Source organism: Pseudomonas sp. QS1027 (assembly GCF_002814235.1).
GTDB lineage: Bacteria > Pseudomonadota > Gammaproteobacteria > Pseudomonadales > Pseudomonadaceae > Aquipseudomonas.
Genome location: NZ_PHSU01000022.1, coordinates 1 through 56,984, shown reverse-complemented (window position 1 = coordinate 56,984; position 56,984 = coordinate 1). Strand labels below are relative to the sequence as shown.

Sequence of the window (56,984 nt, the reverse complement as noted above, 5' to 3'; positions counted from 1 at the left end):
ACCTGATCCGCCGCCCTTCCGTGACCCCGGTCGATGCCGACTGCCAGAAGCTGATGATGCAGCGCCTGGGCGATGCCGGTTTCAAGCTCGAGCCGATGCGTATCGAAGACGTCGACAACTTCTGGGCCTCCCATGGCAAGCATGAAGGCCCGGTGCTGTGTTTCGCCGGTCATACCGACGTGGTGCCCACCGGCCCCTTGCAGGCCTGGCAGAACGATCCGTTCGATGCCTTGATCGACGAGCACGGCATGCTCTGCGGGCGCGGCGCGGCCGACATGAAAGGCAGCCTGGCCGCGATGCTGGTGGCCGCCGAGCGTTTTGTCGGCGACTACCCGGACCACCGCGGTTCGGTCGCCTTCCTGATCACCAGCGACGAAGAAGGCCCGGCCCACCACGGCACCAAGGCTGTGGTCGAGCGCCTGGCCGCGCGTAAAGAGCGCCTGGACTGGTGCATCGTCGGCGAGCCATCGAGTACCACCCTGGTCGGTGACGTAGTCAAGAACGGCCGCCGTGGTTCCCTCGGCGCCAAGCTCACCGTACGCGGCGTGCAAGGTCATGTGGCCTACCCGCACCTGGCGAAAAACCCGATCCACCTGGCCGCTCCGGCCCTGGCCGAACTGGCCGCCGAGCACTGGGACGACGGCAACGCCTTCTTCCCGCCGACCAGCTTCCAGATTTCCAACCTCAACTCGGGGACCGGCGCGACCAACGTGATCGCCGGCGAGCTGGTGGCGTTGTTCAACTTCCGTTTCTCCACCGAGTCCACGGTCGAAGGCCTGCAACAGCGGGTCACGGCGATCCTCGACAAGCACGGCCTGGACTGGCACGTGGAATGGGCGCTGTCCGGCCTGCCGTTCCTGACCGAACCCGGCGCGCTGCTCGATGCGGTATCGGCGAGCATCAAGACCATCACCGGGCGCGACACCAAGGCCTCCACCAGCGGCGGCACCTCCGACGGGCGCTTTATCGCCACCCTCGGCACCCAGGTGGTCGAGTTGGGCCCGGTCAACGCGACCATTCACCAGGTCAACGAACGGGTCCTGGCCAGCGACCTCGACGTGCTGACCGAAATCTACTACCAGACCCTGATCAAGTTGCTTGCCTGATGCTCACCTGCCCTCTCTGCAGCGCCCCCCTGAGCGCGGTCGACAACGGCGTGACCTGTCCGGTCGGGCACCGTTTCGACCGGGCACGCCAGGGTTACCTGAACCTGTTGCCGGTGCAGCACAAGAACAGCCGCGACCCGGGCGACAACCTGGCCATGGTCGAAGCCCGACGGGATTTCCTCAATGCCGGCCACTACGCGCCGGTGGCCCGCCGCCTGGCGGAACTGGCGGCCGAACGGGCGCCGGGGCGCTGGGTCGATATCGGTTGTGGCGAGGGCTACTACACCGCGCAACTGGCCGAGGCGCTGCCCACGGCTGACGGCTATGCGCTGGATATTTCCCGCGAAGCGGTCAAGCGTGCCTGCCGACGCAACCCGCAACTGACCTGGTTGATCGCCAGCATGGCGCGGGTGCCATTGGCCGACGCCAGCTGCCAGTTCATCGCCAGCGTGTTCAGCCCGTTGGACTGGCAGGAGGCCAAGCGCCTGCTGAGCCCCGGCGGCGGCCTGATGAAAGTCGGACCGACCAGCGGGCATCTGATGGAATTGCGCGAGCGCCTGTACGATGAAGTGCGCGAATACACCGACGACAAGCACCTGGCCCTGGTGCCGGAAGGCATGACGCTGCAACACAGCGAAGTGCTGGAGTTCAAGCTGAGCCTGGCCAGCGCCCAGGACCGGGCGAATCTGCTGGCCATGACGCCTCACGGCTGGCGTGCCAGCGCCGAGCGCCGGGCGCAGGTCATCGAACAGCCGGAGCCGTTCGAGGTCAGCGTGTCGATGCGCTACGATTACTTCGTTTTGCAATAACCCCACTCTTCATGGCCTTGGACACGGGTTCAAGGCCGGCAAAATCCGCGAATGGATTTTTCGAACAACCGCAGCGAGGATTTCCATGCGCCAGCCCGATATCGAGATTTACCTCAAGGACGACGACGTCGATCACAAGGCCGTTGCCGCCTGGCTCGGCGCCGCGCTGGGACCTTGCAGCGACTGGGTCCAGAAAGGCCAGACCTGGAAGTGCCAGGCCGGCAGCGTGCCGGTGACCTGGTTGCCCAAGGCCGTGGGCAAATGGAACAGCCTGTACCTGGAAAGCGACCAGACCCCGTGGGACGACGACATCGCCTGCGCCCGCGCGGCCTTTGCCGCGCTGAACGTGGAAGTGCGTTGTGCCCCGGGGAGCTGGGTCGAGGAAGAAGGCGAGGAGACCGCCGATCGCTGGATCCGCATCAGCGCCGATGGCGAAGAAGAGATCACCTGGCGTACGGCCTGACGCTCACCGACTCTGGGCAGGGGGCTTGCCACAGCAAGCCCCTCTCACTTACAGCCCGACCACATCCTCGGCCTGCAGGCCTTTCTGCCCTTCCACTACCGCGTACTCCACCTGCTGCCCTTCGGCCAGGGAGCGGTGGCCTTCGCCACGAATCGCGCGGTAGTGCACAAACACATCCGCCCCGTCTTCGCGCAGGATAAAGCCGTAGCCCTTGGCATCGTTGAACCACTTCACATTGCCCGTCTCGCGAGTTGCCATGAATCCGTACTCCGTCTTGTTATTGTGGGGTGGGCCCGGCTCGACGGGCCCTGCCTGCTGCGTCGCCAGAACAGCGTGCTGTGGGGATGAATCCTACCGCTCATGGCGAACGACCGAGTATAAGACAGGTCAAAAAACTCTCAATCAATATTAGTTCGCCGCGTTTTTGCCGATTTTCAGGGAATACGGCACACTAGCCGCCCCGAGCAAACGCTCGGTTCAATCCATTTGCCTGCAGAAGCCGTATGACCCGTTCTCCGTTCCGCCGTCTCGTGTTTGGTACCTTGCGCCGCCTCCTGTACCTGTGGGTGCGCTCGGAGACGATCAACCAATCGTCGCTGACCCTCGACCTCGACCGCAGTCGGCCGGTGTTCTACGTCCTGCAATCGCCCTCGCTGACCGACCTCGCCGTGGTCGACCGCGAATGCACCAAGGCCGGCCTGCCACGCCCCGTGCTGCCGGTGTCGGTCGGTTCGCTCATGGAGCCGGCAGCGTTCTTCTACCTGACCCCCGAGCCCGACTGGCTCGGCCGCCAGGACAAGCGCGGCGCGCCACCGACCCTGACCCGCCTGGTCAACGCCCTGAGCGAAAACCCCGCCGAGGACGCCCTGATCATCCCGGTCAGCGTGTTCTGGGGCCAGTCGCCGGACAGTGAGTCGAGCCCCTGGAAACTGCTGTTCGCCGACAGCTGGGCGGTCACCGGGCGCCTGCGTCGCCTGCTGAGCATCCTGATTCTCGGGCGCAAGACCCGCGTGCAGTTCTCCGCGCCGATCCACCTGCGCGGCCTGATCGAACACAACAAGGGTCATGAACGCACCGTGCGCATGGCCCAACGGATCCTGCGGGTGCACCTGCGCAACCTCAAGGCCGCGGTGATCGGCCCGGACATTTCCCACCGGCGCAACCTGGTCAAGGGCCTGGTCAACGAACCGATGGTGCGCCAGGCGATCCTCGAGGAAGCCCAGCGCGAGAACATCTCCCTGGAAAAAGCCCAGGCCCAGGCCCTGCGCTACGGCAACGAGATCGCCTCGGACTACACCTACACCGCGATCCGCTTCCTCGAAGTGGTGCTGAGCTGGTTCTGGAACAAGATCTACGACGGCATCAAGGTCAACCATATCGAAGGCGTGCAGGCCGTGGCCCAGGGCCATGAAGTCATCTACGTTCCCTGCCACCGCAGCCATATCGACTACCTGCTGCTGTCCTACCTGCTGTTTCGCAACGGCCTGACCCCGCCGCACATCGCCGCCGGGATCAACCTCAACATGCCGGTGATCGGCAGCCTGCTGCGCCGCGGCGGGGCGTTCTTCATGCGTCGCACCTTCAAGGGCAACCCGCTCTACACCTCGGTGTTCAACGAATACCTGCACACCCTGTTCACCAAGGGTTTCCCGGTCGAGTACTTCGTCGAAGGCGGCCGCTCGCGGACCGGGCGCATGCTGCGGCCGAAGACCGGCATGCTGGCCATCACCCTGCGCAGCTTCCTGCGCTCCTCGCGCATGCCGATCGTCTTCATCCCGGTGTACATCGGCTACGAGCGGGTGCTGGAAGGTCGCACCTACCTGGGCGAACTGCGCGGCGCGAGCAAGAAGAAAGAATCGATCTTCGACATCTTCAAGGTCATCGGCGCGCTCAAGCAGCGCTTCGGCCAGGTCGCGGTCAACTTCGGCGAGCCGATCAAGCTGGCCGAGTTCCTCGACCAGGAACAACCGGACTGGCGCGCCCAGGAACTGGGTCCGCAATTCCGCCCGGCCTGGCTCAATGAAACCACCCACCGCCTCGGCGAGCGCGTCGCCCGCCACCTGAACGAAGCCGCGGCGATCAACCCGGTGAACCTGGTGGCCCTGGCGCTGCTCTCGACCACCCGCCTGGCCCTCGACGATCGCGCCATGGCCCGGGTCCTCGATCTCTACCTGGCGCTGTTGCGCCGCGTGCCGTACTCGCCCCACACCACCCTGCCGGAAGGCGACGGTCGCGCGCTGATCCAGCACGTCAAGGACATGGACCTGCTGGCCGAGCAAAGCGATGCCCTGGGCAAGATCCTCTATCTGGACGAGCAGAACGCCGTCCTGATGACCTATTACCGCAACAACGTGCTGCATATCTTCGCCCTGCCTTCATTGCTGGCGAGCTTCTTCCAAAGCGCCTCGCGCATGAGCCGCGAACAGATCCTGCGCTACAGCCGGGCGCTCTATCCGTACCTGCAGGCGGAGCTGTTCATCCGCTGGTCACTGGACGAACTGGACGCGGTGATCGACCAATGGCTGGAAGCCTTTGTCGAACAGGGCCTGCTGCGCCTGGAGAACGAGGTCTACCTGCGCCCGGCGCCGAGTTCGCGGCACTTCGTGCTGTTGACCCTGCTGTCGCGGAGCATCGCCCAGACCCTGCAACGTTTCTACATGGCCATCTCGCTGCTGCTCAACAGCGGCCAGCACAGCATCAGCGCCGAGGAGCTGGAAGACCTGTGTACGGTCATGGCCCAGCGCCTGTCGATTCTCCATGGCCTGAATGCCCCGGAGTTTTTCGACAAGAGCCTGTTCCGCCACTTTATCCAGACCCTGCTCGACCTCGATGTACTGCGCCGCGACGCCGCCGGCAAACTGGGCTATCACGAACTGCTCGGCGAGCTGGCCGAGGGCGCGGCGAAACGGGTACTGCCGGCGGAAATTCGCCTGTCGATTCGCCAGGTGGCGCTGCATCGTAGCGAAGATGCCGCCGAACAGAGCCCTGAGTCAGGTCCTGACGTGGGACAAGGCGAGACCCACATGTAAGACCATTCGGTAAAGCAGCAAGGATGCTTCTCCGCCGGTTTTCAAGCGCAAAGGCCCGTGTAGACTCAATCTTGCGTTGCCTTTGACGCGTTCGATAAGGACATCGAGATGACCGCAAAAAACGTCGTGACCGCTGTTTTCCACTTCCCGGCGGACTACAGGATCCCGGCCAAGGCCGAAACCCGTATCACCCTGCGCAACCGCTGCAGCGACACCCTGCTGGGGACCTGGACCAGCGCGCAGCTTCCCGACCAGTCGCCCTGGCGCTTTACCTTCGAACTGCCGGCGGACCTCAAGCGTAACTGCAAGGTCGAGATCGACATCGACCTGAGTGTCGCCGGTACTTCGCTGCTGCCGGACATCAAGTACAGCTTCCGCTGGCGTCGGGACAACCAGGAAGAAACCTTTCATCTGAGCCCACCGGGGTACCTCTACCTCAGCGCGGCGCTGGTGCCGATGATCGGCACCCAGGACAACACCCTGGCCACCCTCCGGCTGGTTGCCCAGACCGAACCGGGTATTCCGGTGCATGTCCTCAGCGAGGAAATCACCTTCTTCAAGGGCTCGATCCCGCGCTACCTGCGCTACGACGTGAACAAGGTCAAGCCGGGCCAGACCTACGAGACCCAGGGCACCTTCGGCAGCCGCCGTAAATTCACCATGAAGCCGATCCCGCGGACGGTGGTGCTGCTGAAAGAGAAACCCCAGAGCCTGATCCTCAGCGCCTGAATGGCAGGCAGCGCCTGTAGAAAACTGGCGTTTGCCGATAAATCCGTTAGATTCTTACTGGCTGGCGCCAGGTTTCCCCTGGCGCTATGAACCCGTGAGATCCAACGTGATTCGATCAGTGCTCGCATCGAACCCGACGGCCAGTTACTGTTTATCAGTACCCGACATCAGGGCGTTCAATTGAACGGCCAGGATCCACACCCCTTGCGCATCCGTGTCGACGCGGCGCGCTGATTGCCTTAACTGACCCAACAAGGAAGCTTGCATGCTCCGTCCCTCCCTTCGTCTGGCCGGCCTCTGCGCGGGCCTGCTGATTTCCGTCAACGCCCTGGCCTTGTCCCTCGGCAGTCTTACCCAGGGCGAAGCGTCCGGTGGTCTTAAAGATGCCCTGGCCCAGGGTGCCGTCGCCGCCGTGACCAACCTTGGCCAACCAGGTGGTTTCAGCAACAACCCTGCCGTGAAGATCGAGCTGCCGGGCAGCCTCGGCAAGGTCGCCAGCAAGATGAAACAGTTCGGCATGGGCGCCCAGGTCGACCAGTTGGAAGCCAGCATGAACAAGGCGGCGGAAGCGGCCATGCCGCAGGCCCAGGCGCTGCTGGTGGACGCTGTGAAAAAGATGACCGTGACCGATGCCAAGGCCATCCTCACTGGCGGCAAGGACTCGGCGACCCAGTACCTGGACAAGACCAGCCGCGAACAGATCCGCGCCAAGTTCCTGCCGATCGTCAAGGAAGCCACCGACAAAGTGGGCCTGGCCAAGCAGTACAACTCGTTCGCCGGGCAGGCGGCAACCCTCGGCGTACTCGACGCCAAGAGTGCCAACGTTGAAGGCTACGTAACGGAAAAGGCCCTGGATGGCCTGTTCAAGATGATCGCCCAGAAGGAAGAAGACATCCGCGCCAACCCGGCAGCGGCGGCCACCACCCTGGCGAAGAAGGTGTTTGGCGCGCTCTGACACCCCGCCCCTTGAACTGCCTTGCCAGCGATCAGGTCTTCAAGATCGCTAAAAGCTTCGCTGGCAAGCCAGGCTCCTTGTATCGTGGTGCTCGAAACGACCACGCTTTACGGCGCCGTCTTCTTCACCCTGAACCAACCCGCATACAGCGCTGGCAGGAACAGCAGGGTCAAGGCTGTCGCCACGATCAACCCACCCATGATCGCCACCGCCATCGGTCCGTAGAACACGCTGCGTGACAACGGGATCATCGCCAGCACCGCCGCCAGGGCGGTCAGCACGATGGGGCGGAAACGTCGCACCGTCGCCTCGATAATCGCCTGCCATTGCGACATGCCCGCGCGGATATCCTGTTCGATCTGGTCCACCAGGATCACCGAGTTGCGCATGATCATCCCCGACAGGGCGATAGTCCCGAGCATCGCGACAAAACCGAACGGCTGGTGGAACACCAGCAGGAACAGGGTCACCCCGATCAAGCCCAGCGGCGCGGTAAGGAACACCAGCGCCACTCGCGAAAAGCTGCGCAGTTGCAGCATCAACAAGGTCAGCACCACCACGATAAACAGCGGTACGCCGGCGTTTACCGAGGCCTGGCCACGCTCCGAATCCTCCACGGTACCGCCAACTTCCAGCAGGTAACCATCCGGCAACTCGGCGCGAACCGGGTCCAGGGTCGGCATGATCTGCTTGACCAGGCTCAGCGGCTGCTCCTGGCCATAGATATCGGCGCGGATCGTCACAGTCGGCAAGCGATTGCGGTGCCAGATAATGCCTTCCTCGAAACCGTATTCCAGGGTCGCGATCTGCGACAGCGCCACGCTGGTGCCGTTGTCCGTCGGGACCGCCAGGCTCGGCAGCGCCGACAGCTGGTTACGCTCCTGGGCAGTGCCGCGCATGAGGATTTCGATCAACTCGTTGTCCTCGCGGTACTGGCTGACGGTCGAACCGGTCAGCGACAGTTGCAGGAAGCGCGACAGGTTGGCGGTACTCACCCCCAGCGCCCGGGCCCGGTCCTGATCGACGTTCAGGTAGACCACCTTGCTCGGCTCTTCCCAGTCCAGGTGCACGTTGGTCACGTGCGGGTTCTCGCGAACCTTGGCCGCCACCTTGCGCGCCAGGGCGCGGACCACCTCGATATGCTCGCCGGTCACCCGGAACTGTACCGGATAACCCACGGGCGGCCCGTTCTCCAGGCGCGTCACCCGCGCCCGCACATCGGCGAACTGCTCGTCGAGCACCTTGATCAGCCAGGTGCGCAGGACTTCCCGATCCTCGATGCTCTTGGCCAACACCACGAACTGGGCAAAGCTGGTGGCCGGCAATTGCTGGTCCAGCGGCAGGTAGAAACGCGGCGAACCGGTGCCGATATAGGCCACATAGTTGTCGATGCCGGGGTGATCCTTGAGCAGGGCTTCCAGGCGCGCAACCTGTTCGGTGGTGTTGTTCAGGGACGCGCCTTCAGCCAGCTTCAGGTCGACCATCAGCTCCAGCCGCCCGGAGGCCGGGAAGAACTGCTGCGGTACAAAGCGGAACAGCAGCAACGAGCCGATAAACAGGGCAATGGTCAGTACGATCACGGTTTTACGGCGGCGTACGCACCATTCCACCATGCGCCTGACACGCTGGTAGAACGGCGTGCCATAGGGGTCCGGTTGTTCGCTGCCGTGCTTGGCGGCGTGGATCTTCGCCAGGTCCGGCAGCAGCTTTTCGCCCAGGTAAGGCACGAACACCACCGCCGCGATCCACGACGCCAGCAGGGCCAGGGTCACCACCTGGAAAATCGAGCGGGTGTACTCGCCCGTACCCGACTGCGCGGTGGCAATCGGCAGGAAGCCGGCGGCGGTGATCAGGGTGCCGGTGAGCATCGGGAAGGCCGTGCTGGTCCAGGCAAAGCTCGCCGCCTTGAGGCGATCGAAGCCCTGCTCCATCTTGATCGCCATCATCTCCACGGCAATGATCGCATCGTCCACCAGCAAGCCCAGGGCCAGCACCAGTGCGCCGAGGGAAATCTTGTGCAGGCCGATGCCCAGGTAGTACATGGCGGCAAAGGTCATCGCCAGCACCAGTGGAATCGCCAGCGCCACCACCATCCCGGTACGCACGCCCAGGGAGAAGAAACTCACCAGCAGCACAATGACCAGGGCTTCCACCAGCACCTGGACGAACTCACCGACGCCGGTCTTCACTGCCGCCGGCTGGTCGGAGACCTTGCTCAGTTTCATCCCCGCCGGGAGGTTTTTCTGGATACGCGCAAACTCGACCTCCAGGGCCTTGCCCAGCACCAGGATATCGCCGCCGTCGTTCATCGCCACTGCCAGGCCGATCGCGTCTTCCCCCATGAAGCGCATGCGCGGCGCCGGTGGATCGTTGAAGCCACGGTGCACCTCGGCGACGTCGCTGATGCGAAAGGTGCGGTCGCCGACACGAATCGGAAAGTTCCTGATCTCGTCGACCGTCTTGAAGTTACCGCTGACCCGCAGTTGCACGCGTTCGGTCGGGGTCTCGAAGAAGCCGGCGGTGGACACCGCATTCTGCTCTTGCAAGGCCTGCTGCACGGCACTCAGCGGCAGGCCAAGGGTCGCCAGCTTGACGTTGGAGAGCTCGATCCAGACCTTTTCATCCTGCAGGCCGAGCAGGTCGACCTTGCCCACGTCCTTGACCCGCTGCAACTGGATCTGGATACGGTCGGCGTAGTCCTTGAGCACGGCGTAGTCGAAACCCTCGCCGGTCAGAGCGTAGATATTGCCGAAGGTGGTGCCGAACTCATCGTTGAAAAACGGCCCCTGGATATCCGGCGGCAAGGTCTGGCGGATATCGCCGATCTTCTTGCGGACCTGATACCAGAGGTCGGGAACGTCCGAGGAATGCATCGAGTCCCGGGCCATGAAGGTCACCTGGGACTCCCCTGGCCGAGAGAAGGAAATGATCTTCTCGTACTCGCCGGTCTCCATCAGCTTCTTTTCAATGCGTTCAGTGACCTGCCGCGAGACCTCCTGGGCCGTGGCCCCTGGCCAGTTGGTCTTGATAACCATGGCCTTGAAGGTGAAAGGCGGGTCTTCGCTCTGCCCCAGCTTGGTGTAGGACAAGGCCCCGACCAGCGCGAGCAGAATCATCAGGAACAGTACGATCTGGCGATTACGTAACGCCCATTCGGAAAGATTGAAACCCATCGGGGACTACTCCTTGGCCGCCAGATTGACCACGCGGTTGGAGCGATCCACCGGACGCACCAGGTCGCCGTCATGGAGCACATGCACGCCGGCCGCCACCACCCAATCGCTGGCCGAAAGGCCTTCGAACACCGGTACGGTCTTTTCGCCAAAGGCACCGACCCGCACCGGGGTCCGCTTGAGGGTGTTGTCCGCCTGGACCCGCCAGACATAGGTCGCACCGTTTTCCGCGGTCAGCGCCGACAGCGGCACCGACAACGGCACCACGCCGGCAGCCTGGATAAACACCCGGGCGCTCTGGCCCAACTCAGCCGGCACCTTGCCAGCGCTGAAAGCGATACGGGCGGCGAAGGTCCGCGACTTGGGGTCGGCGGCCGGCGACAACTCGCGGATCCGTCCGTTGAAGCGCTGGTCCGGCTGCGACCAGAGTTCCACGGCCACATCCTGGCCGATCTTGAACCGCCCGAAGGCCTGCTCCGGGAAACTGATCAGCACTTCACGCTCGCCATCGGCGGCCAGGGTAAAGACCGTCTGACCGGCGGCGACCACCTGGCCGACTTCCACCAGGCGCTTGGCAACCACACCGTCCTGGGGCGCACGCAGCACGGCATAACCGGCCTGGTTGCTGGACACGTCGAACTCGGCCTTGATCTGCTTGAGGCGGGCTTCACCGGAGCGGTAGAGGTTTTCTGCATTGTCGTACTGCGAGCGGCTGACCATCTGCCGGTCGAGCAAGGTCTTGTAGCGATCGCGCTCGGAGCGCACCAGGTTCAGGTTGGCCTCGGCGGCCGCGACCTGGGCGCGGGTCGCTTCCAGTTGCAGGCGCACATCCTGTGGGTCTAGCTCCGCCAGGGGCTGGTTGGCCTTGACCCGCTCACCCTCCTCCACCAGTCGTCGGCTGACCTTGCCCGCGATACGGAAGGCCAGGTCGGGCTCGAAACGCGCCCGCACTTCGCCGGGATAGCTGTCCATGGCCTGGGCCGAAGGCTGTGGCTGCACCACCATGGCGGGGCGAACGCTGACCTGGGCCGGCTCTTCATGGCCACAACCGGCCAGGAAAAGGGCTAGACTGACGGGCAACGCAAGGGGCATGACATAGCGGAACATGGTGTAGGACCTTTCGCTAGTGGTGCTCAGAATATTTATACTGGCCAGTATGGTATTAATACCAAACTCACCAGTCCAGTATTAAGTAAGAAAATGTCCGACAATCTTTCAGTGCCCAGCGGCCCCGGCCGCCCCAAGGACCTGGCAAAACGCCAGGCCGTCCTGCAAGCGGCGAAAGATCTGTTCCTGAGTAATGGATACGCCAGCACCAGCATGGACGCAGTCGCTGCAGCAGCAGGTGTTTCAAAGCTGACGGTGTACAGCCATTTCAACGACAAGGAGACGCTGTTCTCCGCTGCCGTGGTGGCCAAATGCGCAGAACAGCTGCCCGAGCTGTTCTTCGCCCTGCCCGAAGGCGTGCCGGTGGAAAGCGTGCTGCTGAACATCGCGCGGGGATTTCATCACCTGATCAACAGTGACGAGTCGGTGAACCTGCATCGGCTGATCATGGCCCTGGGCAGCCAGGACCCGAAGCTCTCGCAGATTTTCTTCGAGGCCGGGCCACAGCGCATGCTCACGGAGATGGAACGGCTGCTGAGCCGGATCAACCAGAGCGGCGCCCTGGCGATCGACAAACCGCATAAAGCCGCCGAGCACTTCTTCTGCCTGCTCAAGGGCGCGGGTAACTTCCGCCTGCTCTACGGCTGCGGCGAGCCGTTGAGCGACGCCGAGGGCGAGGCCCACGTGCGCGAGGTGGTGGGGTTGTTCATGCGTGCCTACAGGCCCTGAGAGCCCGGTCGTATCAGGGCTTCAGGGCTTTCTTCGGATAGATGTCGTAGCGACTCGACTTGCCGTCCAGGCCATGGCTCGGTTTCGGCCCGTCGATGCACGGCGCCTTGCGCGGGCGCTTGACCACCACCCGATGGGTCGCCAGGGCCAGCGCGGCCTCCAGCAATGCCGGTGCATCCGGGTCATCGCCCACCAGCGGACGGAACAGGCGCATTTCCTTCTTCACCAGCGCGGTTTTCTCACGGTGAGGAAACATCGGGTCAAGGTAGATCACCTGGGGTGCATCGCCCTCCCAATTGCGCATCACCTCGATCGAATTACCCTTGAGCAGGTGCATGCGCGAAACAATCGGCGCCACATCGAAATCCTCCAGCCCACGGGCCAGGCCGTCTTCAAGCAAGGCGCCGATCAGCGGCTGGCGCTCGATCAGGCTCATCTCGCAGCCCAGGCTCGCCAGCACGAAGGCATCCTTGCCCAAGCCCGCCGTGGCATCCAGCACCCGCGGCCGCACGCCCGGCTGGATACCGACCGCCTTGGCAATCATCTGCCCGCTACCGCCGCCATACAGACGCCGATGCGCCGCGCCGCCTTCGACAAAGTCCACGCGGACCGGGCCAGGCGCCTCCGGCCCCAGTTGCTGCAACTGCAAGCCCTGCTCCGACACCTGCAAAGCGAACTCCGCGTCGGCTTCCTGCAACGGCAAACCGAGGCGTTCGGCCCACGCTTCGGCCCGGGATTGCAACCCTTCGGCCAGGGCCTCGACTCTGATACGGACCGGTGCTTGCTGCTCACTCATGAAAAACACGCTCAAAAATTTAATGATCGGCAAAAGCTGCCGATAAAAACATTATCCAGCATTTTGCCAGACCTGAGCGTCACTCGAGAGCCATGTCAGACATTACCAGCACATCCATAGGTTATCTGTCGCCCTTCGACAATTATGGCCTGCGCAATTCCCAGGCACTGAGCGGTGTCAGTCACCTGTGGCAAGATTTCTTTGCCCGGGCGCTGGCCGAACAGGTCGGGGATGCGTCGGATGCAAAGAATGTCCCGGCAGAACTTCCAGTCGATGGCCCGGTGGAACCCACCGTCGGCGCCGAGCTGCTGGCGCACATCGTCGACCAGCGCCAGTGTGACGTAAAGGACACACCCGTCCGTCCTCCAGAACCGCTGTTCCTGCCGATTGCCGAATTCGATCTGGACCTGCTGAAGCGGCCCGTGCCTTATCCGCCGGAAGAAGTGGTCGCCCAACAGAAGCAGCAGGACTTCGAAAGCGGCTGGGTCCGCCCTATCGTCCTCAACGCCGGTCAGCCGCTGCCCGCGCCAGGTCCTGCGCCGCAAGCCCGTGCGCTGCACCTGCCGATCGCCGAGTTCGAACTGGATCTGCTGGAACCGCATGTACCGTTCGACGAAGAAACCCTGGTCAAACAGCAGAAAGCCATGGACTACGACCTGAACTGGGCCCGTCCGCTGGTGGCACAGAACCTGCGCCTCGCGGCCTGAGTCCTTTCCCTAGCCCTTGAACATCTGATTGATCCGCGCAAAGGGCATCGCCTGCTCCAGCGCACCGAATGTCCCCTGCCCACGAATCTCCTCGGCCGCCCGATAGAACGCGCCGTACGCCGCCCGGGCCAACGCCGAACCGACACTGATGCGCTTGACGCCCAGTTCGCCCAACTCGCTCACCGACAGGCTGGCCCCGCCCGACATCAATACATTCACCGGCTTGGGCGCCACGGCCTTGACCACCGCCTGGATCTCCTCGCGGGTGCGCAGGCCCGGCGCATACAGCACGCCGGCACCGGCCTCGGCGAACGCCTGCAACCGGCGAATCGTATCCGGCAGATCCTGGCGCCCATGCAACAGGTTCTCCGCCCGCGCCGTGAGCGTGAAGGGGAACGACAGACTGCGGGCTGCGGCAACCGCGGCCTCGACCCGTTCGACCGCCTGGGTGAACCCGTAGATGGGGTCGTCGGCATGGCCGCTGGCATCTTCGATCGAGCCGCCCACCAACCCGGCTTCAGCCGCTCGCAAAATCGCCTCGGCACACCCGGCGGGACTGTGGGCAAAACCATTTTCCAGATCCGCCGCCACCGGCAATGCCGTGGCCAGGACAATGCTCCGCGCGTTTTCCAGGGTGTCGCTCAGCGAGTTGGCCCCTTCGGCATCCGGACGCCCAAGGGAAAACGCCAGGCCCGCGCTGGTGGTGGCCAACGCTTCGAACCCCAGCGCGGCGAGCATTTTTGCCGAACCGGCATCCCAGGGATTGGGAATCACGAAGGCTCCGGCACGCTCGTGCAGGGCCTTGAAGGCTTGGGCTCGAAGGGTTTGCGCATCCATGGGGCGACTCCTGGCAAAGAGAGTGTGGGGCCATCAAAGCAAGCCGAGTTGCTCCGAGGCGGGCCCTCTGTATAGCTCAGGCAGCTCTGGCAAGCCAGGCAGACGCGCCATCAGCCGGGCGTGGAAACGTTGCGCCAGCGCCGGTGCGAGGCGGTTGTCGGAGGTATGCAGAAATACGTAGGGCGTGCGCCCCTCCTCGATCCAGCCAGCGACCTTTTCGACCCAGGGCGTCAGGAAAGGCTCATTCGCCTCCAGTTCCGGGTGCCCGATAAAACGCACCTGCGGGAATAGCGTGAACGCCGCTGGCCTGGGTGGCACCTTGGGCTTTTTCGACTGGGCGTGCAGCACCGAGGCGTCGCTGGAAGTGCAACTGAACAGCGCCCGCGGATCGAGGCAGATCCGTTCGACACCCCGGTCCAGCAGCATGCGATTGAGCATCCGCTCGGCGTCGCCCTTGGCGAAGAAGTCGCGATGACGGACTTCAATCGCCAAGGGGCGCTCCAGTGCGTCGATAAACCCGGCCAGCTCGGCCAGGCGCTGCGGCGCAAAACTGGCCGGCAATTGCAGCCACAGCGGCGCCACCCGCGGGCCCAGCGGCTTGAGCAGTTGCAGGAAGTCTTCGGCCGCCTGGACCTGGTCGCGCAGGTCACCGCCGTGGCTGATATCCCGGGGAAATTTGGCGGTGAAGCGAAAGTGTTCGGGCATGGTCTGCGCCCAGCGCTCCACCGTGGCAGGTGCGGGCCGTGCGTAGAAGGTGGTGTTGCCTTCGACGGCGTTGAACACCTGGGCGTAGAGGTCGAGAAAATCGGTCGTGCGCGCGGAAGGCGGGTACAGGTACTCGCGCCAGGCGTTTTCGCTCCAGGAGGGGCAACCGAGGTAATAAGGCAGCAGGACAGGATCAGTCATCGACCCGATTAAATCAGATATGCAGGTCGAGCCCCAACACTTCCATGTCCCATTCGACGAAACCGGCGGTGGTCAGGTAGCTGGCCAGGGCGTTTGCGACGCTCTTGCTCATGGCGCGATGGAAGATCATGTCCTGCGGGCGGGCGGGCAAATTGGCCAGACGGCTACCGGCCGCTTCGGCGCGGGCGGCCACCTCGGCGAGGTCCTCGCTATCGCCATCCGAGACATCCGCCTCGTCGTCGACCACGACGCTGCCTTTGCGCGGTTTGCGCTTGATGGGATAGGACTGTGAGGAAACGCCGTCTATACGCATTGGGGCATGCTCGGTGTCGATGATGGCAATTTAGCAGCACGCACCGCACTTAGCTATTGCCCGAGTGATAACTGGACCACAGAACCTGAAAAAGGTTTTCACACCCTGGTGCCTGGGTGGGAAAAACATGACGAACGGCACATTTTTGACTATCCGGGCGTTTTTTCAGGTGAACGGTTTAACGTTCAGTTTAGCCTGAATTTTATCAATTGCCGCCCGGCGTCAACGCGCCTTGGGCGTCGCCACCTTGTCGCGCAGGTAAACCGGCTGGGCCTCGTCGGCCGGAATCGCCTCGCCGCGAGCCCAGGCAAAGCGCGCCAGGCTCAACAGGTCCTCGGCGTGGGGCAGCAGGCTGGCATCCTGGCCCGTCAGCGCAACGTTGATCCGCTCGCCATAACCCCACCCCGTACCCGCGCCAAACCACTCGCCAGTGGCATCGTCCGGCAAGGCCGCCAGTTGCGGCGCCAGCACTGCCTCGACACCGGCCAGACGCATCTCCCCGGCCTCTTCGCGATAGCAACCCCAGTACACCTCGTCCATCCGCGCATCGATGGCCGCGGCCACCTGACGCACACCGCGCTCGCGAAAGGCCCGCTGCGCCAGCACCGCCAGGTTCGACACCGGCAACACCGGACGCTCCAGGGCAAACGCCAACCCCTGAACCACACCGATGGCAATCCGTACCCCGGTAAAGGCCCCGGGACCACGGCCAAAGGCAATCGCATCGACAGCCGACAGGCCGATACCGGTATCCGCCAGCAACTGCTGGATCATCGGCAGGAGCTTTTGCGCGTGCAGGCGCGGAATCACCTCGTAATGGCTCGTCACCTTGCCGTCATGCAGCAAGGCGACGGAGCAGGCTTCAGTCGCGGTGTCCAGGGCCAGCAAGGTGCTCATCGATGTATCCGTCAGGTCGAAATGAAAAAAGTGCAACAGTATAAACAACAACAGCCCGCAAGCGGGCTGTTGTACACAGAGCAGCTACAGCGATCAGCTCAGCGCTTCAAGCACCTTGCTGGTGATCGATTCCACCGAACCGACACCGGCGATATGGCTGTACTTCGGCTTGCCCTGGGCGGCCGAGAGCTTCTGGTAGAAATCCACCAGCGGCTTGGTCTGGGAATGGTAGACCGACAGGCGATGACGCACGGTTTCTTCGGTGTCGTCCTTGCGCTGGACCAGGTCGTCACCGGTCAGGTCGTCCTTGCCTTCGACTTTCGGCGGGTTGTAGACCGTGTGGTAGACGCGCCCGGAAGCCTCGTGCACACGACGACCGGCGATACGCTGGACGATCTCTTCGTCATCGACGGCGATCTCGACCACGTAGTCCAGTTCGACACCGGCATCCACCAGGGCTTCAGCCTGGGGAATGGTGCGTGGGAAACCGTCGAACAGGAAACCCTTGGCGCAGTCGGCCTGGGCGATACGATCCTTGACCAGCGCGATGATCAGGTCGTCGGAGACCAGGCCGCCGGCGTCCATGATGCCCTTGGCCTTGAGGCCCAGCTCGGTACCGGCCTTGACCGCGGCGCGCAGCATGTCGCCAGTGGAGATTTGCGGGATGCCGAATTTCTCGGTGATGAACTTAGCCTGAGTACCTTTACCGGCCCCGGGAGCTCCCAGCAGAATGACGCGCATCGATGTGCTCCTCAATTTTTTATTTAGAAACGCTCGGATTCGCCTCGTGGGGCCAATCTCAAAAATAGGGTCATGGCCGCAAAACGGCCAAAGGCTGATCAAGATACACAGCCGACCGGAGCCACACAAGCCGCCGAAAGTCGCAGTCACTCATGCCTGCACAAGCGGTGAAACCTGCTACGCCGGGTCGTCCCCCGACAATAAAGTGTCGCCACACAAAAACGACCGCCCCTGACTGGGCAGTCGCTTTTGTCCCATTACATATGGCAAGGCTTCCCACACACCTTAGCCAGTATTGCGCAGCCCGGCGGCAATCCCCGCCACAGACACCAGCAACGCCTGTTCCAGAGGGCTGTCCTGGGCCGTTTCCTGACGCCGCGAACGGGCCAGCAGCTCGGCCTGCAACCGATGCAGCGGGTCCAGGTAGGTGTTGCGCAGGCGAATGAATTCCAGGGTCTCCGGGCTATGGGCCAGCAGTTGCGACTGACCGGTCAAACCCAGTACGACCGCGCACGCCTGCGACAATAGGTCGCGTAAGTGCACACCCAATGGCAGCAGTTCGGCATCCACCAGGCGCTCGTCATAGGAGCGGGCGATATCGCCGTCGGCCTTGGCCAGGACCATTTCCAGCATGTCGATCCGGGTGCGGAAAAACGGCCATTGCTCGCGCATCTGTGCCAGCAGCTCACCTTCGCCTCGCGCCAATGCCTTGCGTAGCGCGGCTTCCCAGCCGAGCCAGGCGGGCAGCATCAGGCGCGTCTGGGTCCAGCCGAAAATCCACGGGATCGCCCGCAGGCTTTCGATCCCGCCGGCGCGGCGCTTGGCCGGACGGCTGCCCAGCGGCAGGCGCCCAAGCTCCTGTTCCGGGGTGGATTGGCGGAAATACTCGACGAACTGCGGATTATCGCGCACCTCGGCACGGTAGGCGCTGACACCGTCCGCGGCCAATTCGTCCATCAATTTACGCCAGGCCGGTTGCGGCGGCGGTGGCGGCAGCAAGGTGGCTTCGAGCACGGCGGCCAGATAGAGATTGAGGTTCTGCTCGGCGATGTCCGGCAGGCCGAACTTGAAGCGAATCATTTCGCCTTGTTCCGTGGTGCGGAAACGCCCCGCCACCGAACCCGGCGGCTGCGACAGGATGGCCTCATGGGCCGGACCGCCGCCACGGCCGACGGTGCCGCCGCGACCGTGGAACAACAGCAGTTCGACCTGCTGCTCGCGACAGATCTCCACCAGCCGTTCCTGGGCCCGATACTGCGCCCAGGCCGCCGCCGTGGTGCCGGCGTCCTTGGCCGAATCGGAGTAGCCGATCATCACTTCCTGCGGACCTTGCAGGCGCGCGCGATAGCCCGGCAGCAGCAACAGCCGCTCCATCACGGGACCGGCGTTATCCAGGTCGGCCAGGGTTTCGAACAACGGCACCACGCGCATCGGCCGCAGCACGCCGGACTCCTTGAGGAGCAACTGCACCGCCAGCACATCGGAGGCGGCACCGGCCATGGAGATCACGTAGGAACCGAGGGAGGCGGCCGGCGCCGCAGCGACTTCCCGGCAGGTCGCCAGCACTTCGGCGGTGTCCGCGGAAGGTTTGAAATAAGCCGGCAACAGCGGGCGACGATTGGCCAGCTCGCGCATCAGGAAGGTCAGGCGGTCTTCTTCATTCCAGTCTTCGTAACGCCCCAGCCCCAGATAATCGGTGATCTCGGTCATGGCGGCGGCGTGACGGGAGGAATCCTGGCGCACATCCAGACGCACCAGGAACAGGCCGAAGGTCACCGCCCGGCGCAGGCAATCGAGCAACGGGCCATCGGCAATCACGCCCATGCCGCATTCGTGCAGGGACTGGTAGCAGAGTTGCAGCGGTTCGAGCAGTTCGCGGTTGTTCTGCAGGACTTCGTCCGGTGCCGGTTGCGTCGTGGTGAGCGACGCCTGGGCCCAATTGCGGGTAGCCCGCAGCCGCTCACGCAATTGCTTGAGCACCGACCGGTAGGGTTCGGCGCTCTCGCCGGCGCGGGCGCGCAGGGCCTCGCTGGCCTGTTGCATCGACAGCTCGGCGGCCAACTGATCGACATCGCGCAGATAGAGGTCCGCCGCCATCCAGCGGGCCAGCAGCAGCACTTCACGGGTGACCTTGGCCGTGACATTGGGGTTGCCGTCACGGTCACCGCCCATCCAGGACGCAAACCGAATCGGCGCGGCTTCCAAGGGCAGGTGCAGGCCGGTGGCGGCGAACAGCGCCTGGTCGGCTTTGCGCAAATAGTGCGGGATGGCCTGCCAGAGGGAATGCTCGATCACCGCGAAACCCCATTTGGCCTCGTCCACCGGGGTCGGCCGGGTGCGGCGGATCTCCTCGGTGTGCCAGGCTTCGGCGATCAGCCGTTGCAGGCGCTGGCGGATCTGCTCGCGCTCGGCAGCGGTGAGGTCACGGTGGTCCTGCTGGGCCAATTGCGCGGCAATCGCATCGTATTTCTGGATCAGGGTCCGCCGCGCCACCTCGGTGGGGTGCGCGGTGAGCACCAACTCGATCTCCAGGCGGCCCAGTTGCCGCGCCAGGGATTCGGCGCCATGGCCTTCGGCGAGCAGGCGGGCGAGCAATTCAGGCAGTACCCGTGACTCGAAGGGTGCCGGCTGCGACTCGTCGCGACGGTGAATCAACTGGTATTGCTCGGCGATATTGGCCAGGTTGAGGAACTGGTTGAAGGCCCGGGCCACCGGCAGCAACTCGTCGTCGCCCAGGCTGTCCAGGCTGGCACTGAGTTCGGCATTCGCCGAACCGCTGCGGTCGGCCTTGGCGCCCTTGCGGATACGCTCGATCTTGTCGAGGAATTCGTCACCGTGCTGGTCACGAATGGTATTGCCCAACAGCTCACCCAACAGGTGGACATCTTCACGCAAACGTAGATCAATATCGGACATCGACAGACTCTCCAGGGGACGCTGAGATGGCTCACAGGCTCAAGAGTGCACCACGGCGGCGAACGCTTACAAGCCTGGAAAAATCCCCACTGAACCTCGTCACATCGAACTAGTCTGATAATAAGCCTCACGAAGGCTTTATCGCCGGTACAAGCCGGTCACTCATCAATACCCGCTATCAACGGGTGCGAATTGAGGTCGATATGAAAATCCGCGAGCTTGCCCAGCACTGGGAAGAAAACGCCAAGGGTCGGTTGACCGACACCGGCTATGTCATTCATCTGGATGTGGAAGCTGCGGCGCGACTGGCGGCGGTGATCGACATGTACCCCAAACGGCGCCCGGAAGAACTGCTCGGCGAGTTGGTCGGCGCGGCGCTGGAGGAACTGGAAGCCAGTTTCCCCTACATCCAGGGTTCACAGGTGGTGGCCACCGACGAAGAAGGTGACCCCCTTTATGAGGACGTCGGGCCAACACCGCGTTTTCTCTCGCTGTCGCGACGACATCTGCATGACCTGGCGTCCCAGGACAAGCCGAAACATTAAAGCCTGACGCGAGTCCCCTTGCGGATATCGTCTGGTCCCTTGACGCGTAACTACAGCCAACACGGTCCTGTAGGAGCTTGGCTTGCCAGCGAAGAGGTCCTGGAGGCCGCCAACAGCTTTGCTGGCAAGCCAAGCTCCTACAGGCTCTGCAGTGCGTTCAAAAAAGCGTCCGACCTTGCCTCCCCTCCGCTCGATACCCCCGCACACCGCGAAAGTTCAGACTTTTCGCACTGACTACTCGGTCAGATTTTTTTCGAGCAATGGGCCATCTTTTCCTGAACTATTCAAAAAAGCCTTGGGTCACAGCCAGTAACCATCACCGGAGCAGTTGCAGTTAAAACGCTCCCGGAACCCCTACCGGACACGGCGCGACAAGCTCCCGGAACCGTGATGGACGATGTCGTTACTCAGGAGCTATCCAATGGAGTTGCAGATCATGAAGACCCACACTGTCCAATCCTCGCTTACCCCCCTGCGCGGGCTGAAACTGGCCGCACTGGTACTCGGCAGCAGCCTGCTCCTGGCCGGTTGCGCCGGTAACCCGCCGACCGCGCAGTACGCCGTGACCCAATCGGCGGTCAACAGCGCCGTCAGCGCTGGCGGTACCGAATACGCCGCCGTGGAAATGAAGTCGGCCCAGGACAAGCTCAAACAAGCTGAAATGGCCATGCATGACAAAAATTATGACGAAGCCCGCCGCCTGTCCGAACAGGCCGAATGGGATGCCCGCGTCGCTGAACGCAAGGCCCAGGCCGTCAAGGCCGAACTGGCCGTGAAGGACTCACAGAAAGGTGTTCAGGAATTGCGCCAGGAGAGCCAACGCTCCGCGCAACCGGTGCAGTAAGCACCGGCAGGCTCAGCGCCTGCACTCCCTGAAGCTTGAACCCATAAAGGATGAGAACCATGATGCGTAAACAATTGATGATCCCCGCCCTGCTGGCCCTCAGCGTCGGCCTGGCCGCCTGCTCGTCGCAGCCCAACAGCAACCTGGAGCAGGCCCGTACCAACTTCTCCGGACTGCAAGCCAACCCTCAGGCGAGCAAAGTTGCCGCCCTGGAAACCAAGGATGCCAGCGACTACCTGGACAAGGCCGACAAGGCCTACCAGAACCGTGAGAAGGTCGAGACCGTCGACCAGCTGGCTTATCTGACCAACCAGCGGGTTGAAGTGGCGAAGCAGACCATCGCCCTGCGCACCGCCGAAGCCAATCTGAAAAACGCTGCCGCCCAGCGGGCCCAAGCCCGCCTGGATGCCCGCGACCAGCAGATCAAGCAGTTGCAGGAAAGCCTGAACGCCAAGCAGACCGAACGCGGCACCCTGGTGACCTTCGGTGACGTGCTGTTCGCCACCAACAAGGCCGACCTGAAATCCTCCGGCCTGGTCAACATCAACAAACTGGCGCAGTTCCTCCAGGAAAACCCTGACCGCAAGGTGATCATCGAGGGTTACACCGACAGCACCGGCGGCTCGGGTTACAACCAGAGCCTGTCCGAGCGCCGCGCCACCTCGGTGCAAGTGGCACTGATCAAGATGGGCGTCGATCCGTCGCGCATCGTGACCCAGGGTTATGGCCAGGAGTACCCGGTAGCGGATAACGGCAGCGTTTCCGGGCGCGCCATGAACCGTCGCGTGGAAGTGACCATTTCCAACGACAACCAGCCCGTTGCACCACGCTCGTCCATCAGCAGCAATAACTGATCGGATAAAAAAACCGCCTGATCCCATCAGGCGGTTTTTTCACGTCTGGCCGGCGGGGAAAGGTTACTGCTCCAGCTTCGGTGTTTCCTGTCCCATGCAGCGCACCGCCTGCTTCTGGCTGTTCACCAGCACGCCGGTCAGGCCCTTCTGTTCGGTGTCGAACAGCACCAGCACCCCGTCGATGCACTGCGCGGTTTGCGCCGCCGGCTCCAGTGAGATCTTGTAATCCTCCCCAGGCACCGTCTTGAGCATGGTGAACTCGTTCAACAGCAGCGCATCCTCCGGTTTGGCGAAATGCAGGTAACCGTAGTACCACAGGCACGCGACCGTTCCGATGATGCTGCAAATACCGGTGAGTATCAGGGGAATGGCGTTACGTTCTTCAGTCATTGCGGACTCTCTGGTTCAACATTCGAATTCGGGACAGGCGGGTAATTCGGGATCTCGCCCAGGCGGCGCAGGCCGTTGAAGTGCTGCGGGTCGTCGAGATAACGCAGCATCACCTTGCGCCAGGTCGGGTCACCGAAGGTCTGCACATGACCGCCACGGGTCAGTTGCAGCACCCGCGGCGGTGGCGCCGCCTGATACAGCTGGATGCCATTGACCAGCGGCACGACCGGGTCGTCGAGGCTATGGAAAATCAGTTTCGGCACCCCGGTCAGGCGCGGCATGGCCTTGATCGCGCTATCGCCATCGGGCACCAGCCAGGACAGCGGGATTTGCAGGGGCCAGGTCAGCCAGGACGAAGCGAGGGCATCACGCCCCACCGAACGGTAGCTGGCCGGCGCGCCATCCAGCACCAGGGCCTTGAGCCGCGCCTGGTATTCGGGATGACGTTCCACCAGATAATGCACCACCAACGACCCGCCCAGGCTCTGCCCCAGGACCACCAGGGGTTTGCCCTGGACTTGCGGGGCCTTCTGCAACCAGTCGAACGCGGCATCGATATCCAGGTAAACCGCCGGCAGGCTCGGCTCGCCTTCGGACACGCCGTAACCGCGATAGTCGAGCATCAAGACCTGGTAACCCTGCTCCGGCAACCACCAGCTGCCGCCCAGATGCCCGGACAGGTTGCCGCCGTTGCCATGCAAATGCAGCACCGTGCCCTTGACCGACACGCCGGCCTTGACCGGCAACCACCAGGCGCGCAGGCGCAAGCCGTCGGCGGTGACCAGTGTGACATCGCGGTATTCGAGGTGAGCCTTGTCCGGGGTGAACGGCAGGCCGGGATCGGGATAGAACAGCAGGGAGCTGCAACCGCCCAGGGTCAGCAGCAGGCAGAGCATGCCGAGGATTCTCATCCGTTTGAAGCCTCGCTAGATAAGGAGAAATGTCGCCAACCCTCACCTGTAGGAGCGAGCTTGCTCGCGATGGAGGCACAGGCACCTCGGGGCACCAGATGCCCCGCGTTATCGTTGACGACCATCGCGAGCAAGCTCGCTCCTACAGGGTCGGCGGTCAGAGGATATTAGAATAATCCGCTTCGATCCGATCCAGGCTCAAGTGGTTCAGGAAGTTGCTGAAACACATCCAGGCCGACAGCGCATTCATGTCGCGGAACTGTTCCGGCAGATACTTGGGCGGCACCACCAGGCCCTCATCCACCAGTTGGCGCAGCGTGCGCATATCCTCCAACGTGGTCTTGCCGCAAAACAGCAGCGGCACCTGTTCGAGCTTGCCCTTACGCACGGCCAACTGAATATAGTTGTAAACCATGATAAAGCCCTTGAGGTAGGACAAGTCTTTGGTAAATGGCAGGCCCGTGGGTGTCGAGCCACGGAAGATCCGACTGGCGTTGCCGTAGCTTTCCGCCATCTCGAAACCCTGTTCGCGGAAGAACTCGAACACCTGGAGAAAATCCGCGCCCTGCTCCACCATATCGATGGCCCGGGTACGGTTGGTCAGCTTGCGCAAGCGGGTCGGATAGGAGGCGAAGGCAATCACTTCCATCAGGATCGCCAGGCCTTCCTGGGTCACGGTCGACGAGGGCGGGCCCTTGGACAGGAAGGTGCAGATCGGCTGGTTCAAGCCGTTGAGGGTGGTGCCGACATGCACCAGGCCTTCATGCACCTCCAGCGCCCGCACATCCCGCGAGTTGAACATCGCGTCGGCGCGGATCTTGATGTAGTCGGCGCCCGCCGCCGCGTCGGCAACAATACCGTCGGACTCGAACACCCGGATGGTTTCCTCGGCCTCGCCGAACACCTTGTTCAGCCGGCTTTGCAGCATATCGACCGCCTCCTTGGCGGTGAGGGTCTTGGGCTCGTCCTTGAGGTCGCCGCGGCCGTCGATATTGTTCAGGTAATCGGACAGCATCAGGCCGAGGTCGGCCAGGGTCGGATCACCGGCGTGGAAGGCATCCGACGCGGCGCCGTACAACTCCTGGGAGATCAGGCCGAAATCCGCGGTGCCACGGGCTTCGAGCATCCGTACCACCTGCCGGTACTCGCGGCACATCCGGCGCATGATCTGCCCGACCGGATTGAACTGGCCAAGTCGCCGGGTGATATCCCGCTCGATATTCTGGAACTCCAGCTTCACCGCGCTGGAGTCGAACGACAACGGCCGCGAGGTGTAATAGTCGCGATCCACCGCCGGCATTTCCTTGCCCTTGCCCTTGAGAAAGCCCTTGCGGATGTTCTCGTCCCACTTCACCGCGTCGAGTACGCGAATCGGTGTCTGCGCCAGCACAATGCGATCAGAGAGGCTGCGTATCGTCTGCTGGTAATCGTCCAAGGGTGACTCCTGAAGGTTACGGCGGTGAATAGCCACGCACAGTGCCTAGACCGAGGCCAGTACCAGGTGCATGTAACGCGAGAGGATCCCCAGCATGTCCTGTTCGGACTGGACCTCAGCGTCGTTGAGCAGGCCCTGATATTCCATCCGTCCGATAATCGCCGTCAACACTTTGGCATCCTGCTGTGGCTCTTTAGATCCTAGAACCTGGAAAAACTGACAAGTTCCTCGTAGGAGAATTTGCTGATGTGAACGCACCAACACCGCCAGGCGCGGATTGATCAGTGCCTCCTGGCGAAACGCCTGCTCAGCCATCAGGTGCTCACGGCGGTTATGCAGTTGGCGCAGGATATAGTCGGCGGTCATCCGGGCGATATCGTCGGCCAGTTGCGCCCGTGACGCGGCACTGCCGTCGCCATAGGCGAGCATCTCACGCAACACACCTTCGGTGTTTTCCCACAGCTTGGCCATAAAGGCCGCACTGCGCTCGACATACTGGGCGAAGGTATCGGTGAGCAGGTCATCGATATCCTTGAAGTAATAGGTGGTGGCCGACAGCGGCACATCGGCCTCGGCGGCCACCGCGCGGTGCCGCACCCCGCGCACACCGTCGCGCACGACAATGCGCATGGCGGCGTCAAGAATCGCCTGTCGTCGTTGCTCGCTTCCCTGTCGACTGGCCTTGCGCCCCTGATACTGAACGCTTTCAGCCACCGCCGTAGCGACGCCAGCTGCTCCCTTTTGCGCCATTGCACGCTCCACTACCGGTCTTCCTCTCTTGTAATATTCTGAAACATCAGTACCAACAGACAATAAAAAAGCCGCCTTGCAAGGGCGGCTTTTTCAACAACAGGTTTACGCTTGCGGCCGCATGTGCGGGAACAGGATCACGTCGCGAATCGACGGTGCGTTGGTGAGCAACATCACCAGGCGGTCGATACCGATGCCTTCACCTGCGGTTGGCGGCATGCCGTACTCCAGCGCCCGCACGAAGTCGGCGTCGTAGTGCATGGCCTCGTCGTCGCCGGCGTCCTTCTCGGCCACCTGGGCCTGGAAGCGCTCGGCCTGGTCTTCCGCGTCGTTCAACTCGGAATAGGCGTTGGCGATTTCACGACCGCCGATAAACAGCTCGAAACGGTCGGTGACGTTCGGGTTCTCGTCATTGCGGCGAGCCAGCGGCGAGACTTCGAACGGGTATTCGGTAATGAAGTGCGGCTGTTCCAGCTTGTGCTCGACCAGCTCTTCGAAAATCATCACCTGCAGCTTGCCCAGGCCTTCGAAGCCGAGCACCTTGGCGCCGGCTTTCTTGGCGATGGCGCGGGCCTTGTCGACGTCCTGCAGGTCGGCGGCGGTCAGCTCCGGGTTGTACTTGAGGATCGAGTCGAACACCGACAGGCGCACGAACGGCTCGCCGAAGTGGAAGACCTTGTCGCCGTACGGCACGTCGGTGCTGCCCAGAACGGCCTGGGCCAGTTCACGGAACAGCTCTTCGGTCAGGTCCATGTTGTCTTCGTAGTCGGCGTACGCCTGGTAGAACTCCAACATGGTGAACTCAGGGTTGTGCCGGGTCGACACGCCTTCGTTACGGAAGTTGCGGTTGATCTCGAACACCCGCTCGAAGCCACCGACCACCAGGCGCTTGAGGTACAGCTCCGGCGCGATGCGCAGGTACATGCCCATGTCCAGCGCGTTGTGGTGGGTTTCGAACGGCTTGGCCGCGGCACCACCGGGGATGGTTTGCAGCATCGGCGTTTCCACTTCCATGAAATCGCGCTGCATCATGAAGTTGCGGATATGGGCGATGACCTGCGAACGCACGCGGAACGTCTGGCGCACTTCTTCGTTGACGATCAGGTCGACATAGCGCTGGCGATAACGGGTTTCGGTATCGGTCAGGCCGTGGTGCTTGTCCGGCAGCGGGCGCAGCGACTTGGTCAGCAGGCGCACGTTGGTCATTTCGACGTACAGGTCGCCCTTGCCGGAACGGGCCAGGGTGCCTTCAGCGGCGATGATGTCGCCCAGGTCCCAGGTTTTCACCGCGGCCAGGGTCTCTTCCGACAAGGTCTTGCGGTTGACGTAGACCTGGATGCGCCCGGACATGTCCTGGATCACCATGAAGGAGCCACGGTTGAGCATGATGCGACCGGCAACCTTGACCGGGATCGCTGCCTCTGCCAGCTCTTCCTTGGTCTTGTCGGCGTACTGTTTCTGCAAGTCTTCGCAGTAGGCGTCGCGACGGAAGTCGTTGGGGAAGGCCTGACCCTTGGCGCGCTCGGCAGCCAGCTTTTCCTTGCGCAGGGCGATCAGGGTGTTTTCTTCCTGTTGCAGGGCTTGCGGGTCGAGTTGTTGGTCGCTCATGTCTTTAGATTTTCCATCACAGGTTCGTTACCCCCGGCCTTCGGCAGGGGTTCACGGCAGGCGGCGCGCCTTGATGCGCGCCGTCGCCGCAGTGCCTTAAAGCCCTTGCTTGAGGCTGGCTTCCAGGTATTCGTCGATATCGCCGTCCAGCACCTTGTCGCAGTCGCTGCGTTCGATGTTGGTGCGCAGATCCTTGATCCGCGAAGCGTCGAGTACGTAGGAGCGGATCTGGTGACCCCAGCCGATATCCGACTTGGTGTCTTCCAGGGCCTGGGAAGCGGCGTTGCGCTTCTGCACTTCCTGTTCGTACAAGCGCGCCCGCAACATTTTCATCGCGGTGTCTTTGTTCGCGTGCTGGGAACGTTCGTTCTGGCAGCTGACCACGGTGTTGGACGGTACGTGGGTGATCCGTACGGCCGAGTCGGTGGTGTTGACGTGCTGACCACCGGCACCGGAGGAACGATAGGTATCGATCCGCAGGTCTGCCGGATTGATTTCGATTTCGATGTTGTCGTCGATTTCCGGCGATACGAAAACCGCCGAGAACGAGGTGTGACGACGGTTGCCGGAGTCGAACGGGCTCTTGCGCACCAGGCGGTGCACGCCGATCTCGGTGCGCAGCCAACCGAAGGCGTATTCGCCCTTGATATGTACGGTGGCGCCCTTGATCCCGGCGACTTCGCCGGCGGACAGTTCCATGATGGTGGCGTCAAAACCGCGTTTGTCGGCCCAGCGCAGGTACATGCGCAGCAGGATGTTGGCCCAGTCCTGGGCCTCGGTGCCGCCGGAACCGGCCTGGATATCCAGGTAGGCGTTGTTCGCGTCCATTTCGCCGCTGAACATCCGCCGGAACTCGAGTTTTTCGAGGGCGGCGCGCAGGCGTTCGACTTCAGCGGCGACGTCGTCGACGGCACCCTGGTCTTCTTCGGCGGCGGCCATTTCCAGCAGGTCGCGGGCATCGCTCAGGCCGCTGGACATGTCGTCCAGGGTTTCAACGATCAGCGCCAGCGCGGAACGCTCGCGGCCGAGGTTCTGGGCGTATTCGGGGTTGTTCCAGACAGCCGGATCTTCAAGCTCGCGATTGACTTCGGTCAGACGCTCATGCTTTTGATCGTAGTCAAAGATACCCCCGAATGGTTTCGGAGCGCTCGGACAGGTCCTTGATACTGTTAAGGATCGGGTTGATTTCCATGGCGGGCAGCACTCGTCGGTGAACTTTTGAAAGCCGACGAGTATAACCGAGTTGCACGCGTCCCGGCAGCCCGCTTGGCGGGGTGAAGGCACAAAGTCATGATCCGCTGGCAAAGATCACCGATCACGCCAACCTTTCAACGTACCTAAATGTAGGTCTTTTCTATTTTTTAACCTTTCTATTCAAACGCACCATCCCAGACAAGCAGAATATCCCCCTTGGCGCTTGAGCCTGTATCCCGCAAAAACGTCGACGCTCAGCGTTATCACTGCGAGGTCAAGGTCAGCCTGGCGCGCTTCGGCACGCTCATTCACTACAGCGGTGTCTTGAACCTTGTCGAGCCGACCACCCCCTCCCCCCTGACGGAAAACCCATGACGTACCTGTTCTCAAAAAACCTCGCCCCCGCCTGGATGTCCTGGGTCCTGCGCATCGCGGCCCTCTACAACCTGCTCTATGCCGTACTGCTGGCCGTCTGGCCCGCTGAGGTATTTGCCTGGTTGCAGATGCCGACCACGCCGGACGTGATGGTTCGCTGCATCGGCATGATGGTCGGCGTGTATGCGCTGGGTTACTGGATTGCCGCGCAGGATGTGGTTCGTTACTGGCCGCTGGTGGCCGTCGGGCTGGTGGGCAAGACGCTGGGCCCCATCGGCTTTGTGCAGTCGGCCATGAGCGGCATCCTGCCCTGGCACAGCGGGATCATGCTGCTGTGCAACGATCTGGTCTGGTGGCTGCCGTTCTGGATCATTACTTTGTACGGCTGGAAACGCTCTAACCGGGGGTGAAAGCGGCACGCTGAACAGGTGTCACTGAGATATCCAGCAGTGGCACTTTCACTTCTTTTGGCAAAATATCCCGCTATCGAGTCAGTCTTTTTAACCTTGAAATGTAAGGCATTTCTGTTTTTTCACAGACCTATTCAACGCACCACCGAGGACAAGCAGACTCCCCCCTTACCGCTTGAGTAAGGGACTACGAATGTTCATTTCAGCGCCGTTAAACCGCTTTACCCTGACCCTCCCGGGCTTTGCCCCTGAACTCCAGGTGCTGGCCTTCAAAGGCAGTGAAGCCATCAGCCAGCCCTATCGTGTCGAGCTGGACCTGGTCAGCCGCCGCGCGGACCTGAACCTCGACGAACTGTTGCACCAGCAGGGTTTTCTCGCCTTCAACGACAGTGGCGCGGGTATTCACGGCCAGGTCTACTGCATCGGCCAGGGTGATACCGGTCGACGCTGGAGCCACTATCACCTCACCCTCGTACCGCAACTGACCTACCTGGGCCATCGTTTCAACCAGCGCATCTTCCAGAACCAGACCGTGCCGCAGATCATCGCCCAGGTGCTCAAGGACCACGGCATCCTCGGCAACGCCTTCAGCTTCAACCTCGCCACGCCCCTGCCCGCCCGCGAGTACTGCGTGCAGTACAACGAATCCGACCTGGATTTCATCCAGCGGTTGTGTGAGGAAGATGGCCTGCACTACCACTTCCAGCACAGCCCGGCCGACCATCACCTGGCGTTCGGCGATGACCAGACCTTCTTTCGCCGGCTGTCCAAAGCCGTGCCTTATGTGCCGGACAGTGGCACCGTCGCCGCGACCGCGAGCATCAAGTCCTTTGACCTGCGCCTGGAGACCCGCAGCAGTCATGCGGCCTTGCGTGACTACGATTTCGAAAAGCCGCATACCTTGCTCGAGCGGACAACCCACTGCACGGATTCAACACCGAAACCGGCGTTGGAGGACTATCGCTATCCTGGCCGCTTCAAGCATGACGAGGCCGGCAAACGACTCAATCGCCGCCAGTTGGAGCGCCATCGCGCCGACTATCGACAGGCATCAGGCAAGAGCAATGCGCCACAACTGGTCAGTGGCCACCTCCTGACCCTGAGCGACCATCCACAGCCGGACTGGAACGACCTCTGGCTGCTGACCCAACTGACCCACGAAGGTAAACAGCCGCAGGTGCTGGAGGAGTCGGCACCGAGCCCGAGCGGCGCCAATGACGGTTTCCGCCAGGGCTACCGCAACAGCTTTCTCGCCACACCATGGGATGTGTTCTTTCGTCCGCCGCTGCAAGCACATGAAGCCCGTCGCCTGAATGCCCAGACCGCCATCGTCACCGGCCCGCCCGGGGAAGAAATCCACTGCGACGAATACGGCCGGGTAAAGGTGAAGTTTCACTGGGACCGTTCCGATGCAACCGGCGCTCAAAGCAGTTGCTGGTTGCGGGTGGCGTCCGGCTGGGCCGGGCCAAGTCACGGCGCCGTCACCCTGCCCCGTGTCGGCATGGAGGTGCTGGTGACCTTTCTCGAAGGCGACCCGGACCAACCGCTGATCGTCGGTTGCCTGAACAACGCGGTGCAGCAAGCGCCCTACCCTCTGCCGGCGCACAAGACCCGTAGCGTGTTCAAAAGCCAGAGCAGCCCGGGTGGTGGGGGCAGCAATGAAATCCGCATCGAAGACCTCAAGGGCCAGGAGCAGATCTATGTGCATGCCCAACGGGATTTCGAGCAGCACATCGAACATGACCAACACATACAGGTCGGCCACGAGCGGCATGAAAGGGTCGACGCCAACAGCTATGCCGAGTTCAGGGCCGAAGAGCATCACACGGTTCATCAGGATCGACGTTGCGAGGTGAAGGGGGATGATCATCTGACGGTGGGCCGAAGCCAACAGGTGAAAGCGGGAGTGGGTTACCTGGTTGAGGCGGGCGAGGAAATCCACCTGTCCAGCGGCTACAAACTGGTGATGGAAGCCGGTGCCGAATTGACCCTCAAAGCCGGGGGTAACTTTATCAAGATCGATGGCGGCGGCATTACCTTCAGCCAGCCATTCAACACCGAAGGCAGCCCTGGCGAGGGTTCGGGAGCGATGCCTTGGCTACCCGGGCAGACGGAGCCGGTAAAGAAACCGGTGCTGTCACTGGAGACCGTGGCGAAACAAGCCCTGGCACTGCGTGAGGCAGATTCGGGCATTTGTGAGGTGTGCGAAGCCGCAAAGGATAGCCAGGGTAAGCAGCCATGATCGAAGCGATGGCCCACCCCGGTTTCCTGCTGATCGAAGGGACCTGCTTTGACGCTGCCAGAGCCTGGTTTCGTCAACACTATCCCAGCCATCAGGCCGTCTCCCTGTTGATCAATACGCCCTATGCGGCTATCGCCGACACAGGGCCATTTCTGCTGGAGGCCCCACAGGGAAGCCCGATGCAGCGCGATTGGTGGCAGGGCGGCTCGTCTCTGGACCAGGGTGTCTGGCTGAGTTCGCGGCTATCACCTGCAAAGCTGCTCCTCTCATTGCAACGTCGCCTGAAAGTACACAGCACACAAGGCCGTCAGTACTGGCTACGTCTGGGTGACGCGGGCGCCTTGTTACGAACCTGGGAGTCCCAGGCTCCTTGGCCACCTGGCTTCTGGCACGGCGTCGACAGCCTGTGGCTGTGGCACCGGGACGAACCACTGTGTGCCTGGAAAAACACCGCCCCTGAACAGGACGCCGCACCGACCAGCATCGGTTTCGCGGCGCCAATCGTTTTGTCGGATGCCTTGCTCTGCGCGCTGTCCGGCGGGTCCGAGGAAAATACCGATGTCTAAATACACCTTCAAACCCGCCACCTGTCCACTGCTGGCGGCGGTCTTTCCATTGCGCTACGCCATTGGCCCTTCGCTCCCGCTCGACTTGAGCGGCCATGGGGTCAAGCCCCTGAGCGGGTATTTCCCGGCGCTCGGCAAGGGCGCGGAAAACACCAGCGGCAGGCCGATGAACTACACCGCTCGCCTGCTGCGGGATGGCTGGCTGTATGTCTGGCAAACGAACATCAACATGATGATCGAGTTTCAGGTGACCGGGGCGCTGCTCAAGGAAACACCGCGCGGCGGCAGCGTGATCGACCCGCGCCACAAACCCTACTTCATGTTGCGGGCCGGAGCGCCGGCGATGATGGTCTGGTCACCGATCCGCTGGAGCGATGGGCAATTCGACACGGCCAAGACAGATCCGACCAGGCGCGAAAGCGTCATGCGCACGTTCACACCCGGCGTAACGCCTATGAGCGGGCCGGTCCAGAAAATCCATGAGTCCATCGGCGATTACATGGACCTCGATGGTTATGGCTGGAGCCAAAATCCCGTTGGCCAACCACCGGACTGGCTCAAGGCACTCGAGGATATGAGTGCCTGCGAATTCCAGACCTATGCGGTGCTCGACGACACCTGGGGCGTGTTGCAGGACCTGGCCCGGTTGCTACAGGTGCAGATGGCGGCGTTCGAAGAGCGTCGTAAAGAGCGTAGCGAGGACTGGGCCATTGCCGGGTTGATCCGCTCGTTGAGCGAGAGCGATGAACAGGTCCGCAAAGTGCTGCCTGGTGCGACGCGTTATCACCTGTTGGAACGGACCTGGAAAGAACATGACGATGAAACCCAGGGCTATGAAATGGACCTGCGCTATATCTCGGAGCTGTGGGGCGCGTGGTTCGAGACGCTGGGACTGAAAAGCCCGGCGACCCTGGCGACTGCTTGCGAGCATTTCGATATCACCCAGCCTGCTGTGCTGGAGGCGCTGGGAGAGGAGTTCGCGTTGGCGTGTGCCGGGGCCTCCAGTACCAGCTTCGGGGTGAAGAAATTGAGCAAGGCGCTCGATCCTGACAGGGCGACCGAGAAGCCCTGGTTGATCTGGGCTTTGCTCGGGCTACCCAACGAACCGGGGCTTTCGGAAATAAAACGGCTGATCGATACCGGGGACACCCTCAAGGACAACTTACAGGCTTTGCAAAAGCTGGGGATCAAGTTGGCGCAGGCGCTGAATATGAGCCTGGCGTTCAACAAGAGCGCGGAGAACCTGGCGCTGCATAATCCGGCCAAGGTGACGGAGGAATTGTTCGCGGTCCTCAGCCCGGTGCTTGCGGCGCAGATGCACAAGGCCACGGAGGCACCCAGCAATGTTGCGCGGCTGTACATGGGGGCTGCGTTGAGTCGCAGCCAGCAACGTATCGATCTGGTGGCGGCCACACCGCAGCAGGTTGAGCAATGGCTGAACCATCTGGCGCAAGTCCCCACACAGGCGCCTCCCGGCACGCTGCCATTGAAACCGGTAGCGAGTGCCGTGCAGGAGGCGTTGCCGTTCTTTCATCTGGTGCCAGTGGGGCAGACAAGTGTTGCCGGGAAGCATCTGCCGTCAATTGCGGATCTGGCTCGACCAGAGATGGAGTTGAAAAACCTGCTGAAAATGAGCAAGGAGGCGCTGACGGAAACACCGTTGAAGAGTTTGGTGTTGGTGGTGGCTGGTGTGAGTCTGGTTTGGACAGGTGAACAATCTTACAAAAGCCGCTCAGCGAAGGACTTAATGAATTTTGCGGGGGGATTAGCTGGCTTTGCAGCGGCCGGTATCGCAATCATGCAAAGTCGAGCCGACAAGAACTTTCAATTAATGACTCAAATATCAACAAAAAATCCTGAGAAATACAAAATAGCTCTCGCTAAATCTTTAGCCCTGGGTGCAGGAACTGCCTCCGCTTTAGCAGTGGCCTCCGCCATGGATGTCCTTGTCTTTGGCAAAGAAGCCCTGGAAGCCTTCAGCTCTAGAGATTTTGATACTGCCGCGATCAACATAGGGCTAACCATCGGATCAGCTGTCAACCTGACACTATATATAAAAACCTTCAGGGCATTACAAGACGCGCGCGCCGCCGTAATGGCAAATAACCTTGCAGTGATCAGCCGAGGATTAAATCAAGTCCCTCACTTAGCGAGCAAAATACTCACCACAACCATCCTGCTGGCTAGCGGTGTTATAGCTCGACTATACACTCAGGATACCGGAGTAGAAAAATGGCTAAAAAACACGCGCTTTGGAATCAACCCCGAGTCTTGGGCCAACGACTACAACAGGTCTAGTGAGGAACTCTACAAAGTTATGTCCTCTGCTGTTACTGGAAAAACATACACAATGACTGAGCTTCTACACTCACCGGTGTTAAAAGATGAATTCATATGAATATAAAAAATCTTATCGAGCTGGCTCGCACCCAGTGTGAAGCCCCCCCAGTCATTCTAAAATCGAATGAACCAACAGGCGAAAGCCCAATGGATCTTTTCATTATTGACGACCACACAACCCATTACCTCTCGATCAAAACAGGAGAAGAGTCATTTCTGGGAAAAATAACGGGTATCGTTTTTTTAATTTTCACCCCTCCATTTCTGATCATGGCCCTGCTCTTTCTTCTGAGCGGGGATTGGGAGGACGCACTTTTACCTTTTGCAGTTGCCGTCACGGTATTTCCGATTTCTTTTTTATGGGAATCTCGCAAACACCTTCCACCGCCCATTCTATTCAACAGGCGCACGAGGGAAGTTTATTTCAATCACAGAGGAGAGTTATTTCATACCCCTTGGGATGACATTCAGGCCATCGCCTATGAGTTCAAAATTTTCTCCCCCCATACTGGTAGCCTGCAAAGCGCCGCTCTGGAAATACTCATTCGCAGACTGGGTGAACCAGAAAATGCGCTAATGCTCAGCTTAGGACTGCCAATGGGAAAAAATTTGACAATGCAAAAAAGCCTTTGGGAGTACTTGCGATCTTATATGAATAATGGCCCCTGGTTTAATGAACATGGAAACCATAGCGAGTCAGACGAATATATCAAAGAGCAACTGGCTTTTGATGCACGCCCTTCAACCTTTTTGGGGCATCAACTGAAAACGGTAGCTGAAGAGAAAGAAGCAGCCAATGGTAAACCTTACCCAAACTCTACAAACATCATTCTTCTTGTAGGATTCTTCTTGCTCCACCCGGCAAGCCTCATAGAGGATCGAATATACAAAATAGCCAAGCGTCGCAGCTCTAATCACTGGCCAGAAATAGTATTGGAGCGCCTGCGCCCCGATGGCCCAACCACCCGTTTGATTGATTTAGAACGTGAGCGTGGGCTGGACGTTTAACTCATATAATCTTTCAGGCTAAAGCCAGCTCGTGTTGGAGCCGGCTTGACTAGAGATAAAAACCTCAAGATTTGCATCGCCAGGGCCGACGTTTTCGCGGGCAAGCCCTGCTCCTACAGTGAACCGTCGCTCACCAAACTTGTGTACGACGCAAGACTGTAGGAGCAGGGCTTGCCCGCGAAGAGGCCCTTGAGCCTTGCACTGCCCTTGCGGACGTCATCGCCGGCAAGCCGGCTCCCACACGGATGGTGCTCGATCAGGAAACCAGGGCGCTGCGGGCTCGGTCGGTGAAGCGGCCCTGCATCGCATCCAGCGCGTCACAACCATCCTGCAACAGCAGGTACGTGGCCCCCGCGAAGTGCTGAAGATCACGGTCGCAGGTGTTGCCGATGCTCATGCAGGTCAGGCTGTGGCTCAGGTCACGGGCGGCCTTGATGCGCTGGATGGCGCACTCATACAAGTCGCGCACCGGGGCATCGAGATTGAGGTAGAGAACGGGGGCTTCGGTGAGGTTGCTTTGTAGCGGGCGATATTGAGTCATTGCTAAAGCTCCATTAGGAGCCACCACCTTTTGCGGCTAAGCAAAACTAGGGTGGCAGCTGTACGCGGGTTAGCCGACCGGGTCCTATGGAGCTACACCCGGCACACCCGAAGGTGTCCCGCGCACAACCGCCATAACGCAAACGTCAGGCAGTAGGAAGCGCCAGCATTGTAATGGCGGCGCTCAAGCTCCGTTAGGAATTTCGACCGGCTAAGATCGATCACCGACACATCGGTGACGACCGAACTATAGTCCAGCCACTCACCCAATAGTCGCCGCTTTTACACCTTGAAATACGAGCCACTGCGGATGCCAGTAATGGCGATTTATCCGCCTCAACCAATCCCAACCTGATTACGCCCACTGTTCTTCGCTGAATACAGCCCCTTGTCTGCCGCCGAAATCAGATCGCGACAGTTGCTGCCCTGCTGCGGTATCACCGTAGACACCCCAATGCTGACCGTCAGCACCGCCCCCTCGCCCGGCATATTGTGGGGGATCTTCAACCCCGCCACGGTCTGGCGCAGTTTTTCCGCCACCAGTCGCGCTCCGCCTTGGGAGGTGTTCGGCAGCACCAACGCAAACTCTTCGCCACCATAACGCGCCGGCAGGTCCGACGGCCGGCTGCTGGCCTCACGGATCGTTTCCGCCACCTTGCGCAAGGCCTCATCGCCTTCCAGGTGACCAAAGCTGTCATTGAAGGCTTTGAAATAGTCCACGTCGATCATCAGCAACGACATCTGCGTCTGCTCGCGCTGCGCCCTTCTCCACTCCAACTCCAGGTACTCGTCGAAGTGCCGACGGTTGGACAACCCGGTCAGGCCATCGGAGTTCATCAGGCGCTGCAGCACCAGGTTGGTGTCGAGCAACTGCTGCTGGCTGACCCGCAACGCCCGATACGCCGCATCCCGCTGCAACAAGGTCATGTAGGAACGCGAGTGATAGCGAATGCGCGCCACCAGCTCGATGTTGTCCGGCAACTTGACCAGGTAATCGTTGGCCCCGGCGGCAAACGCCGCGCTCTTGATCAACGGGTCTTCCTTGGTCGAGAGCACGATGATCGGGATGTCCTTGGTCGCCGGGTGATTGCGGTACTCGCGCACCAGGCTCAGGCCATCGAGGCCGGGCATCACCAGGTCCTGCAGGATCACCGTCGGCTTGATGCGAATCGCCTGGGCAATCGCCTGGTGCGGATCGGCACAAAAGTGGAAATCGATATTGGTCTCGGTGGCCAATCCACGCCGCACCGCCTCGCCGATCATGGCCTGGTCGTCAACCAGCAACACCATCGCGGCGTTTTCGTCGGTGGTCTTGAAATCATACATTTGTAAATCATTCATACGCGGTCACCTGAAATACTGCTTTCATGTCAGGACTGCTGACTATAGAACTCATGTCGGAAATATCTCCAGCAAGCGTGGAGCGATCGTGTTCAGTGGGCGAATTTCAACAGCGGCATCGATAGCCGCCGCGGCCTTGGGCATGCCGTACACCGCACTGCTCTGCTGGTCCTGGGCGATGGTCAGGTAGCCGCGCTCGCGCATCAGCTTCAATCCCTGGGCACCGTCGCGCCCCATGCCCGTCAACAGCACGCCCACCGCATCGCCATTCCAGTAACTGGCGACACTCTCGAAAAACACATCGATGGAAGGCCGGTAGATCTCGTTCACGGGCTCGGCGGTGTAGGCCAAGGTGCCGTTTTTCAACAAGCGGATATGGTGGTTCGTCCCGGCCAGCAGCACGATACCGCGCTGCGGCGCCTCGCCGTCGCGAGCAAGGCGCACCGGCAGGCCGCAGGCGCTGCTCAGCCATTCAGCCATACCGGCGGCAAATACCTGGTCGACATGCTGGACCAGGACGATCGCGGCGGGGAAATTAGCAGGCAAACCTTTCAGCAAGGTTTCCAGCGCCGCCGGTCCCCCGGCCGAAGAGCCGATGGCCACCAGTTTCTGCCGCGGGCTGTCATCCCGGGCCGGCGCGCTCACGCTGCGCACCCGGCTGCCACGCTGGCCGATCAGCCAGCCGATATTGAGGATCTTGCGCAACAACGGCGCCGCGGCTTCCTTCGGGTTGCCGCCGCCGATGGCCGGGGTGTCGACCACATCCAGGGCGCCGTGGCCCATGGCCTCGAAGACCCGGTGCACATTCTGTTGCCGATCGACGGTGACAATGACAATGGCACACGGTGACTCGGCCATGATCCGCCGAGTGGCTTCGACACCATCCATCACCGGCATGATCAGGTCCATCAGGATCAGGTCCGGGGTGTCCTCGGCGCAATGCTTCACCGCTTCGGCACCATTGCCGGCGACCCAGATCACTTCGTGTGCCGGCTCGAACGCCAGGGCACGGCGCAACGCTTCTACCGCCATGGGCATATCGTTGACGATAGCAATCCTCATCCCTGAGCTCCCCCGATCAGCTCGACCACGGCATCCAGCAAGGCGTCGTCATGAAAACTGGCCTTGGCCAGATAATAGTCGGCTCCGGCGTCCAGTCCACGTCGACGATCCTCTTCACGGTCCTTGTAGGACACCACCATGACCGGCAGCGACTGCAAGCGAGTGTCTTTGCGCAAGAGTGTGACCAATTCAATCCCGTCCATTCGTGGCATATCGATATCGGTGATCAACAGGTCGAAGTCTTCGGCGCGCAGGGCGTTCCAACCGTCCATGCCATCCACCGCGACCGCCACCTCGTAACCCCGGTTGAGCAGCAGTTTGCGTTGCAGTTCGCGCACGGTCAGGGAGTCGTCGACCACCAGCACACGCTTGCGCACGGCCTCGCTGGCCTGGCGATTGCGCCGGTCGATACGTTCCAGGCGACCGGTGTTGAGCAGTTTATCCACTGAACGCAGCATGTCTTCGACGTCGACGATCAGCACCGCCGAACCGTCGTCGAGCAACGCCCCGGCAGAAATATCCTGGACCTTGCCCAGGCGCGGGTCCAGCGGCAGCACCACCAGGGTGCGCTCGCCGATAAAGCGCTCGACCTCGACCCCATAGACCGCATCGCGCTCGCGGATCACCACGACCTTGAGGTTGCCATCATGGTGTTCGCTGGCCGGGCGCTGCAACAACTGGCTAGCCGCCACCAAGCCGACATGCCGGCCTTCGTGCCAGAAGTGCTGGCGCCCCTCGAGTTGCACAATGTCCTCGGGCGCCAGGTCGCACATGCGTTCGATATGGGCCAGGGGAAAGGCATAGGCCTCGCCGCCGACCTCCACCACCAGGCTGCGCACCACCGACAAGGTCAGCGGCACTTCGAGGTGGAAACGGCTGCCCTGCCCCGCCGTCTGCTCCAGCACCACGGCACCGCGCAACTGGCGGACCATGTGCTGCACCGCGTCGAGGCCGACCCCGCGCCCGGAGACTTCGGTGACCTTGTCCCGCAGGCTGAACCCCGGCAGGAAGAGGAAGCTCAGCAACTCCTCTTCGCTCAGTTGCGCGGCGGTCTCGGCCGGGGACAAATGCCGCTCGACAACGCTGCGACGAACCCGCTCCAGGTCCACCCCGGCGCCGTCATCGCTCAATTGCAGCACCAGCAGCCCGGCCTGGTGCGAGGCCCGCAGACGAATCAGGCCTTCCGCCGGTTTCCCGGCCAGCACCCGCAGTTCCGGGCTTTCGATGCCATGGTCCACGGCATTGCGCAGCAGATGGGTCAGCGGCGCTTCGAGCTTTTCCAGCACGTCGCGGTCGACCTGGGTCTTCTCCCCTTCGATTTCCAACCGCACCTGCTTGCCCAGGCTGCGGCCCAGGTCCCGGACCATCCGCACCTGGCCGCCGAGGACATCGGCAAAGGGCCGCATGCGACAGGCCAGCGCGGTGTCATAGAGCACCTGGGCCCGCTGGCTGGCCTGCCAGCCGAACTCGTCCAGCTCCAGGGTTTGCGCCGTCAGCATCTGCTGGGACTCGGCCAGCAAACGCCGGGCATCACCCAGGGCTTCCTCGGCTTCAAGGCTCAGGCCGACGCTCTTCAAGTGATCACTGAGCTGGTCCAGGGCCCGCAGGCCTTTGTCCTGCATTCGCCGCACCCGCTGCATCGTCGCCAGGTACGGCTTGAGGCGCTGGGTTTCCACCAGGGATTTGCTCGACAAATCGAGCAGGCTGTTCAAGCGTTCGGCAGTGACCCGTAATACCCGTTCGCCGCCTTCGGCGACCCGGCGGCCCGGGGTCGCCAGCTCCGGTAACGGGGTGTCCGCCAGCACGGTTTCAAGAGACGGCATTTCAAGGTCAAGGGCTACAGGCGGCACGAACGCGACTTGCGCCGGCTCGGGCGCCGTCGGCAGCACCCGGGCAGGGGCCGCCGCGGGATCGAGCAACGCCTGCAACCGCAGGACATAGGCTTCGATCTCCACCGGCCCGACATTGGCGCTGGGCGTGGCGATGCGCATCAGCAAGTCGGTGCCGTGCAGCAAGGCATCGATATGTTCCGCTTGCAAGTACAGGCGACCTTCCTGGGCGCTGACCAGGCAGTCTTCCATCACATGGGCGACGCTGACTCCGGCATCCACACCGACAATCCGAGCCGCGCCCTTGAGCGAATGGGCCGCACGCATGCAGGCTTCGAGCTGATCGGCCTGGGTCGGGTTGCGCTCCAGGGCCAGCAGGCCGGCGCTGAGCACCTGGGTCTGGGCCTCGGCCTCCAGGCTGAACAATTCCAGCAGCGACGAATCGCGCATTTGATCGGGGGTCATGTGAAGCTCCGGGTCACGGCCGACAGCAATTGCTCTTCATCCAGCCAACGCAGGCTGCGCCCCCTGAACGGCAGGACACCACGAGTGAACCGTGCACTGGCCTGGGGGCCGGCGGCGCTGGCACTGTCGAGCAGGCGCTGGTCGATGGCATGGATACCGTCCACCTCGTCCACCGGCAGCACCACCGGACCGCCCTGGGCACCGACGATCAGCATGCGCGGCATGACCCGGCCACCCGGCGTGGCCGTGATCGAGGCATCCAGCCCGAGCAACTCCACCAGCGACAGGCAGGCCACCAAGGCACCGCGCACGTTGGCCACACCGAGCAAGGCCCGCGAACGCTGGTGCGGCAGGGAATGAATAGGCTGCAGCGGCGCGACTTCCACCAGGCAGCGGGTGGCCAGGCCCAGCCATTCCTCGCCGAGGCGGAACATCAGCAGCGAGCGGGTGACCACATCACGCTCGACCTCGACCGCCGCACCCTGCTCGGGTCGCTCCTGTTGCAACGAATAGCGGTCCAGCAGACGCGTGGCGGCGGCGGAATACACCGCACAGTTACGGCAGTGGATATGTTCGATCAGCAGCGGGCAGGATTTGTCGCCGTGGATGCCGATGCGGTTCCAGCAATCGTCGATTTTCTCGGCGTCGTGGTGGGTCAGGTTCAAGGCTGTCAAACCGCTCATCGTTTACGCTCACTGTCAGCGGTGCGCTCGCTACGGGCGGCGCGCTCCTGCAATCGCCGGGCACCTGCCGCATCACCCTGGGAGGCCAGCAGGGCCGCCAGGTGGACAAGGGCCTCGGGATGTTGCGGTTCCAGGTACAAGGCCTTGCGATAAAAGCCCTGGGCCTCCAGCGCACTGCCGGCCACGTCACTCAGCAGGCCCAGCCAGTAGAAGACCTGGGCCACCGGCTCGTGTTGGCGCAGGTAGGTTTCGCAGGCCTGGCGCGCCTGGGCGCCGTTGCCTTCGTTGGCCAGGGTGGCAATCCGCGCCAGCAGGCCGGCCGCGTCGTTCGAGACCAGCGACACTGGCGCGGCGGGCGTGAACACCGCGCTGGGGGCGAACGGTCGGCGCAGAGGCAACACCGGCGCGCTGACGGGTTGCGACACACGCACCGGCAAAGGCGGCGGGACGATCACCGGCGGGGGTTGGGGCTCGACTTCCGTCGCGCGGCGAAAGGCAAAGGACTGCGCCGCGCCGATGGAGCGCATGCCCATCCGCCCCAGCAGGTTGCCCTCGGCCGGGCCGATAAACAGCACGCCGTCCACGTGGGTGAGGCGCTTGAGAATGTCGAAGACCTGGCGTTGCGTCGCCAGGTCGAAATAGATCAGCAGGTTGCGGCAGAACACGAAGTCATAGACCTCGCCCGCCCGCAACTCGGGATCGAGCAGGTTGCCGCTCTGCAAACGTACCTGTTCGCGGACCCGCTCGCTGAGCCGGTAACCGTCAGCCAGCGCGGTGAAGTGCCGCTCGCGAAACTCCAGCCCCTGGCCGCGAAAGGAATTCTTGCCGTACACCGCGCGCTTGGCCCGCTCCACCGACAGCGGGCTGACGTCGATGCCGTCAACCTTGAACTGGTGCGGCGCCAGGCCCGCATCGAGCAGCGCCATGGCGATCGAATAGGGCTCTTCGCCGGTGGAACAGGGCAGGCTGAGGATCTTCAAGGCGCGCATGCCCTTGATCTGCGCCAACCGTTCGCTGGCCAGGCGCGCCAGGGTGGAAAAGGATTCCGGGTAACGGAAGAACCAGGTTTCCGGGACGATCACCGCTTCGATCAGCGCTTGCTGTTCGTCACCGCTGGTCTGCAAGCGGGTCCAGTAGTGGTCCGCCGAAGGCATCTGCAACTGAGTGCAACGCTGGCGCACGGCACGCTCGATAATCGCCGGGCCGACCGAGGCGACATCAAGGCCGATGCGGTGCTTGAGGAAGTCGAAAAAGCGCTGGTCGTCACTCATGGGCGCCCCTCATCCACCGCCGGAAACAACAGCGCGCGCACCTCGGCATTGAGCAGGTCGTTGACCCGAATGCGTTGCAACAGGCCCTGGGCATCTTCGCGTACCGGCCCCAGGTAGGGCGCGTCGCGGTTGTCCAGACCATAGGGCCGGAAGTCCGCCGGGTTGCAGCGCAGGGTATCGGTGGCCTGTTCGAGAATCAGCCCGAGCAGCCGCCTGGGCACCTCGCCGGCGGGACGGTAATGCACCAGCACCAACCGCGTGCTGGTCCGGGCCGCCGCCGGCTGGCCGAAGGTCATGGCGCTGACGTCGATCACCGGGACCATTGCGCCACGGTGGGCCAACACGCCCGCGACCCAGGCCGGTGCCTGGGCAATGGGCTTGAGTTGCAGGCGCGGCAGCACTTCGGCCACTTCCATGGCCTCCAGGGCATAGCGTTCGCCGTTGATGCGAAAGACCAGGAACAGGCTGTTCCTGGGCTGCGCGCTGGCGACGCGTTTAGCCACCCACTCGCTCATCAGACTTTGAAACGCGAGACGCCGCTGCGCAGGCCTACCGCGACCTGGCTCAGCTCGTCGATGGCGAAACTGGCCTGGCGCAGGGATTCGACGGTCTGGCTGCTGGCATCGCCCAGTTGCACCAGGGCGAGGTTGATCTGTTCGGCACCGGTGGCCTGGGCCTGCATGCCTTCGTTGACCATCAGCACCCGCGGCGCCAGGGCCTGGACCTGATGGATGATCTGCGACAGTTGCTCGCCGACCTGCTGCACTTCGAACATGCCGCGGCGCACTTCCTCGGAGAACTTGTCCATGCCCATGACCCCGGCGGACACCGCCGACTGGATCTCGCGGACCATCTGTTCGATGTCGTAGGTGGCGACGGCGGTCTGGTCCGCCAGGCGCCGCACTTCGGTGGCGACCACGGCAAAACCGCGACCGTACTCACCGGCCTTTTCCGCCTCGATGGCGGCGTTGAGGGACAACAGGTTGGTCTGGTCGGCGACCTTGACGATGGTCACCACCACCTGGTTGATGTTGCCGGCTTTCTCGTTGAGGATCGCCAGCTTGGAGTTCACCAGGTCGGCGGCGCCCATCACCGAATGCATGGTTTCTTCCATGCGCGCCAGCCCTTGCTGGCCGGAACCGGCCAGCACCGAGGCCTGGTCGGCGGCGGTGGACACCTCGGTCATGGTCCGCACCAGGTCGCGGGAGGTCGCGGCGATTTCCCGCGAAGTCGCACCGATCTCGGTGGTGGTCGCGGCGGTTTCAGTCGCCGTGGCCTGCTGCTGCTTGGACGTGGCGGCGATTTCCGTGACCGAGGTGGTGACCTGCACCGAAGAGCGCTGGGCCTGGGAAACCAGGGCCGTCAATTCAGTCATCATGTCGTTGAAGCCGGTTTCCACCGCCCCGAACTCGTCCTTGCGCGCCAGGTTCAGACGGCTGCTCAAGTCACCGGTGCGCATGATTTCAAGGATTTCGACAATTCGCTGCATCGGCGCCATGATCGCCCGCATCAGCAGCAGGCCGCAGAGGCCGGCGGCGAGCACCGCGATCAGCAAGGAAATGCCCATGCTGAGTTTCGCCGCTGATACGGCGGCGGAAATCGAGTCCGTGTCCTGGTCGGCGACGTCCTTGTTCTGGTCGATGATGTCATTGAGTTGCTTACGACCTTCGGCCCAGGCAGGCGCCAATTGCTCGTTGAACATCCGGATAGCCTGGTCGTTCTGCTTGTGCTGATAGAGATCGAGCACGCTGGCCAGCAACTTGTCGTAAGCCACCCGCTCACGCTTGAATACGTCGAAGGCCACTTGGTCTTCCTGACTGAAAATGGTCTTCTGGTAGTTCTCGATCTGCACGTTCAGACGGTTTTCGAAGCCCTTGAACTGCGCCTGGTCAGCGGCACTGATAACGCCGTCGGCGCTGAATCCCAGCAGTTGCTGGGTCAGGACATAACTGTCGACCCAGGCACTGCGGATCATGGTGCTGTAGTAAACCCCGGGAATGGCGTCGGTGCGCACACTTTCCTCGCTGGACTCGATCGACAGCAGCCGGGAATACGAAGCCACCACCATCAGCAGCATGATCGCGATGATGACGGCAAAGCTTGCCAATATTCGTTGGCGCAACGTCCAGTTCTTCACTCGCAGTCCTCTAGAGCCATTCAAATGAGGGGCAGTATAGCCGAGCGTGTGTCATCCTTGATCCATCCATTCTAGGAACCCAGTTCATGCCCGTCCTGCCCAGCCTGCGCAGTCGTTTCGCGCTGATGATCGCCTTGTTGGTCGGCTTGCTGAGCTGGTTGCTGGGCTCGCTGATCAGCCACGACTCCAGTTCAAGGATGATCCGCGAAATTGGCCAGGATCTGGCCGAAAATGCCTACCAGATGTCGGATCGACTGGACCGCGACATGGCCAGCCGGATTCACCTGCTGAGCGTCATCAGTCGGCTCCAGGTCATCCAGCAAGCCTCGGACACCCAGCAGATCCGCCACCTGCTCGACCATTTGCAGGCGGAGTTCCCGAGCATCGCCTGGGTCGGTTTCGTCGCCCCCGACGGGGTGGTCAAGGCCGCGACCCAAGGCATTCTCGAACAGGCCAATATCGGCGAGCGGCCGGTGTTCAGCCAGGGCCGGGAACGGTTGTTCGTCGGTGATGTGCATGACGCCAAGCTACTGTCCAAACTGCTGCCCAACCCCAGTGGCGAGGCCATGAAGTTCGTCGACATCAGCCTGCCGGTGTTCAGCGACGAACTCAGCAACATACCGTCACAAAATAAAGTCGGCGTCCTCGCCGCGCACCTCTCCTGGGGCTGGGCCGAAGAGCTGCGCCGGTCGTTGCTCGAACCCCTGCTGATCCGGCGCAAGGAAGAGTTTTTTGTCCTCGCCGCCAACCACCAGGTCATCCTCGGCCCCAAGGAGTCGATCGGCCAGGCACTGCCCCTGCCCTTGCTCGATGACCTCGGCAACCAACAGACCCGTTGGGGCGTCCAGCGCTGGCCGGACGGCCAGGACTACCTCACGGGCATTGCCGTGAGTCGTGGCTACGGCAGCTATAGCGGACTGGGCTGGACCGTGGTGGCGCGCCAGACGCTCGATGAGGCCTACGCGCCGGCCAAGGCATTGCAGCGCGATATCCTGGTCTGGGGCATTGCCCTGGCGGTGGTTATCGCCTTTATCGGCTGGTTGCTGGCCACCTGGTTTACCCGGCCGCTGCATGCCATCGCCCGGGCCGCCGACCGTTTGAGCCTGGGTGAGTCCATGGAGATTCCCGAAGTCAGGGGCACCCGGGAAATCGCCCAGTTGAGCCAATCGATCCGCCATCTGGTGGACAGCCTGAGCAATCACCAGACCGCCCTGGGGATGATGGAAAGCCTGGCCCACCATGATGCCCTGACCGGCCTGCCGAACCGCGCCGCCCTGGAGAAATACCTGCCCCGCGCCCAGCAGCGCAGCCAGGCACAGAACCATTACCTGGCCTTGCTCTACCTGGACCTCGACGGTTTCAAGCCGATCAACGACCAGTTCGGCCATGCCGGCGGCGATGAGCTGCTCAGGGAAGTGGCAAGTCGCTTGCGCGTCTGCCTGCGCGAAGGCGACCTGGTGGCACGCCTGGGTGGCGACGAATTCCTGATGGTCCTGCAAGTGCCCCGCCACGATGCCGTCGACCAGGCACGCAGCATTGCCGAGCGTGTGCTCGCCAGCCTGGGGCAATCATTCCGGGTCCACGATGTCCCCGCCTGGATCGGTTGCAGCATCGGCGGCGCGCTGTGGCCCCTGGATGCTCCGGACCTGAGCGACGTGCTCGGCCTGGCGGACCGCGCCTTGTACCGCGCCAAGCATGCGGGCAAGGGCCAGGCGCATTTTCATGACGCGGCAAAGGCTGGCGGTTCGCACTGAGGTCGCCACTTGCGCCCGCCACCTGCAAGGCCATCGATTAAAAAGATATACACTGGCTCGCATCCATAAAAACAACCTGCCGGCTAACCGGCATCGGTGCGCGCCCCATGATGACCCTGCGTCAGATCCGTCACTTTATCGCCGTGGCCGAGACCGGCTCGATCTCGGCCGCCGCCCAGGCGGTGTTCATTTCCCAGTCGACCCTGACCCTGGCGATCCAGCAGTTGGAGCAGGAGATCGGCGTCAGCCTGTTCAACCGCCACGCCAAGGGCATGACCCTGACCCACCAGGGCCACCAGTTCCTGCGCCAGGCCCACCTGATCCTCGCCACTGTCGACAACGCCAAGCGCAGCCTGCAACAGAGCACCGACCAGGTCGCCGGGCAACTGACCATCGGCGTGACCAGCCTGGTGGCCGGCTACTACCTCGCCGACCTGCTGACCCGTTTCCAGCGCGCCTACCCCAACGTGGAAATCCGCGTGATGGAAGACGAGCGCCCCTATATCGAGCACTTGCTGGTCAGCGGCGAGATCGATGTCGGGGTGCTGATCCTCTCCAACCTCGAAGACCGCCATGCCCTGCAGACCGAGGTCCTGACCCATTCGCCCCATCGCCTGTGGCTGCCGGCCCAGCACCCGCTGCTGGAACACGACAGCATCAACCTGGCCGACGTCGCCCGCGAGCCGCTGATCCAGCTCAATGTCGATGAAATGGACCGCAATGCCCAGCGCATGTGGCGCGGCGCCGGCCTGCAACCGCGGATCACCCTGCGCACCGCATCCACCGAAGCGGTACGGAGTCTGGTGGCGGCCGGACTGGGGGTATCGATCCAGCCGGACATGACCTACCGGCCCTGGTCCCTGGAGGGCGACATCATCGAAGCCCGGCCCCTGGCCGACCTCAGCCAGACCCTGGACGTGGGCCTGGCCTGGCGCCGGGGCACCGCCCGGCCGCCGCTGGTGGACCCATTCCTGACCGTGGCTCGCGAACAGCCCCACGGCGGCCGCAAGCCATCTATTTAATCGAACGTTGCATTCAGTATTTAGTATTTGTCGACCTCCCGTCCGCCCTCTAGTCTCTTGCCATCCATCTAGAGAAAGGCCGGACTCCAGCGATAGGGGAAGCTCCATGGCCACACAAGAAAAGAGAACTCGCAAAATGGCTGGCGCACACCCGACCCCACTGTTCACCGCTTTGCTGATCGACGGTGAACTCGTTGCCGGCCAGGGTTTTGTCGAGCCGATCCTCAACCCGGCCACGGGCGAGGTACTGACCCATATCGCCGAAGCCAGCAGCGAACAGGTCGAAAGCGCCATCCTCGCCGCCCATCGGGCCTTTGCCGGCTGGTCGCGGACCACTCCGCAGCAACGGGCCAATATCCTCCTGGCCATCGCCGATGCGGTGGAGAAAAACGCCGACCTGCTGGCCCGCCTGGAATCGCTGAACTGCGGCAAACCCCTGCACCTGGCCCGCCAGGACGACCTCAGCGCCACAGTCGACGTATTCCGCTTCTTCGCCGGTGCCGTGCGTTGCCAGACCGGCCAGTTGTCCGGCGAATACCTGCCGGGCTACACCAGCATGGTGCGCCGCGACCCGATTGGCGTGGTCGCCTCCATCGCGCCGTGGAACTACCCGATCATGATGGCCGCGTGGAAAATCGCCCCGGCCCTGGCCGCTGGCAACACCCTGGTATTCAAACCCTCCGAACACACGCCGCTGTCGATCCTGGCCCTGGCGCCAACCCTCGCCGAGCTGCTGCCGCCAGGGGTGATCAATATCGTTTGCGGCGGTGGCGAAGGGGTCGGCAGCCATCTGGTCAGCCACCCGAAAGTGCGCATGGTGTCGCTGACCGGCGATATCGTCACCGGCCAGAAAATCCTCCAGGCCGCCGCCAAAAGTGTGAAACGCACCCACCTGGAACTGGGCGGCAAGGCACCGGTGATCGTCTGCAACGACGCCGATCTGCAAGCCGTGGTCGAAGGCGTGCGCAGCTACGGCTACTACAACGCCGGGCAAGATTGCACCGCGGCTTGTCGGATCTACGCCCAGGCCGGGATTCACGACAAGCTGGTGGCCGAACTCGGCGCGGCGGTCAGCAGCCTGCGGTTTGCCGGCAAGCGCGACGCCGACAATGAAATCGGCCCGCTGATCAGCACCCGCCAGCGCGACCGCGTCGCCAGCTTTGTCGAACGCGCCCTCGGGCAACCGCATATCGAACGGGTCACCGGTGCCGCCGTGCATTCCGGGGCCGGCTTCTATTACCAGCCGACCCTGCTCGCCGGTTGCAAGCAGAGCGACGAGATCGTCCAGCGCGAAGTGTTCGGCCCGGTGGTCACCGTGACCCGCTTCGACGAACTGAGCCAGGCGGTGGACTGGGCCAACGACTCGGAATACGGCCTGGCCTCGTCGGTCTGGACCCAGAACCTGGACAAGGCCATGCAGGTGGCTTCGCGCCTGCAATACGGCTGCACCTGGATCAACAGCCATTTCATGCTGGTCAGCGAAATGCCCCACGGCGGCCTGAAGCGCTCCGGTTACGGCAAGGATCTGTCCAGCGATTCGCTTCAGGACTACAGCGTGGTGCGGCACATCATGGCGCGCCACGGCCAGCATTTGTAAGACGCTCTACGCTAATAACCAGCCCGCAAACGGCACGCTGCATCACGTTCAACTGCCCCGACCATAATTAAAGAAGAGGGAATCCCCATGTTCGTGCACAAGACCGCACTGCTCAGTGCAATGACCACCGCGCTGCTGGCCAGCGTCTCGATCCAGGCCGCCGAGCCGCTGAAAGCCGTCGGTGCGGGCGAAGGCCAACTGGATATCGTCGCCTGGCCCGGCTACATCGAACGCGGCGAAAGCGACAAGGCCTACGACTGGGTGACGGGCTTCGAGAAGGAAACCGGTTGCAAGGTCAGCGTGAAAACCGCGGCCACCTCCGATGAAATGGTCAGTCTGATGGCCAAGGGTGGTTATGACCTGGTCACCGCCTCCGGCGACGCCTCCCTGCGGCTGATCGTCGGCAAGCGTGTGCAACCGATCAACACCGCATTGATCCCGAACTGGAAGAACCTCGACCCGCGTCTCAAGGATGCGCCGTGGTATGTGGTCAACAAGCAGACCTACGGCACGCCTTATCAGTGGGGCCCGAACGTGCTGATGTACAACACCAGTGTGTTCAAGCAGGCACCGACCAGCTGGGGTGTGATCTTCGATGCGCAGAACCTGCCGGACGGCAAGCCGAACAAGGGCCGCGTGCAGGCCTATGACGGCCCGATCTACATTGCCGACGCGGCGCTGTACCTGAAGTCGGCGAAGCCGGAACTGGGGATTCAGAACCCCTACGAGCTGACTGAAACCCAGTACAAGGCCGTGCTCGACCTGCTGCGCGCGCAGCAGCCGTTGATCCATCGCTACTGGCATGACGCGACCGTGCAGATGAGTGACTTCAAGAACGAAGGCGTCGCCGCCTCCAGTTCCTGGGGCTATATGGTCAACGGCTTGCAGGCGGACAAGCAGCCGGTGGCTTCGACCATTCCGAAGGAAGGCGTCACCGGCTGGGCCGACACCACCATGCTGCACGCCGATGCCAAGCACCCGAACTGCGCCTACAAGTGGATGGACTGGTCGCTGCAGCCCAAGGTCCAGGGCGATGTCGCGGCCTGGTTCGGTTCGTTGCCGGCGGTCCCGGCGGCGTGCAAGGAAAGCGAGTTGCTGGGGGCTGAAGGCTGCAAGACCAATGGCTTCGACCACTTCGACAAGATCGCCTTCTGGACCACTCCGCAGGCCGCGGGCGGCAAGTTCGTGCCGTATAGCCGCTGGACCCAGGATTACATCGCGATCATGGGCGGCCGTTGATCCCCGAGCGATCTTGAGTACCCGCAGAACCTGTAGGCGCTGGCTTGCCGGCGATGGCGTCCAGATAGGCGATGCAAGGCTCAAGGGCCTCATCGCTGGCAAGCCAGCTCCTACAAGGGATCGGTGTCGAATACCGAATTTGCGTACGACACAAATCCTGTAGGAGCCGGCTTGCCGGCGATGGCGTCCGAACAGGCGGCGCGCTGTGAGTCAGACCGCTCTCCACCGTTTCAGCTTTTTCAGAAGTCCAGGCCGGGCCGCTGTGGCGACCCATGCCTTCTCGGAGCACCGCATCATGACGCTTGCAGTCCAGTTCACCCACGTTTCCCGTCAGTTCGGCGAAGTGAAAGCCGTCGACCGGGTTTCCATCGATATCCAGGACGGCGAGTTCTTTTCCATGCTTGGCCCTTCCGGCTCGGGCAAGACCACCTGCCTGCGCCTGATCGCCGGTTTCGAACAGCCCAGCGCCGGCTCGATCCGCATCCATGGCGAAGAAGCCGCCGGCCTGCCGCCCTATCAGCGCGACGTGAACACGGTGTTCCAGGATTACGCGCTGTTCCCCCACATGAACGTTCGCGACAACGTCGCCTACGGCCTGAAAGTCAAAGGCGTCGGCAAGACCGAACGCCTGAACCGCGCCGAAGAAGCCCTGGGCATGGTCGCCCTGGCCGGCTATGGCGAGCGCAAGCCGGTGCAGCTCTCCGGCGGCCAGCGCCAGCGCGTGGCCCTGGCCCGCGCCCTGGTCAATCGCCCTCGCGTGCTGCTGCTCGACGAACCCCTCGGCGCGCTGGACCTCAAGCTGCGCGAACAGATGCAGGGCGAGCTGAAAAAACTGCAACGGCAACTGGGCATCACCTTCATCTTCGTCACCCATGACCAGACCGAAGCCCTGTCCATGTCCGACCGTGTCGCCGTGTTCAACAAAGGCCGCATCGAACAGGTCGACAGTCCGCGCAACCTCTATATGAAACCGGCCACCGTGTTTGTCGCCGAGTTCGTCGGCACCTCCAACGTGATTCGCGGTGACCTGGCAAAACAGCTCTGTGGCAGCGACCTGCCACTGTCGATCCGTCCGGAGCACGTGCGCTTCGCCGACGGTCCGGTGCAAGGCCATGAGGTCGAGATCAGCGGCCTGCTCCACGATATCCAGTACCAGGGCAGCGCCACCCGCTACGAACTGAAACTGGACAACGGCCAGACCCTGAACATCAGCCAGCCCAACAGCCAATGGCAGGACACCCATACCGGGCACCAGGCCGGCCAGCGCATCACCGCGCGCTGGGCACGGGAAGCCATGACTGTGCTGGCGAGCGAGGCCTGACATGAACACCCTCGCCCTCCCCCAAGCGACCGCCGCCGGCTCGCCGATGCGGCGCTTCGCCAACCTGTTGTACCGCCGCCCCAACGTCTACCTGGCGCTGCTGCTGGTGCCGCCGCTGATCTGGTTCGGCGCGATCTACCTCGGCTCGCTGCTGACCCTGCTCTGGCAAGGGTTCTACACCTTCGACGACTTCACCATGGCGGTCACCCCGGACCTGACCCTGGCCAACTTCGCCGCCCTGTTCGCACCGTCGAACTTCGACATCATCCTGCGCACCCTGAGCATGGCGGTGGTGGTGTCCATCGTCGCCGGTTTCATCGCCTTCCCCATCGCCTACTACATGGCGCGCTACACCACGGGCAAGACCAAGGCGTTCTTCTACATCGCGGTGATGATGCCGATGTGGGCCAGCTATATCGTCAAGGCCTACGCCTGGACCCTGCTGCTGGCCAAGGGCGGTGTCGCCCAGTGGTTCGTCCAGCACCTCGGGCTGGAGCCGCTGTTGCAGTTCGTGCTGGGCATTCCCGGGGTCGGCGGCAGTACCTTGTCGACCTCGCACCTGGGACGTTGCCTGGTGTTCGTCTATATCTGGCTGCCGTTCATGATCCTGCCGATCCAGGCCTCCCTGGAGCGCCTGCCGCCGTCGTTGCTGCAAGCCTCCGCGGACCTCGGCGCCAAGCCGCGCCAGACCTTTATGCAGGTGGTCCTGCCGCTGTCGATTCCCGGCATCGCCGCGGGGTCGATCTTCACCTTCTCGCTGACCCTGGGCGACTTTATCGTGCCGCAACTGATCGGCCCGCCCGGCTACTTCGTCGGCAGCATGGTCTACGCCCAGCAGGGCGCCATCGGCAACATGCCGATGGCAGCGGCCTTCACCCTGGTGCCGATCGTGCTGATCGCCGTGTACCTGTCCATCGTCAAACGCCTGGGGGCCTTCGATGCGCTCTAATTCACAGCAACACGGCGACAAGGCTTCATTGGGTCTGCGCCTGGCGGCCTGGGGCGGGCTGGTGTTCCTGCACTTCCCGATCCTGATCATCTTCCTCTACGCCTTCAACACCGAAGACGCGGCCTTCAGCTTCCCGCCCCAGGGCTTCACCCTGAAGTGGTTCAGCGTGGCCTTCGGCCGGCCGGACGTGCTGGAAGCCATCAAGCTGTCGTTGCAGATCGCCGCGATTGCCACGCTGATCGCCATGCTGCTCGGCACCCTGGCTTCGGCCGCCCTGTATCGCCGGGACTTCTTCGGCAAGCAGGGCATCTCGCTGATGCTGATCCTGCCCATCGCGCTGCCGGGGATCATCACCGGGATCGCCCTGCTCGCAACCTTCAAGACCCTGGGGATCGAGCCTGGGATGTTCACCATCATCGTCGGCCACGCGACCTTCTGCGTGGTGATCGTCTACAACAACGTCATCGCCCGCTTGCGGCGCACCTCCCACAGCCTGATCGAGGCCTCGATGGACCTGGGTGCCGACGGTTGGCAGACCTTCCGCTACATCGTCCTGCCGAACCTCGGCTCGGCGTTGCTGGCCGGCGGCATGCTGGCGTTTGCCCTGTCGTTCGACGAGATCATCGTCACCACCTTTACTGCCGGCCATGAACGCACCTTGCCGATCTGGCTGCTCAACCAGCTCAGCCGGCCACGGGATGTGCCCGTGACCAACGTGGTCGCCATGCTGGTGATGATGGTCACGATGCTGCCGATCCTCGGCGCCTACTACCTGACCCGCGGCGGTGAAAGCGTGGCGGGCAGTGGTGGCAAATAACCCATTTCCAAGGATCAACACCGAACCTGTAGGAGCAGGGCTTGCCGGCGATGGCGTCCTGATAGGCGATGCAGGGCTCAAGGGCCTCTTCGCGGGCAAGCCCTGCTCCTACAAAGGTTCGGTGTTGATCGAAATATCTGATTGCGTCATGAGGACATCCATATGCAAACCAAACTGCTGATCAACGGCCAGCTCGTCAACGGCGAAGGCCCGGCCCAATCCGTGTTCAACCCGTCCCTGGGCCGGGTGCTGGTGGATATCCACGAAGCCAGCGAAGCCCAGGTCGACGCCGCCGTGCGCGCCGCCGCCGCCGCTTTCGAAAGCTGGTCGCAGACCGCACCGAAGGACCGCTCCCTGCTGCTGCTGAAACTGGCCGATGCCATCGAGGCCCACGGCCCGGAACTGGCGAAACTGGAATCGGACAACTGCGGCAAACCCCTGAGCGCCGCCCTCAACGACGAGATCCCGGCCATCGCCGACGTGTTCCGTTTCTTCGCTGGCGCCAGCCGCTGCATGAGCGGCTCGGCGGGAGGCGAATACCTGCCCGGCCACACCTCGATGATCCGCCGCGACCCGGTGGGCGTGATCGCCTCCATCGCACCGTGGAACTACCCGCTGATGATGGTCGCCTGGAAAATCGCCCCGGCCCTGGCCGCCGGCAATACCGTGGTGCTCAAACCCTCGGAACAGACCCCGCTGACCGCACTGCGCCTGGCCGAACTGGCGGCGCAGATCTTCCCCGCCGGCGTGCTCAACCTGGTCTTCGGCCGTGGCCCGACCGTGGGCAATCCGCTGGTGACCCATCCGCAGGTGCGCATGGTCTCGCTGACCGGTTCCATTGCCACCGGCTCGCACATCATTTCCAGCACCGCCGACAGCGTCAAGCGCATGCACATGGAACTGGGCGGCAAGGCCCCGGTGATCATCTTCGACGACGCCGATATCGACGCCGCCGTGGAAGGCATCCGCACCTTCGGTTTCTACAATGCCGGCCAGGACTGCACCGCCGCCTGCCGGGTCTACGCCCAGGCCGGGATCTACGAGAAGTTCGTCGAGAAACTCGGCGCGGCGGTCAGCACCATCAAGTACGGCTTGCAGGACGACCCTGAAACCGAGCTGGGTCCACTGATCACGGCCCAGCACCGTGACCGCGTGGCCGGCTTCGTCGAGCGCGCGCTGGCCCAGTCGCATATCCGCCTGGTCACCGGGGGCAAGGCGGTACCCGGCAATGGCTTCTTCTTCGAACCGACGGTCCTGGCCGATGCCCAGCAGGATGACGAAATCGTCCGCCGCGAGGTGTTCGGGCCGGTGGTATCGGTGACGAAGTTCAGCGATGAAGCCCAGGTACTGGGTTGGGCCAACGATTCGGACTACGGCCTGGCGTCGTCGGTATGGACCGCCGACGTCGGTCGCGCCCACCGCCTGGCGGCCCGTTTGCAATACGGCTGCACCTGGGTCAACACCCATTTCATGCTGGTCAGCGAAATGCCCCATGGCGGGCAGAAACTGTCCGGTTATGGCAAGGACATGTCCATGTACGGATTGGAGGACTACACCACCGTGCGTCATGTGATGTTCAAGCACTAAGTACCAACCCACCACAACAATACCGAACCGGGACGGGCCGTCATGGCCCGGCCACGGTTTCGGACACCTGAAATCTGCCGATTTTCCGGAGCAATACCGTCATGAGTGCACAACCCCATCTCGGCGCAGCAGCCGACAGCGATGCCGAACAGCTGCGCAAACTGGGCTACACCTCGAACTTCAATCGCAGCATGAGCCTGTGGGAAAACTTCGCCCTGGGCTTTACCTACCTTTCGCCGGTGGTCGGCGTCTACACCCTGTTCGGCCTGTGCCTGGCCGCCGGCGGCCCGCCGATGTTCTGGGCCTACCTGCTGGTGGGCTGTGGACAACTGCTGGTCTGCCTGATCTTCGGTGAAGTGGTCTCGCAATTCCCGATTTCCGGCGGTGTCTACCCGTGGGCCCGACGCCTGGTGGGTAAACGCTGGGCGTGGATGGTCGGCTGGATCTACTCCATCGCCCTCTGTGTGACCATTGCCGCCGTAGCCGTGGGTGCCGGTCCTTACCTGGCGGCGATGCTCGGTTTCGAGCCGAGCAACAACACCAATATCGTCATCGCCCTGGTGCTGACGCTGTTCGCCACCCTGGTCAACCTCAGCGGCACCAAGGTCCTGGCACGCATCGCCATGTTCGGCTTTCTCTGCGAACTGGTCGGCGCGGTGATCGTCGGCGTCTACCTGCTGGTGTTCGAGCGTCACCAGCCGATCAGCGTGCTGTTCAACACCTTCGATATCCGTGTCGACGGCTCCTACCTGCCGGCGTTCCTCACTGCATCCCTGGCCGGCATGTTCCTCTACTACGGCTTCGAAGCCTGCGGCGATGTGGCCGAGGAAACCCCGAACCCGAGCAAGCAGATCCCGGTGGCCATGCGCATGACCATCTACATCGGCGGTATCGCCGCGATGTTCGCCTGCCTGGCGCTGATCCTCGCTGTGCCGGACATGCAGGCGGTGATCAACGGCACCGACAAGGACCCGGTGACCACCATCCTCAACAATGCCTTCGGTAGCGTCGGTTCGAAAGTGGTGATGGGAGTGGTGATGATTTCCTTCATCTCCTGCGTCATCAGCCTGCAAGCGGCTGCCAGTCGCCTGCTGTATTCCTACGCCCGGGATGAAATGGTCATCGGCAGCCACCTGCTCAAGCGGCTTTCACCGACCACCCAGGTGCCGGTAGCGGCGCTGTTCGTCTCCGGCGTGCTGCCGGCGCTGATCATCGCCCTCGGTTTCTTCCTGCAGGACGCGGTGGCGACCATCGTCAGCTTCGCGGCCATTGGCATCTACCTGGCGTTCCAGATGATCGTGCTGGCCGCCCTGTTCGCCCGGGCCCGCGGCTGGAAACCCAGCGGCAAGTTCACCCTGGGTGCCTGGGGCCTGCCGGTGAATATCGGCGCGCTGGTCTACGGCGTCGGCGCCATCGTCAACATGGCCTGGCCGCGCACCCCGGATGCGGCGTGGTACATCAACTACGCCATGGTCCTGAGCACCGCCATCGTCATCGGTCTCGGCCTGCTCTACATGTGGCTGGGCAAGCCTTATGACCGTGGCACGGCGCCAGCGGGTGATGCCTGGAAAATCAGTCGGTAACGGCAAGCGTTGCTTACCTGGTAGGGAAAAACACGCTGGGCGGCCCCGCCCGGCGTTGCAAAACGAACAAGCGCAGTACCACAGACAAAATGATCCTTATAA

General features: G+C 62.5%; 49 protein-coding genes and 1 pseudogene (1 of these 50 running past the window's edge). 25 read left to right on the top strand and 25 right to left on the bottom strand.

The window, feature by feature from the left end:
• The 3 genes from dapE to CWE01_RS20685 form a co-directional block, all read left to right on the top strand.
• A protein-coding gene (gene dapE, locus CWE01_RS20695) for a succinyl-diaminopimelate desuccinylase (RefSeq protein WP_100942409.1) crosses the window boundary here: on the top strand, positions 1-1,106 show its 3' portion. 46 nt of this gene lie to the left of the window's left edge; only the last 1,106 of its 1,152 coding nucleotides appear in the window; its start codon lies beyond the left edge, outside the window; its stop codon occupies positions 1,104-1,106.
• On the top strand, positions 1,106-1,915 hold the full coding sequence (locus CWE01_RS20690) for a putative RNA methyltransferase (RefSeq protein ID WP_100942408.1): 810 nt from the start codon (positions 1,106-1,108) through the stop codon (positions 1,913-1,915). Before dapE ends, CWE01_RS20690 begins: the two co-directional genes overlap by 1 nt.
• 85 nt (positions 1,916-2,000) lie before the next feature.
• A complete protein-coding gene (locus tag CWE01_RS20685; protein ID WP_100942407.1) occupies positions 2,001-2,378 on the top strand; it encodes a hypothetical protein in 378 nt (125 codons plus the stop codon).
• A 48-nt stretch (positions 2,379-2,426) separates the two neighbouring features.
• On the opposite strand, the gene CWE01_RS20680 is transcribed toward CWE01_RS20685, so the two are convergent.
• Positions 2,427-2,636, bottom strand: a complete 210-nt coding sequence (locus CWE01_RS20680; RefSeq protein WP_100942406.1) for a cold shock domain-containing protein — start codon at positions 2,634-2,636, stop codon at positions 2,427-2,429.
• Between the two features lie 245 nt (positions 2,637-2,881).
• Between CWE01_RS20680 and plsB the strand changes: the two genes are divergently transcribed.
• The 3 genes from plsB (at position 2,882) to CWE01_RS20665 (ending at position 7,091) form a co-directional block, all read left to right on the top strand.
• Positions 2,882-5,407 carry a glycerol-3-phosphate 1-O-acyltransferase PlsB gene (gene plsB / locus CWE01_RS20675; RefSeq protein ID WP_100942405.1) on the top strand — a complete coding sequence of 842 codons (2,526 nt, stop codon included), beginning with the start codon at positions 2,882-2,884 and terminating at the stop codon, positions 5,405-5,407.
• 108 nt (positions 5,408-5,515) lie between these two features.
• The gene (locus CWE01_RS20670) at positions 5,516-6,136 is read left to right on the top strand and encodes a hypothetical protein (protein ID WP_100942404.1); all 621 of its coding nucleotides are present in this window, start codon (positions 5,516-5,518) and stop codon (positions 6,134-6,136) included.
• Between the two features lie 265 nt (positions 6,137-6,401).
• Positions 6,402-7,091, top strand: coding sequence for a DUF4197 domain-containing protein (locus CWE01_RS20665; protein ID WP_100942403.1), 690 nt, complete (start codon positions 6,402-6,404; stop codon positions 7,089-7,091).
• A 107-nt stretch (positions 7,092-7,198) separates the two neighbouring features.
• Here the strand turns inward: CWE01_RS20665 and CWE01_RS20660 are convergent, their stop codons facing one another.
• Both CWE01_RS20660 and CWE01_RS20655 read right to left on the bottom strand, forming a co-directional pair.
• Positions 7,199-10,264, bottom strand: a complete 3,066-nt coding sequence (locus CWE01_RS20660) for an efflux RND transporter permease subunit (protein WP_100942402.1) — start codon at positions 10,262-10,264, stop codon at positions 7,199-7,201.
• A gap of 6 nt (positions 10,265-10,270) precedes the next feature.
• Positions 10,271-11,371 carry an efflux RND transporter periplasmic adaptor subunit gene (locus CWE01_RS20655; protein ID WP_100942401.1) on the bottom strand — a complete coding sequence of 367 codons (1,101 nt, stop codon included), beginning with the start codon at positions 11,369-11,371 and terminating at the stop codon, positions 10,271-10,273.
• A gap of 93 nt (positions 11,372-11,464) precedes the next feature.
• Here CWE01_RS20655 and CWE01_RS20650 point away from each other — a divergent pair, with 93 nt between their 5' ends.
• On the top strand, positions 11,465-12,100 hold the full coding sequence (locus CWE01_RS20650) for a TetR/AcrR family transcriptional regulator (RefSeq protein WP_100942400.1): 636 nt from the start codon (positions 11,465-11,467) through the stop codon (positions 12,098-12,100).
• 13 nt (positions 12,101-12,113) lie between these two features.
• On the opposite strand, the gene CWE01_RS20645 is transcribed toward CWE01_RS20650, so the two are convergent.
• The gene (locus tag CWE01_RS20645; protein WP_100942418.1) at positions 12,114-12,896 is read right to left on the bottom strand and encodes a class I SAM-dependent methyltransferase; all 783 of its coding nucleotides are present in this window, start codon (positions 12,894-12,896) and stop codon (positions 12,114-12,116) included.
• Between the two features lie 92 nt (positions 12,897-12,988).
• Between CWE01_RS20645 and CWE01_RS20640 the strand changes: the two genes are divergently transcribed.
• Positions 12,989-13,603 carry an energy transducer TonB gene (locus tag CWE01_RS20640; RefSeq protein ID WP_100942399.1) on the top strand — a complete coding sequence of 205 codons (615 nt, stop codon included), beginning with the start codon at positions 12,989-12,991 and terminating at the stop codon, positions 13,601-13,603.
• Positions 13,604-13,612: 9 nt separating this feature from the next.
• Here the strand turns inward: CWE01_RS20640 and CWE01_RS20635 are convergent, their stop codons facing one another.
• The 6 genes from CWE01_RS20635 to ppc all read right to left on the bottom strand — a co-directional run bounded on the left by CWE01_RS20635 (position 13,613) and on the right by ppc (position 20,213).
• Complete coding sequence (locus tag CWE01_RS20635) at positions 13,613-14,440, bottom strand: oxaloacetate decarboxylase (RefSeq protein WP_100942398.1); 828 nt, start codon at positions 14,438-14,440, stop codon at positions 13,613-13,615.
• Between the two features lie 33 nt (positions 14,441-14,473).
• Positions 14,474-15,346: a DUF72 domain-containing protein gene (locus CWE01_RS20630; protein WP_100942397.1), complete on the bottom strand. Its 873-nt coding sequence runs from the start codon at positions 15,344-15,346 to the stop codon at positions 14,474-14,476.
• Between the two features lie 13 nt (positions 15,347-15,359).
• The gene (locus CWE01_RS20625) at positions 15,360-15,659 is read right to left on the bottom strand and encodes a hypothetical protein (RefSeq protein ID WP_100942396.1); all 300 of its coding nucleotides are present in this window, start codon (positions 15,657-15,659) and stop codon (positions 15,360-15,362) included.
• 222 nt (positions 15,660-15,881) lie between these two features.
• Complete coding sequence (gene tsaB / locus CWE01_RS20620) at positions 15,882-16,556, bottom strand: tRNA (adenosine(37)-N6)-threonylcarbamoyltransferase complex dimerization subunit type 1 TsaB (RefSeq protein ID WP_100942395.1); 675 nt, start codon at positions 16,554-16,556, stop codon at positions 15,882-15,884.
• A gap of 93 nt (positions 16,557-16,649) precedes the next feature.
• Positions 16,650-17,297 carry an adenylate kinase gene (gene adk / locus CWE01_RS20615; protein ID WP_100942394.1) on the bottom strand — a complete coding sequence of 216 codons (648 nt, stop codon included), beginning with the start codon at positions 17,295-17,297 and terminating at the stop codon, positions 16,650-16,652.
• A 285-nt stretch (positions 17,298-17,582) separates the two neighbouring features.
• Entirely contained in the window at positions 17,583-20,213 is a 2,631-nt protein-coding gene (gene ppc, locus CWE01_RS20610; RefSeq protein ID WP_100942393.1) for a phosphoenolpyruvate carboxylase, read from the bottom strand.
• A gap of 203 nt (positions 20,214-20,416) precedes the next feature.
• Here ppc and CWE01_RS20605 point away from each other — a divergent pair, with 203 nt between their 5' ends.
• From CWE01_RS20605 to CWE01_RS20595, 3 genes are all read left to right on the top strand, one after another.
• A complete protein-coding gene (locus CWE01_RS20605; protein ID WP_100942392.1) occupies positions 20,417-20,758 on the top strand; it encodes a pilin assembly protein in 342 nt (113 codons plus the stop codon).
• A gap of 421 nt (positions 20,759-21,179) precedes the next feature.
• Positions 21,180-21,602: a DUF4398 domain-containing protein gene (locus tag CWE01_RS20600; protein ID WP_100942391.1), complete on the top strand. Its 423-nt coding sequence runs from the start codon at positions 21,180-21,182 to the stop codon at positions 21,600-21,602.
• 62 nt (positions 21,603-21,664) lie between these two features.
• On the top strand, positions 21,665-22,456 hold the full coding sequence (locus CWE01_RS20595) for an OmpA family protein (protein WP_100942417.1): 792 nt from the start codon (positions 21,665-21,667) through the stop codon (positions 22,454-22,456).
• Positions 22,457-22,519: 63 nt separating this feature from the next.
• Here CWE01_RS20595 and CWE01_RS20590 read toward each other — a convergent pair whose 3' ends face one another.
• The 7 genes and pseudogenes from CWE01_RS20590 to prfB all read right to left on the bottom strand — a co-directional run bounded on the left by CWE01_RS20590 (position 22,520) and on the right by prfB (position 28,742).
• Positions 22,520-22,846 (bottom strand): hypothetical protein, encoded by a 327-nt coding sequence (locus CWE01_RS20590; RefSeq protein WP_100942390.1) that lies wholly within the window; start codon positions 22,844-22,846, stop codon positions 22,520-22,522.
• Positions 22,843-23,757 (bottom strand): alpha/beta hydrolase, encoded by a 915-nt coding sequence (locus CWE01_RS20585; RefSeq protein ID WP_100942389.1) that lies wholly within the window; start codon positions 23,755-23,757, stop codon positions 22,843-22,845. Before CWE01_RS20585 ends, CWE01_RS20590 begins: the two co-directional genes overlap by 4 nt.
• A gap of 47 nt (positions 23,758-23,804) precedes the next feature.
• Positions 23,805-23,882: pseudogene (locus CWE01_RS34350) on the bottom strand (outer membrane lipoprotein carrier protein LolA); the annotation flags it as partial.
• Positions 23,883-23,914: 32 nt separating this feature from the next.
• A complete protein-coding gene (locus tag CWE01_RS20580) occupies positions 23,915-25,192 on the bottom strand; it encodes a flavohemoglobin expression-modulating QEGLA motif protein (RefSeq protein WP_100942388.1) in 1,278 nt (425 codons plus the stop codon).
• A gap of 45 nt (positions 25,193-25,237) precedes the next feature.
• Positions 25,238-25,942, bottom strand: coding sequence for a TetR/AcrR family transcriptional regulator (locus CWE01_RS20575; protein WP_100942387.1), 705 nt, complete (start codon positions 25,940-25,942; stop codon positions 25,238-25,240).
• 105 nt (positions 25,943-26,047) lie between these two features.
• A complete protein-coding gene (gene lysS / locus CWE01_RS20570) occupies positions 26,048-27,550 on the bottom strand; it encodes a lysine--tRNA ligase (protein WP_100942386.1) in 1,503 nt (500 codons plus the stop codon).
• Positions 27,551-27,646: 96 nt separating this feature from the next.
• Positions 27,647-28,742, bottom strand: a protein-coding gene (gene prfB, locus CWE01_RS20565; protein ID WP_100942385.1) for a peptide chain release factor 2 whose coding sequence is annotated in 2 segments (ribosomal slippage) — positions 27,647-28,669 and positions 28,671-28,742 — 1,095 coding nt in all. Because the reading frame shifts where the segments join, the coding sequence is not laid out codon by codon here.
• Between the two features lie 373 nt (positions 28,743-29,115).
• On the opposite strand from prfB, the gene CWE01_RS20560 reads away from it, so the two are divergent.
• The 5 genes from CWE01_RS20560 to CWE01_RS33600 all read left to right on the top strand — a co-directional run bounded on the left by CWE01_RS20560 (position 29,116) and on the right by CWE01_RS33600 (position 35,685).
• Entirely contained in the window at positions 29,116-29,529 is a 414-nt protein-coding gene (locus CWE01_RS20560) for an alkyl hydroperoxide reductase (protein ID WP_100942384.1), read from the top strand.
• A 193-nt stretch (positions 29,530-29,722) separates the two neighbouring features.
• Complete coding sequence (gene tssI / locus CWE01_RS20555; RefSeq protein WP_100942383.1) at positions 29,723-31,771, top strand: type VI secretion system tip protein TssI/VgrG; 2,049 nt, start codon at positions 29,723-29,725, stop codon at positions 31,769-31,771.
• A complete protein-coding gene (locus tag CWE01_RS20550; protein WP_100942382.1) occupies positions 31,768-32,337 on the top strand; it encodes a DUF4123 domain-containing protein in 570 nt (189 codons plus the stop codon). Before tssI ends, CWE01_RS20550 begins: the two co-directional genes overlap by 4 nt.
• Entirely contained in the window at positions 32,330-34,735 is a 2,406-nt protein-coding gene (locus CWE01_RS20545) for a toxin VasX (protein ID WP_100942381.1), read from the top strand. Before CWE01_RS20550 ends, CWE01_RS20545 begins: the two co-directional genes overlap by 8 nt.
• The gene (locus CWE01_RS33600; RefSeq protein WP_177410500.1) at positions 34,732-35,685 is read left to right on the top strand and encodes a hypothetical protein; all 954 of its coding nucleotides are present in this window, start codon (positions 34,732-34,734) and stop codon (positions 35,683-35,685) included. Before CWE01_RS20545 ends, CWE01_RS33600 begins: the two co-directional genes overlap by 4 nt.
• 256 nt (positions 35,686-35,941) lie before the next feature.
• Here CWE01_RS33600 and CWE01_RS20535 read toward each other — a convergent pair whose 3' ends face one another.
• The 8 genes from CWE01_RS20535 to CWE01_RS20500 form a co-directional block, all read right to left on the bottom strand.
• Positions 35,942-36,226, bottom strand: coding sequence for a hypothetical protein (locus CWE01_RS20535; RefSeq protein ID WP_100942380.1), 285 nt, complete (start codon positions 36,224-36,226; stop codon positions 35,942-35,944).
• Positions 36,227-36,561: 335 nt separating this feature from the next.
• Positions 36,562-37,566: a PleD family two-component system response regulator gene (locus CWE01_RS20530; protein ID WP_100942379.1), complete on the bottom strand. Its 1,005-nt coding sequence runs from the start codon at positions 37,564-37,566 to the stop codon at positions 36,562-36,564.
• 51 nt (positions 37,567-37,617) lie between these two features.
• On the bottom strand, positions 37,618-38,628 hold the full coding sequence (locus tag CWE01_RS20525; protein WP_100942378.1) for a chemotaxis response regulator protein-glutamate methylesterase: 1,011 nt from the start codon (positions 38,626-38,628) through the stop codon (positions 37,618-37,620).
• Positions 38,625-40,922: a hybrid sensor histidine kinase/response regulator gene (locus tag CWE01_RS20520; RefSeq protein ID WP_100942377.1), complete on the bottom strand. Its 2,298-nt coding sequence runs from the start codon at positions 40,920-40,922 to the stop codon at positions 38,625-38,627. Before CWE01_RS20520 ends, CWE01_RS20525 begins: the two co-directional genes overlap by 4 nt.
• Positions 40,919-41,605 carry a chemotaxis protein CheW gene (locus CWE01_RS20515; RefSeq protein WP_100942376.1) on the bottom strand — a complete coding sequence of 229 codons (687 nt, stop codon included), beginning with the start codon at positions 41,603-41,605 and terminating at the stop codon, positions 40,919-40,921. Before CWE01_RS20515 ends, CWE01_RS20520 begins: the two co-directional genes overlap by 4 nt.
• Positions 41,602-42,876 (bottom strand): protein-glutamate O-methyltransferase CheR, encoded by a 1,275-nt coding sequence (locus CWE01_RS20510; protein ID WP_100942375.1) that lies wholly within the window; start codon positions 42,874-42,876, stop codon positions 41,602-41,604. Before CWE01_RS20510 ends, CWE01_RS20515 begins: the two co-directional genes overlap by 4 nt.
• A complete protein-coding gene (locus tag CWE01_RS20505) occupies positions 42,873-43,391 on the bottom strand; it encodes a chemotaxis protein CheW (RefSeq protein WP_100942374.1) in 519 nt (172 codons plus the stop codon). Before CWE01_RS20505 ends, CWE01_RS20510 begins: the two co-directional genes overlap by 4 nt.
• Positions 43,391-45,013 carry a methyl-accepting chemotaxis protein gene (locus CWE01_RS20500; protein WP_100942373.1) on the bottom strand — a complete coding sequence of 541 codons (1,623 nt, stop codon included), beginning with the start codon at positions 45,011-45,013 and terminating at the stop codon, positions 43,391-43,393. Before CWE01_RS20500 ends, CWE01_RS20505 begins: the two co-directional genes overlap by 1 nt.
• Positions 45,014-45,099: 86 nt before the next feature.
• On the opposite strand from CWE01_RS20500, the gene CWE01_RS20495 reads away from it, so the two are divergent.
• The 9 genes from CWE01_RS20495 (at position 45,100) to CWE01_RS20455 (ending at position 56,882) form a co-directional block, all read left to right on the top strand.
• Complete coding sequence (locus CWE01_RS20495) at positions 45,100-46,767, top strand: GGDEF domain-containing protein (protein ID WP_100942372.1); 1,668 nt, start codon at positions 45,100-45,102, stop codon at positions 46,765-46,767.
• A 107-nt stretch (positions 46,768-46,874) separates the two neighbouring features.
• Positions 46,875-47,789, top strand: coding sequence for a LysR family transcriptional regulator (locus CWE01_RS20490; protein WP_100942371.1), 915 nt, complete (start codon positions 46,875-46,877; stop codon positions 47,787-47,789).
• 106 nt (positions 47,790-47,895) lie between these two features.
• Positions 47,896-49,386: a gamma-aminobutyraldehyde dehydrogenase gene (locus CWE01_RS20485; RefSeq protein WP_100942370.1), complete on the top strand. Its 1,491-nt coding sequence runs from the start codon at positions 47,896-47,898 to the stop codon at positions 49,384-49,386.
• 87 nt (positions 49,387-49,473) lie between these two features.
• Positions 49,474-50,625 carry a putative ABC transporter substrate-binding protein YdcS gene (gene ydcS / locus CWE01_RS20480; RefSeq protein ID WP_100942369.1) on the top strand — a complete coding sequence of 384 codons (1,152 nt, stop codon included), beginning with the start codon at positions 49,474-49,476 and terminating at the stop codon, positions 50,623-50,625.
• Positions 50,626-50,920: 295 nt separating this feature from the next.
• Positions 50,921-51,946: an ABC transporter ATP-binding protein gene (locus CWE01_RS20475; protein ID WP_100942368.1), complete on the top strand. Its 1,026-nt coding sequence runs from the start codon at positions 50,921-50,923 to the stop codon at positions 51,944-51,946.
• A 1-nt stretch (position 51,947) separates the two neighbouring features.
• The gene (locus CWE01_RS20470; RefSeq protein WP_100942367.1) at positions 51,948-52,895 is read left to right on the top strand and encodes an ABC transporter permease; all 948 of its coding nucleotides are present in this window, start codon (positions 51,948-51,950) and stop codon (positions 52,893-52,895) included.
• Entirely contained in the window at positions 52,885-53,712 is an 828-nt protein-coding gene (locus CWE01_RS20465) for an ABC transporter permease (RefSeq protein ID WP_100942366.1), read from the top strand. Before CWE01_RS20470 ends, CWE01_RS20465 begins: the two co-directional genes overlap by 11 nt.
• 162 nt (positions 53,713-53,874) lie before the next feature.
• A complete protein-coding gene (locus tag CWE01_RS20460) occupies positions 53,875-55,299 on the top strand; it encodes a gamma-aminobutyraldehyde dehydrogenase (protein WP_100942365.1) in 1,425 nt (474 codons plus the stop codon).
• A 101-nt stretch (positions 55,300-55,400) separates the two neighbouring features.
• Positions 55,401-56,882 carry an APC family permease gene (locus CWE01_RS20455; protein WP_100942364.1) on the top strand — a complete coding sequence of 494 codons (1,482 nt, stop codon included), beginning with the start codon at positions 55,401-55,403 and terminating at the stop codon, positions 56,880-56,882.
• The last annotated feature ends 102 nt before the right edge of the window (positions 56,883-56,984 follow it).

Bases quoted from the DNA above. Each gene is read 5' to 3' on its own strand.
- ppc (WP_100942393.1), bottom strand. From the start codon at position 20,213: ATGTCCGATATTGATCTACGTTTGCGTGAAGATGTCCACCTGTTGGGT.
- CWE01_RS20645 (WP_100942418.1), bottom strand. From the start codon at position 12,896: ATGAGTGAGCAGCAAGCACCGGTCCGTATCAGAGTCGAGGCCCTGGCC.
- CWE01_RS20585 (WP_100942389.1), bottom strand. From the start codon at position 23,757: ATGAGAATCCTCGGCATGCTCTGCCTGCTGCTGACCCTGGGCGGTTGC.
- CWE01_RS20600 (WP_100942391.1), top strand. From the start codon at position 21,180: ATGGAGTTGCAGATCATGAAGACCCACACTGTCCAATCCTCGCTTACC.
- CWE01_RS20465 (WP_100942366.1), top strand. From the start codon at position 52,885: ATGCGCTCTAATTCACAGCAACACGGCGACAAGGCTTCATTGGGTCTG.
- CWE01_RS20475 (WP_100942368.1), top strand. From the start codon at position 50,921: ATGACGCTTGCAGTCCAGTTCACCCACGTTTCCCGTCAGTTCGGCGAA.
- CWE01_RS20485 (WP_100942370.1), top strand. From the start codon at position 47,896: ATGGCCACACAAGAAAAGAGAACTCGCAAAATGGCTGGCGCACACCCG.
- CWE01_RS20640 (WP_100942399.1), top strand. From the start codon at position 12,989: ATGTCAGACATTACCAGCACATCCATAGGTTATCTGTCGCCCTTCGAC.
- CWE01_RS20470 (WP_100942367.1), top strand. From the start codon at position 51,948: ATGAACACCCTCGCCCTCCCCCAAGCGACCGCCGCCGGCTCGCCGATG.
- CWE01_RS20530 (WP_100942379.1), bottom strand. From the start codon at position 37,566: ATGAATGATTTACAAATGTATGATTTCAAGACCACCGACGAAAACGCC.
- CWE01_RS20595 (WP_100942417.1), top strand. From the start codon at position 21,665: ATGCGTAAACAATTGATGATCCCCGCCCTGCTGGCCCTCAGCGTCGGC.
- CWE01_RS20685 (WP_100942407.1), top strand. From the start codon at position 2,001: ATGCGCCAGCCCGATATCGAGATTTACCTCAAGGACGACGACGTCGAT.
- CWE01_RS20515 (WP_100942376.1), bottom strand. From the start codon at position 41,605: ATGAGCGGTTTGACAGCCTTGAACCTGACCCACCACGACGCCGAGAAA.
- tsaB (WP_100942395.1), bottom strand. From the start codon at position 16,556: ATGAGCACCTTGCTGGCCCTGGACACCGCGACTGAAGCCTGCTCCGTC.
- CWE01_RS20690 (WP_100942408.1), top strand. From the start codon at position 1,106: ATGCTCACCTGCCCTCTCTGCAGCGCCCCCCTGAGCGCGGTCGACAAC.
- CWE01_RS20455 (WP_100942364.1), top strand. From the start codon at position 55,401: ATGAGTGCACAACCCCATCTCGGCGCAGCAGCCGACAGCGATGCCGAA.
- CWE01_RS20460 (WP_100942365.1), top strand. From the start codon at position 53,875: ATGCAAACCAAACTGCTGATCAACGGCCAGCTCGTCAACGGCGAAGGC.
- CWE01_RS20525 (WP_100942378.1), bottom strand. From the start codon at position 38,628: ATGAGGATTGCTATCGTCAACGATATGCCCATGGCGGTAGAAGCGTTG.
- lysS (WP_100942386.1), bottom strand. From the start codon at position 27,550: ATGAGCGACCAACAACTCGACCCGCAAGCCCTGCAACAGGAAGAAAAC.
- adk (WP_100942394.1), bottom strand. From the start codon at position 17,297: ATGCGCGTCATTCTGCTGGGAGCTCCCGGGGCCGGTAAAGGTACTCAG.
- CWE01_RS20680 (WP_100942406.1), bottom strand. From the start codon at position 2,636: ATGGCAACTCGCGAGACGGGCAATGTGAAGTGGTTCAACGATGCCAAG.
- CWE01_RS20665 (WP_100942403.1), top strand. From the start codon at position 6,402: ATGCTCCGTCCCTCCCTTCGTCTGGCCGGCCTCTGCGCGGGCCTGCTG.
- tssI (WP_100942383.1), top strand. From the start codon at position 29,723: ATGTTCATTTCAGCGCCGTTAAACCGCTTTACCCTGACCCTCCCGGGC.
- CWE01_RS20625 (WP_100942396.1), bottom strand. From the start codon at position 15,659: ATGCGTATAGACGGCGTTTCCTCACAGTCCTATCCCATCAAGCGCAAA.
- CWE01_RS20505 (WP_100942374.1), bottom strand. From the start codon at position 43,391: ATGAGCGAGTGGGTGGCTAAACGCGTCGCCAGCGCGCAGCCCAGGAAC.
- CWE01_RS20655 (WP_100942401.1), bottom strand. From the start codon at position 11,371: ATGTTCCGCTATGTCATGCCCCTTGCGTTGCCCGTCAGTCTAGCCCTT.
- CWE01_RS33600 (WP_177410500.1), top strand. From the start codon at position 34,732: ATGAATATAAAAAATCTTATCGAGCTGGCTCGCACCCAGTGTGAAGCC.
- CWE01_RS20560 (WP_100942384.1), top strand. From the start codon at position 29,116: ATGACGTACCTGTTCTCAAAAAACCTCGCCCCCGCCTGGATGTCCTGG.
- CWE01_RS20535 (WP_100942380.1), bottom strand. From the start codon at position 36,226: ATGACTCAATATCGCCCGCTACAAAGCAACCTCACCGAAGCCCCCGTT.
- CWE01_RS20495 (WP_100942372.1), top strand. From the start codon at position 45,100: ATGCCCGTCCTGCCCAGCCTGCGCAGTCGTTTCGCGCTGATGATCGCC.
- CWE01_RS20590 (WP_100942390.1), bottom strand. From the start codon at position 22,846: ATGACTGAAGAACGTAACGCCATTCCCCTGATACTCACCGGTATTTGC.
- CWE01_RS20635 (WP_100942398.1), bottom strand. From the start codon at position 14,440: ATGGATGCGCAAACCCTTCGAGCCCAAGCCTTCAAGGCCCTGCACGAG.
- CWE01_RS20660 (WP_100942402.1), bottom strand. From the start codon at position 10,264: ATGGGTTTCAATCTTTCCGAATGGGCGTTACGTAATCGCCAGATCGTA.
- ydcS (WP_100942369.1), top strand. From the start codon at position 49,474: ATGTTCGTGCACAAGACCGCACTGCTCAGTGCAATGACCACCGCGCTG.
- CWE01_RS20545 (WP_100942381.1), top strand. From the start codon at position 32,330: ATGTCTAAATACACCTTCAAACCCGCCACCTGTCCACTGCTGGCGGCG.
- CWE01_RS20670 (WP_100942404.1), top strand. From the start codon at position 5,516: ATGACCGCAAAAAACGTCGTGACCGCTGTTTTCCACTTCCCGGCGGAC.
- CWE01_RS20490 (WP_100942371.1), top strand. From the start codon at position 46,875: ATGATGACCCTGCGTCAGATCCGTCACTTTATCGCCGTGGCCGAGACC.
- CWE01_RS20520 (WP_100942377.1), bottom strand. From the start codon at position 40,922: ATGACCCCCGATCAAATGCGCGATTCGTCGCTGCTGGAATTGTTCAGC.
- CWE01_RS20630 (WP_100942397.1), bottom strand. From the start codon at position 15,346: ATGACTGATCCTGTCCTGCTGCCTTATTACCTCGGTTGCCCCTCCTGG.
- plsB (WP_100942405.1), top strand. From the start codon at position 2,882: ATGACCCGTTCTCCGTTCCGCCGTCTCGTGTTTGGTACCTTGCGCCGC.
- CWE01_RS20605 (WP_100942392.1), top strand. From the start codon at position 20,417: ATGAAAATCCGCGAGCTTGCCCAGCACTGGGAAGAAAACGCCAAGGGT.
- CWE01_RS20575 (WP_100942387.1), bottom strand. From the start codon at position 25,942: ATGGCGCAAAAGGGAGCAGCTGGCGTCGCTACGGCGGTGGCTGAAAGC.
- CWE01_RS20650 (WP_100942400.1), top strand. From the start codon at position 11,465: ATGTCCGACAATCTTTCAGTGCCCAGCGGCCCCGGCCGCCCCAAGGAC.
- CWE01_RS20510 (WP_100942375.1), bottom strand. From the start codon at position 42,876: ATGAGTGACGACCAGCGCTTTTTCGACTTCCTCAAGCACCGCATCGGC.
- CWE01_RS20550 (WP_100942382.1), top strand. From the start codon at position 31,768: ATGATCGAAGCGATGGCCCACCCCGGTTTCCTGCTGATCGAAGGGACC.